The following is a 42504-nucleotide window of genomic DNA, read 5'->3' on the forward strand; positions in this document are numbered from 1 at the left end:
AGTTTCTACTCAATGAACTATAAGCAAAAGGCAGCTGATCTCAACAATGTGAAGTCAGCTGCCTAAGCAAGGTTCAAAATATTAAATTTTACCGGTCATCAGTACCCTTTGACTTTGAACCGGTTTTATAACCTCATTAATTATCACGCCACTGTTTAACAAGCATGACGGTTCCCGTCATTGCTCCGAAAAGCAACATTGCTTGTGCAAACAAAGACTTGTCTGCTAATAATGTCATACTGATAATAATCACTACTGCCAGTACCACGAAATAGATACAGGCGTCCTCAATCTGTTCGGTCATACATCCTCCTATTACTTGAACCAAGCATCAACCTGTTTAGGGTGTGCTTTAATCCAATCTTTGGCAGCTTCCTTGGCTGATTTACCATTTGCAGTTGCGAGCATTACTTCACCCATATCTTCTTTGGTCCAATGGAAGTTCTTCAAAACCTTGTACACGTCTGGCTTATCAGTTTTTAATCCCTTGCGCGTAAACGTATTGATCGATTCTGCCTTACCAAACGATTGCTTTGGGTCCTTTAGGTACTTCAAATCATACTTTTGGAACATCCAGTGGGGCTGCCACCCCGTAATCACAATGTCCTTATGTTCTTTAATCGCCTTGCCTAACGCAACCGCCATGGCACCTGATGATGATGGCGTGACTGTCCATCCCTGTTCCTTAAGACCATAGTCTGCCATGGCTTTGTCGGCAGACTTCATCACACCAGCCCCCGGCTCAATTCCAGTTACAGTCTTACCTGCTTGTGTGGTTAAGTCTGAGATTGACTGAACGTTCATATAGCTTGGCACAACGAAACCAGTTGTTGCGCCAGTCAAATTTGGTCCTAATAAATCAATTTGGTCTTTGTACTTCTTGTATTGTGCAGCGTGTGTATTAGGTAACCAGGCAGACACCGACGCATCTGCTTGTCCATTTGCCACAGATTGCCACATAATCGAATTATCAAGCGGCGTTAACTTAACATTATAGCCGTGTTCACGCATCGCCTCAGCTAAAACGTTGCTTGAGGCAACTTCCGAATCCCATTGTACATAAACCAAATTAACAGATTCTTTAGCTGACTTAGTTGACGTGATTGCATTGATAACTCCGGTTCCGACCATAGCCACAGCAACCGCCAATGCTGTCCACATCTTCCAACGACCCTTTGATGCTTGTTGTTTAGCCGCTGGATCAACGTTCAACTTCTGCGTAAAGCGATCAATAATAATAGCCAAAATAACTAAGGCTAACCCATTAACGAATCCCTTACCAATATCCGCATTTTGAACCGCTGATAACACACCACGACCAAGTCCTGGTGCACCAATCATTGATGCAATCACAACCATTGACAATGCCAGCATAATCGTTTGATTAATACCAGCTAAAATCGTACCAGATGCCAAAGGTAACTCTAACTTGAATAGTTTTTGCTTAGGCGTTGAACCGAAAGAATCGGCTGCTTCAACTAAGTCTTTCGGTACTTGTCGGATACCCAAATTCGACATGCGTACTGTTGGTGGTAATGCGAAAATAACCGACGCAAATACACCAGGTACTACCCCAATTCCAAAGAAAGCTACCGCTGGAATTAAGTACACAAATCCAGGCATGGTTTGCATAAAGTCCAAGACCGGCTGCACAATCTTAGCAACTGTTTCCTTTTTAGCCATCCATATTCCCAATGGCACACCAATAATAATTGATACTAAACTTGATACAACAACCAAAGTCAATGTGTTCATCAAATCAGACCACAAATTTTGATTGGCAATAAACAGTAGGCCTATAAATGTAAAGGCTGCAAAGCCCCACTTTTTTCCAGAAGATAAAATTGCAAATATGGTAACGCCAATAATAACTGCCCAAGCCGGCATGGCAATCAAGCCGTTTGTCATGCCGTTCATCAAATGGTTACCACCAGTCTGAATGGCATCAAAGAACCCACTCAAGTTTGAAGTTAACCAATTAACGGCTGATTCGACCCAGCCTGCAACGGGAATTTTTCCAATTAATAATGTCATAAATTAGTTGTCCTCCGTTTCCGATGTCTCTGCCAGCGCTTCAAGCACTCGGCCACGGATGATAACGCCTTGCAGACGCCCTTCATCAACCACTGCCAAAGGGGTTGGTGAATCGTAGATGAGTGGCATAATATCTGCCACAACCATGTCCTTCGCAACTGTTGGCATTTCGGTCGCCACTTCAGATAATGGCAATCCTTCCGCACGAGCACGCAAGGCATCTTCACTGGTAACAAAACCACGGAAATGACGGCCACGGTCAATGGCAACTAAGCCACTGACTTCTTCAACACGCATTTTCTTAAGTGCCACATTTGGACCATCAACTTCAATGTTCGTATAAATTGGTGGAATCATAATGTTTTCGGCCGTCAAAACCTTCGAACGGTCAACGTCCTCAATAAACTCACGCACATAGTCATTCGCTGGGTTCGTCAGAATTTCTTCTCCCGTACCAACTTGTTGGACTTGTCCATCCTTCATAATCGCGATGCGATCACCGATACGAAGCGCTTCATTCAAATCGTGGGAAATGAAAATAATTGTCTTTTGAAACTTTGCTTGTAAATCAAGCAATTCATCTTGCATATCACGACGAATCAACGGATCCAAGGCCGAAAACGCTTCGTCCATCAACAAAATTTCAGGATCGTTTGCCAAAGCACGGGCCAATCCAACACGTTGTTGCATACCGCCTGATAATTGCTTAGGATATTGATCCTTAAAAGCCAACAAATTTGCGTTATCTAGCGCTTTCTCAGCGCGTTCACGACGCTCGGACTTTGGTACGCCCTGTACTTCTAGACCATACTCCGTATTTTCTAGAATCGTTCGATGCGGGAATAACCCAAAACTTTGGAAGACCATACTCATCTTCTTACGGCGAACATCCAATAATTGTTCCTCGTTTAGCTTAGAAACATCTTGTCCATCAAGAAAAATTGATCCTGACGTCGGTTCAATCAACCGGTTTAATAAACGGATTAACGTTGACTTACCAGATCCTGAAAGTCCCATAATCACGAAAATTTCACCTTCCTCAATTGACAAGTTAGCATCATAAACACCAACTGTCGCACCAGTACGCTTTAATATTTCTGTTTTTGGTACTTGTTTTTCAACCAACTGCAACGCTGGTTTGATTCGCTTACCAAAAATCTTGGTTAAGTGCTCTATCTCTACCTTAGCCATAACTCTCCTCCTACTTGATCGAATACTCTCACTTTCGCTAAGTGACAACTCTATTGTAAACATAAAGTTGTCACTTAGGTCAAATTTAAATGTCTGTACCGCCGGGTTGCATATACGTTACAAATACCATTGTTAAGCTAATGAATTGATGGTATACCAATTTTATTTACTCAACGGGAAAAGTTGTCCAATAGAAAACAAGTGTGCTATTCTGAAAGAGCGAAGGCAACGTATAAATGGTAAAGATTCCATATCTTACCCAAAACTGTTGCGGTGATAAACAGCTAAATTCGAGGTAAACCCATGGCAGCAATTAAACAACCGCGGTATCGCGTTATTGCATTGCGAATTGCAGAAAAAATCAGTACCAATCAATTGAAAGTAGGCGATAAAATTCATGCTCGCTCAACTTTGGCCACAACTTTTGGCGTGTCGGCCGAAACGGCCAGACGAGCAATTAGCGTATTAGTGGATTTGGACATTGTTGAAACACGTCATGGTAGCGGCGTAGTTGTGACATCGCGTCAAAAAGCGCAAGACTACGTTAATACTGAACAAGAAGTGAACGGCTTGCAATCGCTGCAACAAGACCTCAAAAATCAAATTAAAGCCCAGCAAGCGGCTCTGGCTACTTTGGGCACTTCATTACAATCATTTATCGATCAGTCACAACACTATCAACAGCACAATCCTTTAACACCTTTTGAATTGGCTTTAACTGCACCATCGGCCATGTTCGAAAAAGAGCTACGTACACTAAATTTTTGGCACAAAACCGGCACAACGTTAGTGGGAATTATGCATGAAGATAAATTAACAATTTCCCCCGGTCCTTATGCGAAAGTATTCCAGGGAGATACGCTCTACTTTGTTGGTGATCAAAACAGTGTACAGAGTGTCTCAAACTTCTTTTATCAAAATTAAACTAGCTGGCTCGAATTTGGGAATCCTTAAACGAGCCAGCTATTTCTTATCTAGGAGAACAATGCTATGCGAAATTTAGTTCGGTTAGCTATTGTTGGACTATTACTATTTGGCACTGTTGCAATCGGTTACGAGACACACAAGCCATTCACAACCCGAAAGCCAACAACCAACACGCCTAGATCAAAAAATCCTAACCGTGACCCGCGTACAGCCGAGCAAAAAAATGGTCATGCCAAATTGGTTTAGTGTGTCTGACGACATCGTGACACTCCACTCGTTCATTATTTACTCCGGGGGCCAAGATGTGGTGCACGAAATTTCCATCTAAGACATTGTCCGCTGGCACAACCAAAGTCAGGCACGTCTCCAACGTCTGGAGACAATCCAAGCAAATAGTCGCTTATTAACTGAAATAACACTAAAAAAGACCTCATCGACAAACCGATGAGGTCTTTTTAGGCAAACTACCGACTTAAGAGTCCACCATACCATCATTCATATTAAACGTTAAAAGCATCAGTCAATAGTGGTACCACTTGCTTCTTACGTGATACAACGCCAGGCAATGAGGCACGACCGTCCACCAGCTTAACGTCAAAGGCAGCTTCAACCTTGTCCAAGTTATCACCCAAAACCAAAATATCTGAATCTGAGTCCAAAATGTTCGTCACAACAAAGACGAAAGTGTTGTAACCAGCTTCAGCCAACTCAGCCTCCATCGCTGCAACCACTTCATCACGACGTGAGAAGACGTCCTCAACATCAACTGTATTTACTTGGCCAATGCGAACGGTTGAACCATTCAATTCAAATGACTTTGCATCACCATCAATCAATTCTTCGGCTGAACGTGATGACAAGTCAGTACCCGCCTTCAACATCTCCAAACCGTAAGCCTCATAATCCGCCAAACCAGCAATCTTAGCCAAAGCTTCCAATGCAGGCTTATCCATTGGTGTTGTCGTTGGGCTCTTCAACAACAACGTGTCAGAAATGATAGCTGATGCCATCAATCCAGCAATTTCAGCAGGAATCTCAATGTTGGCTGTTTGGAACTCATAGTACAAAACAGTTGCAACAGAACCCCATGGCTTGTTGATAAAGTACAAAGGAGCAGCTGATGAGAAATTAATCTTGTGGTGATCGTATACGCCGTAAACAGTTACATCTGCAATGTTCGCAACTGATTGGGCAGCTTCATTATGGTCAACCAAGAAAACTTCTTCTGTATCAGCACTCTCAATTACACGAGGTGCGTCAACTTTAAAGTAATTCAATGCAAATTGTGTTTCTGCATTTGGTGTTCCCAAAGCCACAGCCTCAGTATCTTGGTTGTATGCCTTGCTCAAAAAGTATGATGCAGCGAATGCTGAGGCAATCGTATCTGTATCAGGGTTTTGGTGTCCGAAAACCAACATTTTAGCCATCAGATAAATCTCCAATTTCTTTGTTTTTTCAATGACTTAATCATACACCATTTACACCAGTTAGGCACGTGAATTAGTCAAAATTCCGACCGATTAGTATCGTCGTAATGACGAATAACTATTAACATACCAAGAATCTACGCGGATTTAGTTAAAAATTATTAAAGGTCGGCTAACTAAAATCATGCTAAAATTGAAGCTAATCTGTTTTTCAGAACATGCACTTATTCACTTTTTAAAATTACATATCAAAGGAGTGTTAATCGTGACGATTACGCATTTTATTATTAGTTTCATTTTAGCCTATGTTTTCGGTTCAATGCCGTTTGGCTATTGGATCGGACGTCTCTTTTTTAAAAAGAACATCGTGCAACTCGGCTCAGGGAATATTGGGACCACCAACACTTTTCGTGTCCTAGGTACAAAAGCCGGTGTGTCGGTCCTTATCCTGGATATCTTGAAGGGATCTGTCGGTGCGTCAATGGCAATGATTTGGGGGCCAGCTCCTGCTTGGACTCACATGGTAGTTGGCCTTGGTGCCATTCTTGGTCATACTTTCTCAATGTGGATTGGGTTCAAGGGTGGCAAAGCAGTGGCGACTTCAATGGGGGTCCTATTGACCTATAACCCATTGCTCTTCCTTGTTGCCTTTGCTATCTTTTTGACAGTTATTCTACTAACATCGATGGTTTCAATAGCATCAATGATCGGCTTCACGCTCGTTAGCTTGATTTCAATCTTTTGGTTACATGATTGGCTGTTATCTGTTATTGCGGTAGCCCTGACCATTTTCGTGTTCTATAGGCATCGTGAAAATATTGTCCGTATCAAAAATGGTACAGAATCATTAGTTCATTTTGGTTTTGGCTATTGGCGTCAGCAAAAAAATAAATAAATAAAAAGGAGAGCGTTTGGCTCTCCTTTTTCTGTCTTTAGAAAAATGTCAGTGAATATGAACCGGTAAATGTTTGAGCTGGTGCTAGTGTGTTAATCCCATACTTGTGGCGCAGCTCACCATCAGCGTCAACCGTGTCGGCAATCCCCCACCAAGGTTCAATTGCCACAAATGGCGCCTCTTTCGCATATGGCGTCCAAATACCAACGTACTTCGCATCTTGTATATGCATCGTTACCCCGTGTGACTCACTCAACTTGGCCAGAACAATCGATACTGGATTCTGGTCCAATCGTAGAATGATTGCATCATCCTTATAATCATCACGACGAAGACGTAATGGAATCCGCGTGTCGAACGTTGATTCTAAATTGTTGTCCAAGTATGGACCAACTAGCTTGGCACGGTTGTACTTACGTTGTGGCTCAACGTTGATGTAGTAGTCCGTAAACTTTTCGCCCGCTTCAAGTGGCGCGTGGAACCCTGGATGACCACCAACGGAGAAGTACATGTCATGAGTGTCAGTGTTCGTCACCACGTAGGCGATGCCCAACGTATCCTGATTCGTCAGACGGTACAACACGTCAAATTGGAAATGAAAGGGGTAAATCGAAAACGATTCATCATTATCAACCAAACGGAAGCGTGCTATATTAGCAGTCTTTTCAACTAAATCAAATTCATTATCTCGTGCAAAACCGTGTTGCGCCATAAAGTATGTCTTATCACGATACTTATAACGATCACCCTTCAAACGCCCAACAATGGGGAAAAGGTTCGGCGCGTGGCGGCCCCAAAAATTAGGATCAGCCTGCCACATATATTCTAAGCCACTCTCTTTGTTAGTAACGCTGACTAATTCAGCACCCATTTCTGAAATGACGACGGTGATATTGTCATTTTCTAGCTTAACTGACATGCTCGTCTTCCCCCAGTCCGTTCTGTAAACGTTTTCTTCAATATTTTTATCATAGCAAATTTTTTACATAAAATCTATGCACGAATTGTAAATGATTTTCACAAATAATCGACAGATTTATGAAAAAAGAGGTTCATGCCAATTAACATGAACCTCAAAGTAATTATTCTGATGCTCGTGGGAAAAAATTACGATAACTTTTTTGTAAAGCATCCGTTGTCACGTGCGTATAAATCTGAGTTGTGCTTAAACTGCTGTGGCCCAGTAGTTGTTGCACCGTTCGCAAATCAGCACCGTTATTCAGCATATCCGTTGCATACGTGTGACGGAACATGTGAGCAGAAATCATCTGCGTTAAACCGGCCTTCTTGGCCAATTGCTTCAGAATGTATTCAATTCCGCTAGCTGTCAATGCCTGACCACGTTGATTTACGAATAGGTTATCATGCATAATTTGACTTTTGGCGAACAACTGTGGTCGAGCATCACGTAAATAACTTGCTAACGCATCAGCCGCATATTGGCCATATGGGACAATCCGGGTCTTATTTCCCTTACCTGTTATCGTGATTACTCGGGCCGTTTGATCTATCATACCTAACGTTAAGGTCGCTGCTTCCGATACACGTGCTCCCGTGCCATATAAAATTTCGAGCAACAATCGATTGCGCAATCCGAGCAGACTCGTATCAGTCATAACGACCTCAAAAAGTTTGTTTAATTCTTTCTCATAAAAATATCGTGGCAAATGTTGCCCAGACTTTTTAAGTTGTACACCTGCAAACGGGTTTGTTATGACAACTGCATTGCGCTCTAAAAATCGATAAAACGCCCGTAAAGAGCTCACTTTGCGCGCAATCGTCCGGCTGACGTCACCTTTTTCGTAAAGCATCGACAGAAACACACGCGCATCATACTGATCAATGGTAGTTAAATCAACAGGTGTGCCATCCCCAGAATCTGTCAAGAATACAACAAATTCAGTAATATCCGATTGATATGCTTTTTGGGTGTCCTCGGAATATTGCCGCTCAACTCGCAAATAGTCCAAAAACAAGCCCGTCAACGTTGCCGTATCCATCTTTATTTTGCCTGCTCAGTTTCTTTTTCAGCCTTAGTATCTGCAACTTCGTTGTCATCCTTTGGTGTCGTACCATCAGCGCGCGTCTTCTCAGTTGGCTTGTCCCATGAGACAAAATCACAATCCGGGTAACGTGAGCAACCATAGAATGTGCGACCACGCTTCGTCTTACGCTCAACGATTTGTCCGATACCACACTTTGGGCAACCAAGCCCAATTTCTTCAACAATCGTTTGTGTGTTACGACAATCAGGGAACCGAGAACAAGCGTAGAACTTGCCATAGCGTCCCATCTTTTCAAGCATCGGCGCCCCACAGACATCACAATTGAAGCCAGCCAAACGGTCCTTTAATACAATCTTTTCCATTTCCGTTTCAGCTTTCGTTAACTCTTTAGAGAACGGCTTGAAGAAATCGTCAATCACTTTGACCCAATTTTCTTTACCTGCCTCAACGTTATCTAAACTAGTTTCAACTTCAGCTGTAAATTTAATGTTTGTCACATCCGGGAAAAATTCTTGCACTGTATTTTGGACCAACTCGCCTAGTTCGGTTGGCACAAATTTCTTAGCATCAATTCGGACGTATCCACGCTTCTGAATCGTTTCAATCGTCGCAGCATAAGTTGATGGTCGACCAACCCCATTCTCTTCAAGCGCCTTAACCAAGGCCGCTTCAGTATAACGGGCAGGTGGTTGCGTAAAGTGCTGTTCAGGTGACATTTTAGCCAACTGCACTAAATCGCCAACCATTAACGTTGGTAGCTTGTTATCCTTTTCCTTCGCAGCAGGATAAGCCTTCGTAAATCCAGCAAACTTCGTCTTTGAGCCATTAGCACGGAACATCACCCCGTTTTGCTCAATTGTAACAGCCATAGTATCCAAAATTTCTGGCGTCATTTGACTTGCCACAAAACGTGACCAGATGAGTTGATATAACTTAAATTGATCATTCGTCAACTTATCCTTAATTGATGCCGGCGTACGGAAAACCGACGTTGGTCGAATCGCTTCGTGGGCATCTTGGGCACCTTCTTGTTGCTTACCTTGGACAGGCTTAGTTGCGGCGTACTCGGCACCATATTCTTCGTGAATAAAGGTTGAAGCATCAACCTTGGCGATTTCAGAAATTCGCGTTGAATCGGTACGCATGTAGGTAATCAATCCAACACTGCCTTCCTTCCCCCCTAAGTTGATACCTTCATACAACTGTTGTGCCGCCATCATCGTTTTCCGGGTACGGAAGTTTAACTGTGTGTTAGCAGTTTGCTGCAAAGTTGATGTCGTAAAGGCTGGCTGCGAATTACGCTTGCGTTCCTTAGCTTCAACCTTTGTAATATCAAAGTCACTCTTTTGATTTAAGCGTCGTAAGACATCTTGGACAGCTTCATGATCAGGTAATTCCACTTTTTTACCATCAACCCCATAAAAATTGGCTTTAAAGGTCGTTTTGTCCTTCTTGAACTCTGAGTCCATTGTCCAATACTCATCAGGTTGGAAAGCTTGAATTTCATTTTCACGTGCAATAACCAATCCTAGTGCAACAGACTGTACACGGCCAGCAGACAGGCCCTTTTTGACCTTCTTCCACAAAATTGGTGAAATTGAGTAACCAACCAAACGATCCAAGATACGTCGAGCTTGTTGGGCATCCACAAGATCCATATCAATCTTACGAGGCTGTTTGAAAGCGTCTTTAACTGCATCTTTCGTGATTTCGTTGAACACGACTCGATTTTCACCAGACTCTAAATCCAAATCTAAAATGTGTGACAAATGCCACGCAATAGCCTCACCTTCACGATCCGGGTCGGACGCCAAGTAAACATGTTTAGCAGCCTTTGCATCTTTCTTTAGCCCCTTGATTATATCACCTTTACCACGAATGTTAATGTACTTTGGTGCATAATCATTCTCAATATCAACACCCATGGTTGACTTTGGTAAATCACGAATGTGACCAATACTAGCAACCACCTTATACGCGCTGCCCAAATACTTTTCAATCGTTTTTGCTTTCGATGGAGACTCAACGATTACCAAGTTTTTCTTTGGCTTCGCCTTAGACTTTGTTTTGGCTTTCGTAGTCGTCGCACGCTTTTTAGCTGGCTTTTTTTCTGTTTTAGTTGCCATGGCGTGGACCTCTTTTCTGTTAGTTTTTTGTTTTCTTCTATATATAGCAGCTAAAAATGCTCTATCAATAAAGTACTATACACTACCTGTCTAGAATTTGACAAATGCTAGCTGGGTCATCTGTGAAACATTCACCAAGCGTTAACGTACTCCGCCAAAATCTGGGCTGGCGAAATAAGTGGAATTGCACCTGCTGCGATTAAGGTGTTAGTCCCTCTTGACAAGGGGCTAGTCACCGGGCCCGGTACCGCCATCACAACCCGATTTTCGTCCAGAGCCACATTGGCCGTAATTAACGACCCCGATTGTTGTCGTGCTTCAACAACAACCGTCACTCGGGCTAATCCTGCAATAATGCGGTTTCGTTCCGGAAAATGATGTTTTGCTGGGGGTTCCCATGGTAAATACTCGCTTAAGATTAGTCCTTGTTGGCTGATTTGAGTTTGCAAATTGTCACGACGCTTTGGATAAGCCACATCAACGCCAGTGCCAATCACAGCAATTGTTTGACCAGCCTGTGCCATAGTCTCCCGGTGAACAGCTTCATCTGTACCTCGTGCTAAACCTGATACCGTGACCAATTGTGCGCTCATCAAATGCGGTAACCAGGTCGCTAATACTTGTTGACCATACCTCGTTAATTCACGTGATCCCACAATCGCCACACATGCCCGATTAATTAATGTGTAATCGCCTTGAAAGAAAAGGCAGAGTGGCGGTTGTGCAATCTCTCTGAGTAGTTCCGGGTATGCATCATCAGCCAGAGTGACCACTGGGTATTGTTTGACCAAATTGTAAGCACGGCGTAGTTCTCCCGACCGTACAGCTACTCTAATTTTAGTTTGGGCAGCAACCGACAATTCCGTCAATGTAAATATTTCTTGCAACGTCAGGCGTTGGCGCTGTGTTTCCTGCAAAAATTGCCAAATCTTATGACGTCCCATTAAACCAATTCCTGGTAGCAAGCGAACCCATAATAAAAAATCACGTTGTGTCATCATGTCCCTCCTAACAAGGAAAGACGATACACAACGTGACTTTTCTTTTTTATAACAGTTTCTAAGTTATTTTATGATAAGTACTGCTTCACCGGTGCAAACGTTCGCCGGTGGATTGGCGTGACACCATGGGCAGCTAGCCCTGCCAAGTGCTCGGCCGTGCCATAACCAGCATTGTGGTCAAAGCCGTAACCAGGATAGTCAATTGCATACGCCGCCATTAAGTCGTCACGAAAGTTTTTAGCCAAAATTGACGCAGCACCAATTGAAATACTCCGATCATCACCCTTAATTAACTTCTCTTGTGGCAAAGGTAAATCAACCGTCATCGCGTCAATCAGTAAACCATCAACCTGAACGGTCAAATTTTCGATGGCCTGTTTCATTGCCACCCGTGATGCTTCATAGATATTCAACGTGTCGATCGTTGCAGCATCAACGACACCAAACGCAAAGGCAACCACCTCTTCTTTGATTTCCGCATCCAAGGCTAGGCGCGCTTTCTTGGACAATTGCTTCGAATCATGAACTGCCAACAAATCAAATTGCTCATCAATTACGACCGCTGCTGTCACTACTGGACCAGCTAATGGCCCCCGCCCAACTTCATCGACCCCAGCTAACACAAGTCCTTGTGACCATGCATCTCGTTCAAATGCGAGTCGAGCCTGAAAGGCTGTCAACTTTTCCGCTTGTTTCTGTTGCCGCTTTTCGTAACGATCCAGCAATTTTTGTACACCGATTCGATTGTCTTGCCGCCAGCGTACTAAATCATCCGCCGTTGGCTGTGTAGCCAAGGCTAGCTTAATGGCCGCAACCGTCTCAGCTTTAGTCATCAACCACTTCTCCGATGTGATCTTCTGGCATTTCAACCGTGTATGTGCCTAACTTACCACGACGCAAGTCAAGCAACATACGTTCAGCAGCTCGATCATAATCATCCTTAAAGCCTAACTTTTGGGTAATCAGCAATAACATTTCGACGTCGGTATTCGCTTCCCAGGCGTCGTCTGCCAAATGATAGCGTGCCACGATAGCGGCTGGATTATATGTTCGCATAAACTTCAAAGTCGCCAGCGCAATATCATCTTGGTTAATCAATTGGTCCTTAATCGCCCCTGTCATCGCCAGATGTTCACCAACACGCTGGTCTTCAAACTTTGGCCATAACACTCCTGGCGTATCCAAAAGTTCCAAATTAGTTGGTGTCTTCAGCCATTGCAACTTCTTTGTCACACCAGGACGATCACCAGTAATCGCAACATTCTTTGTGACCAAGTGATTTAATAACGTCGACTTACCCACGTTCGGAATTCCTGCCACAAGGGCCCGTATTGGCTTATCTTTGACGCCCTTCTCCTCAAGGACAGCCCATTTATCGGCCAAGACTTTGCGCGCGACCTTTGTCATAATTTGTGGCGTTTTGTGCCCACGTGTGTCCAATGCAACAACTTCAAGTCCTTGGTCCACGAAATACTTAGTCCAAGCCTTAGTTCGCTCAGGATCAGCCAAATCTGTCTTCGTCATCACTAACAAACGTGGCTTGTTCCCCAACACCTCATCCAGTTCAGGGTTACGTGATGAAACTGGGATCCGGGCATCCACCAATTCAAACACAATATCAACATACTTTAAATTCTCACGCATTAGGCGGAAGGCTTTAGCCATGTGGCCAGGGAACCATTGAATAATTTGGGCCATAATAGACTCCTTTCTATGTATGGTGGTACTCCACCAATTCGTCCTATTCCTCTGAAGCCAAGTAACGGGACCAGGCTTCATCAAAAATCGACATGCTATGCAAGTAACTTGCATTTTCTTCTAAATAACGGGACAAGCTTTCAAAATCTTCCGCTTGTTTTGGAAATTGATGGTCGTAAAACGCGGCATTGGCAAACGTTTGCACCTCGTCAAACGTTACCGGATTGCGTTGCGTCATCAACCATGAAAAAAATGGGCGTCGCATTATCGTATAAATCCTCCGCGGAAAACAAATTTGTTCTGGGCCGGTTCAATCGTTACAGCTTTAAACCGCATATCATTAACCTTCGGCGTCTTACCAAGGTCAATGAGGATGGTTTGCTTTGATGTATTAATTTTTAACCAGTCTGGCAAGTTCATCATGTTACCGATATAGCCCATGGCGTACTTAACTGGCAATGGTAGTTGTCCGACGGCAACCGAATCAGCATGCAATAGGATGCCACCATGTTTCGTTACCTCTGGCGTCATCTTCATACCAAAATCGACATTTTGACCCAAGAGCTTGTATGTACCATACACCATCATGCCAGTTTTTGTCATTTCAAAATGGAATTTATTTTTTAATGAAGGATCATCATTTAAGTATTTTTCAACAATCGCATTAAGCTCAGTGCGATCGACGCTGACTTCAAAAGCCGCCTGACTGAGTTGCGATTGCGAATCTACTGCTTGTTGTCTGTCCTGTGGTAATAAAAGCAAGCCAATCACAATCAATACCATCACAACAATCGTGGCCCCTACACCTGTAATGATACCTTGTACACGATCACGATTAGGCATAACAAAGCCAAATCGTGTTACCTTACGTCGTTGCATCTACTTCACCAGCCATTCTGATTCTTTTTCGGCCATTCGCTTCACAAGCAATTTACTCATTTTGTCATACCCTTTATCATTCGGGTGATAGTGATCAAGTGTCGTAATATAATCATTTAATTCCTTATCACTCTTTCCATTCAACGTATCCTGCACCATTTTGTTATTAAGCGATCCGCGGTTTGCTTGTTCTGATTCCTTAACTAATTCCTGCCGCGCGGCACGCGTTTGGTACTGCCCATACGTCAATGTCTTAAACGTTGACACGTAATAAATCTGCGAATCAGTGGCTGCAATATTGGCATTTATGCCGTTGTAAATTTTAACATCCGCATTTAAGTCTTGCCGGTTTGCTAAATAAACGTATAGCGGATTATAATTACCAAACAAAAAAATGGGTGCATCTGGATTCTTTTTTTGGATGAATTTCATGAGTTTAAGGAGTTTTTCGGTGTAGGTTGGCATACTCTTAACAACTTCTTTCGTCACAGCAGTATCTGACTTCGAAAAAATTGCTTTAAACAACGTTTGTTGTAAATCGTTGCCCCCTACCGTCATGACAATCACATCGGCCTTTTTTATATCGCGGACCGCTTTTTTATCAGACTTCACCCGTCGCAAAATCTGATCAGAACGATCACCAGCCTTACCATAATTAGCCGTCTTTACTCGAACACCGTAAACTTTGGTCAATAACTTTGCCGTGCGTTTTGTATAGCCTTGCTGTTTTGTCGTATCGCCAATCCCCTCAGTTAGGGAATCACCGACTGCAACCAGCCGAATATTTGATTTCTCAGCCGCGTTTACCTGGCCAACGTTTAGGAGACTTGTCGCAACCGATACCACCAAAAGTCCCAAAATAAACCGTCGATGCTTGGATTGTTTCAACTTGGTTCGCCTCCTCAATATCATTATTCTGACTTACTATTCTATCATATTTCGTGACACAAAAAATGAGTGAACCCACAAAAACGTGAAATCACTCATTTTAAGCACTATGTTACTTTAATAAATAGCTGAATCCAATTGCACCTGCACCAGTGTGCGTTGAAACAGTTGGTGAAGTTTGTTGTACCACAATCTTAACGCCTGGGAAAATCTCATTAACCTTGTCGGCTAGTTCTTGTGCTTCAACTGGGATACCAGCGTGTGAGATGCCAATTGCTGCAACCCCATTTGAAGCTGTTTGCATTTGCTCAACAATCTTCTTCAAGTACGCTTTGGTTGACTTCGTCCCACGCCCCTTAACCTCAACGTTGATATTACCTTGCTCAATGTGGGCACCAACCTTGATATTTAAGACACCAGCAATAAACCCAGCTGCCTTCGATAGACGACCACCGGCTACTAAATTATCTAAATTAGAAACGGTCAAATACAGTTGCGTGTTGTCACGAATGCGTTGAATTTCAGCTAAAACCGCTTCTTTTGAAGCGCCGGCAGCTGCCAGCTTAGCAGCTGCCAAAACTTGGAAGCCTTCCGCACGGTCAATAAATTCAGAGTCTAACGTCGTAATATCGCCTTCAACCATTAAAGCAGCTTGACGTGCCGCGTCGGCTGTACCAGACAACCCCTTAGTTAAATGAATTGAAATAATCTGCGTCTCTGGATCGGCCGCCATAATTGACTCATACACTTCAGTAAAATAACCAAGCGCTGGTTGTGATGTTTGTGGCAAATTCTTTGCTTCAGCCATCTTATCCATAAATTCAACACGAGATAGCGTCACACCATCTTGGTAAGACGTACCATCAATCGTAATACTCAATGGTACGATTTTAACATCAAGTTCTGCAGCTTCTTCAGGTGTCAACATTGCTGTTGAGTCAGTAACAATTTTTACTTGGGCCATGTGATATAATCCCCGTTTGTTTTTTATTAAGTACCTTAATTATGCCATTTTTACAGCTTTAGTTCAAGTTAATAAGGTTTAATAACCTGACAACTAGTGTTTACAACCGCCTAATTTAGTATATAAAACAAAGGAGCATCAATCGATGCCCCTTCTTAATAAATACAAAATGTGATTAGAGTGAGTCGGGCTCACGAATCCAAGCCAAAGCCAAAGCCCCGGCTCCTAGGTGAGTGCCAATTACCGGTCCAAAATAACTTAATTCGAACGGCATATCAGGATGCCGCTGTTGCAACTCATCACGCCACTTTGCGCCTGCTTCAGGTGCATTCGCATGAATCACCATAGCACGTAATGGATAATTTACCTCCGCGCGAGCCTGATCAAACAACTCTTCTGCACGGGCCATCGCCTTCTTCATTGAGCGCACCTTCTCAAAAGGCACAATATAATTTGAATCATTATCAAACGTCAAAATTGGCTTGACCTTCAACATTGTTCCGATAATAGCAGAAGCGTTGGACAAGCGACCGCCTCGCACCAAATTTTGTAAGTCATCCACAATAAAGTACTCATCCATCGTGGTGGCCATTTGGTCCATTGTTGCAATGATGTCAGCTGGTTCAGCCCCATTTTGGGCCATCTGAGCTGCTTTCATCACCAAGTGCCCCATTAAGCGCACTGTAATCTTTGAGTCATAACCAAACACTTGGAAGCCAGGCACGGCATCCGTTAGTCCAGCGACTGTATTCACCGTTCCTGAAATTGTTGCAGCTAGGTTGACAACGATTGCACCGTCATAACCATCCGCTTTCAATGACTCAAATAACGTAATCCATTCACCAACCGCTGGTTGTGATGTTGATGGGAAACTTGCGGATGTGGCTAGTTTCTCATAAAATTCGTCAGTCGTTAAATCGATACCTTCACGATAAACCGTTCCGTCAATAATAACTGGAATGGGCATTACCTTGATATCAAGTGCAGCGACCTCGTCATGGCTCAAATAAGCCGTCGAGTCCGTTACAATCGCAATTTTCATCTCAATAATCCTCTCAATTGTGTTTTAATCTGTTGTCTTCTTAGGCAATCGTAGGAAAATAACCAATCCAATCAAGAAAAGAATTGATAATGATCCAGCCGCATATTGCACGCGACCCGTCGTTTGTGACACGATTCCAAAAATAGCAGGTCCGATAATCGCCGAGAACTTACCAAAAATATTGAAAAAGACGAAACATTCGCTGCTTCGTTCCTTAGGTACGAGCTGACCACGATATGGCCGCGATAATGCCTGCATACCGCCTTGTGATGAACCAACATCAAAGGCCAATAACCAGAATTGATTAGGGTGATTAATAAAAATAGCAAATAATGTAATTCCGATGTAAATCAGCATCCCCATAATCAAAACGTTCCGGTTACCAAACCGATTTGCCAACCATCCATATACAATTGAGAATGGAAAGGCAATTAGTTGTACTACTAGCAATACCACAATTAACTGGCCACCTGGAATTCCGATAGCTAAAGCAAACGATTATGCCACCGTAAAGATTGTATTAACTCCGTCGATATAAAAGAAGTAAGCAATCAAGAAGCCTGCTAACGCTGGATATTTTGGCAAAACGCGTAACGTATGCCAGAGTTGCTTAAGTGACGCTTTCACCTGATAATCGACTCGTGGCAACGCATAGGTTTGTCGCAAATTTTTCATAAATGGTATTGTAAACACCGCCCACCAAATTGCTGATAGCACAAATGCGAACTCAAACTGAGCCATAGCTCGAGAAAAAGCTGCGTCCAACCATAAAAATGATGAACGGTACTAGGCCTCCTAAATAGCCAAAGCCATACCCAGCTGAACTCACCATATCCATGAGTTTATCGGTCGTTACGTCGGTAATGTAGCTATCGTAGAAAACATTTGCAGATGAGTACCCGATAAATGATACCACAAAGACAGCTAGTAGGAGAAACAGATTGTCACTCGGAACTGCCGTCAAAGCGAACGTGCCAAGCATACCCAAAGACGTGAAGAAGTAGAACAGTCGCCCCTTCATACCTTGAAAATCAGCCAACGCGCCTAGTATCGGTGCCAACACAGCGCCAACTAAGGTTGCGATGGAATTGGCATAGCCCCCAATAGGCCGTCACGTGTGTCGCTGAAAAGCCGTTATTGGCCGCCACCGATGTTAACCAAATCGGCAAAACCGCCGTTATCACGATAATTGTGTGACCAGCAATTGAGGTTTGGAACCGTAGATTTAGCAAGTGCGCCATTGTTGGCCCTTCGTCTGTCAAATCAACATCTAAGTCCAAAACTTGACCAGCCTTGATATCTGGCCCGTTTAAAATCAACGTCGTCGTATAGTCGTCATTGTCTGGGTGATAGCCATGCGTTCCCTTATAACGATCAACTTCGCCACGTTCCAACATCTCGTTTGTCACTTCTTCGACAACAGCCGGGCGACGCGTTTCATCGGTAAAGTAGTAACCCTTCTCACCTTCAATCATCAGTGCTGCCGCTGGATCTGCACCAAATGTCACAATATCATGATGGTCATAAATTGCTTTAACACCCGGCACATCTTTCATAACATCCTTCACTTAATCAAGCAAAGCGCTATCCTTCAAATAAATGTAAGCTGCACCATCAGTGTGCTTCGCAATAACCTGCCAATTGCGGGCAACACGACCATTCCATGTGGCCTTCAACCAACCGCAATTAGCAAATAACATGTTTAAGTGAATCATCTTTGAGACGTTCTGCTAATAGTGATCACCAAGAATCATGAAGTCTGTCTCTTCAAAAATGCCCGCATCTTTAGTTGTTTGAATCAAGTCACCAACATGCTTATCCAAGCGATTTAAGGCATCCCCCGCCTGTTGCGTCCGAATCCCATAACGGTGCCGATGTGAATCCATGTCAACCAAGTGAACCAACGTCAGATTTGGTTTCTTGGTCCGAATAGTATCAGCAGCCGCAGCCGTAATAAAGTTATCCAACTCTGGCTGTTGAATACCATTACGTAAATAACCAAACTTACGGTCCATTTGTAACAAGCACAATGGCGAACTTGCTCGCAATGACGTTGTGTACTGATTGTTCCAAATACGGTTTGGGAAAATCTCAGCAATATTCCAGTTGATATGTGCACCAGCAGTGACAGGCCACAAGAAAGCAGCTGTCGTCATACCAGCCTCGCGTGCCAAGTCATAAACCGTCGGTACCTTAACGTGCTTTGCATACCAATACCAATTTGGTGAGGCTCGTTCAGGTTACATAAGGGTCGCATTCACAACGCCGTACGTTTTTGGATAGGTTCCCGTGATAATTGACGTGTGTGATGGATAAGTAATTGATGGATAAACGCCCTTTACGTCACGCACCCATGTTCCTCCAGCGACCAATGCTGATAGGTTTGGCAAAAATTGTAAGCGCGCCTTCAAATCGGCGCTACCCATTGCATCTAACGAGATAACAACTGCATGCTTTGCCATTAAACTAATCCTCCTATATTTGCTTACTTAATGACTTTTCAAGACGGTTAAGTAAGATTTGAACCATGCTTTTTTCTTCAGCGGACCATAACTTAAATGCAGTTTCTTCATACATCATATGCTGTTCGTTAACAGCCGTCAGTACGTCATTACCCTTGCCTGTGAGCTCGTATATTAATTGGCGCCGATCGCGACCAACGGCAATATTTGAAACCATTTCTTTCTTGAGTAATGAACTTAGCTGCCGTGATAATGTCGAATTATCAAGGCCCGTTTCATCGGATAACTTATCTTGAGTATCAAACCCAGTGGCTACATGACTCAACAACTGCCACTCGGCAATCGTCAGTCCGTTACTTTTTGTCATCTTCGTCAGCACGATCTTGTACTGTTTTTCAGTATCGCGTAACGCTTCTAAGACGGTTTTCATCCCAACCTCCTGACATAACTAATAGATTATACGCTTTTTGTATTACACAATTAGGACAAAAAGGCTTCCCTTACCATTACAAAGCATCCTCAACAGGTAATGGTACAATTTTTGACCCGTGCAGCTCACTGACATGGAGTTGCTGTGATAACCATTCTGCATTCTCAAACGTCACACCACCACCAGGTAGAATCGTGAGACCTGGTGGTGCCATTTTGACAATCTCTTGTAAACGCGACACTGTTTCCGTGAGCGGCACAGTTAACTTCCCACCGTGCGTTAACACACGTATTACCCCGTAATTCGCCAACCAGCGTAAGGTTTGTTGTTGACAACGTTCTGCAATATCATCAAAAGCCATGTGATACACCACTTGCATGGGCTTTGCAGCTTCCAGCAACTTGATCATTCGATCCCGAGCTAGATGCTTTTTGACGTCGACCACCCCAAACGTCACCGTCTTGACCCCCAAAGCTCGCATGCGACGTAACGAACGGCGCATATCTTCAATTTCAACCTCAGAATAGTCGAAGTCACCACCCCGTGGGCGAATCATCACGACCAAATCAATTTGTGCTTCAGCTGCCAACGTCACAGCTTCGGCAACTGTCTGGTCATCTGGGGTTAGTCCTCCCAAATCCAGACGCCTATTTAATTCCACGCGATCAACACCATTTCGAATCGCGGCACGCATTGTGTCGATGTCAGCCAGTGCAATTTCCTTGATCATGATGAACCCCCCTAAAATTTGTAATTTAAGCTTATTTTACTAAATTTCAGAGATTGGCTGTTAATTGAACCATTTTGGTTAATGAGACTTTAATATTTTAACCACAGCTTAGCAAAAAACGACCAGCAACACCACGTTGGTACCGCTAGTCGTTTTAACAATTTGTCATTGCTGCAGTACTGGCTTATTTTGACGTAACCGTTGCACCAGTGCAAAATCAGGCGTCACTGCCATAGTCGTTTGTCCCTCGAAAATTACGAAACCAGGTTTAGAACCATTTGGCTTTCGTAACCTACGGACTGGCAAGTAGTCTACTGGCACATTCGCTGAATCTCGAGCCTTCGAAAAATACGCTGCTAACATCGCCCCTTCAAGTAACGTGTTATCAGATGGATTTGCATCGTGAATGATAACGTGAGAGCCTGGAATATCCTTGGTGTGTAGCCAGATATCTGATTTAGCAGCCGTCTTCATGGACAACCGTTCATTTTGTAGATTGTTCTTACCCACTTCAATCAGCGTACCATCAGTTGCATAGAATTTTTCTGGTTGGCTAACCTGAGGCTTTTGCTTCTTCTTGCTCTGCACCCGCATGTAGCCTTCTTGAATCAACTCTTGACGAATTTCTTCGATATCTTTTGGCGAGGCGATATTAATTTGTGCAAGCAAGTTTTCAAAATAATCGACTTCCTCTTGCGCTATGGCAATTTGCTCATTCAAGTACTTCACAGACGTCTTTAATTTGTTGTACTTCGTGAAATACTTCTGGGCGTTTTGTGATGGGCCGATTTGGTTAGACAAAGCAATTTTGAGAGACTTATTATCGTCATAATAATTTGGCAACTCAATTTCAGTCATGCCACGCTCCAACTGGTGCATGTATGTCGTCAACAACTCACCTTTAACCTTAAATTCATCTGCATCATCAGCTGCATCTAGTTCAGCTTGTTGCTTCTTAATCTTAGTTTTATTCTTCTTTAATTCATTTCGAACAACTCGCAAAACAATGGCCGCTTGTTGTTGCACGCGATCTCGTTCTGATTTTTCAGCAAAGTACGCATCCAACATTTCACTGAGTGTTGGATAGGTTAATACATTCCCCTGTACAGTTAACCACTCAAACGGGGTGAAATTAACACCCTTTCCCGTAGAAATTAGCCGTGGTGCTGGCTGATCGAAGCGGCCAAACCAATCTTGCGCTAACTTCATCGCATCGCCGGATTGTTGCAACACCGTTGCTAATTCTTGTGCCGAATCACGGGCAAATCCTTGGAACGTGGTTTGAATTCCCTTCGCCAAATCGTTCACATCTGGTTTATCCAAAATCAAATTAGCTAGTCCATCAAGTGATTCATACGGATTAAGCACATCTTGCTTCGGTGGCATCACATAAGTGCCACCGGGCATTAGTGTTCGTACACGATTTTGGTCAGCTGGAACGTGCTTAATCAAATCCAAAATACGTTGTGTCGGTTCGTCAATCAAGAACAAATTTGAGTGACGTCCCATCATCTCCAAGATAAGCGACGTCTTCTCTTCATCACCGAGCTCATTGCGTCCAGAAGTGGTGAACTTAATCATACGATCATTTGCCACCTGCTCAACGCGCAGCAATTGGGCGCCTTCTAGATGCTTACGAAGCATCATGGCAAAATTAGGTGCCGTTTGCGGGTTCGCATACTTAATACGAGAAATCTGAGCCCGAGCAAACGAAGGATGCGCACTCAATAACACTGGATAATTTGTACGATTATTACGAATTACCAGAAAAATTTCGTTAGGGTATGGTTGGTGGATCTTCATGATTCGACCACCAGCCAAAGTTTCATTCAATTCACGCACCATTGCGTGCGTAAAGAGACCATCAAAAGACATGATTTGTCTCCTTTCTTTTTTCTTAGACTACATTTCCGCTAAAAAGCGTCGTGACACAGATTCATCTTCTTGAAGCTTTCCAATCAAAGCATCCATACCAGTGAATTTTTCTTCACCACGAATGTAATGATGCCAACGAACGTTCACACGCTCGCCATATATTTCTTGGGCAAAATCAAACAGGTTAATTTCAACTGTCTTGGGCCGGTTTTCACCAAAGGTCACATTGTAACCAATCGATGCCATCCCGCCGTACCATTTACCAGCGATTTCCAATTCGACCACGTACACCCCAACCCCTGGTAACCGCTCACCTGACGTAGTCTCAATGTTGGCTGTTGGGTAACCCATTTCACGTCCACGGGCCTCACCGTGAACAACCACACCACTGGTTTGGTAGGGTTGCGTTAACAATTCATTCAACGCATCCACCTGACCGGCATCAACCAGTTTACGTGCGCGTGTTGAAGCACTTTCTTCTCCGTCAACATCAACACGTGAAACTTCAATGACATCAAAGCGTCCAGATGCGTAGCCGGGCAAGTGGGGCATATCTGCTTGCGCATCGCTAGCCCCGTATGTGTGATCAAATCCAGCTACAACGGCTGTTGCACGTAAACCAATCATATACTGTTCAACGAAGTCAGCTGGTGCAAGTTTCGCCAAAGCAGATGTAAAGTTAACGACGTAAGCCACGTCAACCCCCATCTCTGCAAGCAACGCTAGCTTACGTGGCAACGTCGTGAGATACGTCAAAGGGTGTTGGTGTGTGGCAAATACGACTGACGCATGTTGATCATACGTAAGCACTGCCAATTTCACACCTCGTGCTGTCGCTTCAGCTTTTGCACGATTAATTACAGCACGATGTCCCGCGTGAACTCCGTCAAAAAAGCCCATGGCTAACACAACTGGCTCGTCGGCAATTGTGGCAGCGTCAAAAGGATGATGTAATGTGATGACTTCCATTGTCAGCGCCTCTCGTTTCAAAAATTCAATGTTTTCATAATAACATAAAACCCCCGCACAAGGCGGGGCTTAGTCAGAATATTCGTGATACACCAGCTTTTAAAAAAGAATGAACATTCATTTATTAAACGCGTTGGCACCCATCACTCTCAGGGTTACCTCTCAGTCATACTATGACGCTTCCCCTGTTGAATGGCCTGGCTCTCCGGCATTTGCACCAAATTAGCCTTATCTGTATTAGCCGGCATGCTATCAGTGCCGTACCAATACACAGCACTTGGCCCCCCGCCTGTTACGTACACGGTTGGGTCATTCGTTGTCGCTGGTGCTTGTGGTTGTGAAGTAGGTGCCGTGCTGGGTTCAGATGATGCGCCAGGTGCACTGCCACTTGTGGCCGGGGCTGATACCGCTGGAGCTACTGGTGTAGCACTCACTGTATTTGCAGCTGTGCCATCAGCGTAGTTAATCGTCGCATTGGGGCTTGTATTATCAAGGTACACGATCGTTGCATCATCAGTGCCAGACTCTTCGCGTCCACCACCAACTTTAATCTGGATTCGTTTTCCGGCGTCGTCATAACCAACATAGGCTAATCGAACTTTGCGCGGAATTAATTCATCTTGTGCATATAGCGGTGTCACTTGATAATCCAACCGGAAATTTGGATGTGTCGCTAACCAACTATCCAAATGATTCTCATAGTAAAGCATGCTAGCGGTATTATCTTCATCCATACCACTATAGTTTCCCGAGTTCATCCAAGCTGTCTCAGGGACCAAGTTTCGCGCTTCATCATTTAACCCTGAGAACTGATATCCCACTAAGTGTCCATGCGCCATTAGCCAAGCCTGTTTCGACCCTGTTTGTTCACCAAACTCTGAGTACCAAAACTTAAAATTGTGCCAACCAACTGGATCATATGTTAGTCGTTCGGAACGTTTAGCAGTTGGCTCTTCTGCGTTTGATAATTGAATATGACTATCACGTGCCCGACCCAAATGATCGAGGCTCGCCATAACCATTTTTCGCTCACTAGCATAAGGCAGCGGCCTTTGCACCGTCCCATTTAACCTTTGAACTTGCATCTCTGGATTTCCTGACACAGTGGCAGAGCTCGAGGCTGCAGCCGCTTTAGATGATGCACTGGATGAAGTTACAGATGTGGCCGCTTTCTTTTCACTCGAAGCCTGACTCGTTGCATGTGATGATGCCTTTTTTTCAACATGTGAACTAACCTGTGATGATTGGTTCTTTGCATCATCGTGTGACCCACCAGATGCGCCAACACTGACAAACAACAATAAGACCAGGCCAACCAAACCGGTCGCTTTTAATTTATTGCTCATAACGTTGCCCACTAAGAATTTTTTTAGTTTAGTGTACAGAAAAACACCATTTTTAGCTGGTGTTTTTACAAGTTCTTAATGATACAAATCAAAGCGTCCCTTAGCCGTGACTTGCTTAATCCCGCCAGTTTATAATAACGATTTATTCATAATGACCTTTTTGAGCATCGATGCCGGATAGCCACGGACTTCATATTCATCGCCGACCACCCCCAATCACACTCGTATTACCAATTGAACAAACTGTACCGAGTGATTTATATGTAAATGGTGTTAATTCATACCCTGTTACCGCAGCTAAGACATTTTTGCCTGTAATTTTCCCCATAACCAACGCTAATTGTGCAGTTGTTAGTAAGATTTGGCCGGTTTTTGAATCCGTGACCGCTGCAACATCTCCTACAATATAAATTCGATCATCCGCTGGATCTTGCAGATAAGGCGTAACACTCATACGGTTTTGTTTTGCTTGGTAACCTGATGCAGCCATAACACTCGACCCCCGAACACCGGTGGCCCAAATAATCGTGCCAGCAACCACTTCACCATTTTCATCTGTCTCGCGGTCGGCATAGTGCATCACATCAGGCTCAATGGCATTAATAACCTTTCCCTTATTCAACAACCGCCCCACGCCCTGTAAAACTGCCAAACCATAGTCAACTAGGCGCTGAGAAAAAACACTTAATGCCGCTTAGCGCCATTAGGCTCGCATAGCCAGTCCCTAAAATTACCACGTTTGTTTTCTCTGCCATATCTATTGTCTCCTTTTACGCGATTTCTCAGCATATTCCTAACCATGCCGGACTGCTTTAGTCTGTATTTTAGGCGGTGACTTTGAAGATTTTTAGGTGCGACACTTACACAGGTACCAAATCTAATGAAAAAAGCGTCACATCACCACTCAAAACTGGTACTGCGACGCCTTAAACAAGACCTATTCAATTGAAAATGTTCGATACGGGCGGTACTGATTACGATCTGCCCGCCATTCAAAGACTGATTTCACATCACCTTGGTAGGTAACAACAATCTTATCTGCCACGGGAATTAAGGCTGTTTTAGGCAAGCCAATTCCATTCTTAACTTTTGCCCATTGATCGTCTGTTAACGCAACATGTGGATATTGTGCCACAGCGCTATCTAACGGTTGTAACCAAGTATCCACATTCCCGTTTGTTGTCATCATTTCAGCAATATCCGTTAACGAATGAGCTTGGCTTAAGTCATAACCGCCAGCCTTTTGGCGTGTAAGCTGACTCATGACTGCCGGTACACCAAGCTGTTTACCCAAGTCAACAGCTAGTGTGCGAATATAAGTCCCCTTAGAGACCTCTGCAATAAACATAAACTTTTGCGTTTTCGTCGTTTCGTCAAATATCGGTTCAGACGTACGATCAAATCGATAAATAGTCGCTTGGCGCTCAGGGCGCTCGACAGTCTCGCCGGCACGCGCGTATTCATATAAACGTCGGCCGTTAACTTTAACTGCAGAAAACATCGGTGGAATTTGAGTGATGTCACCCGTCAAAGCCTTCATGGCATCTGCAATTTCGTCAGTCGTAAACGGCCGTGACAAAGCTTGAGATTCGACTACTTCGCCATCCAAATCCTCAGTGGTTGTCGCAAATCCAAATGTTACTTCACCCGTGTAAATCTTACCGGACTCTTGCAAAAATTCAATTGCCTTAGTAGCTTTACCCAGTGCCACTGGCAGAACCCCGTCAACTGATGGGTCTAACGTCCCAGCGTGACCAATCTTTTTCATGTGTAAAATTTTACGTAACTTGAACACAACGTCGTGTGACGTCATGCCTGCTTCTTTGTACACCGGTAAAATACCATCCATAATGTAATCCTCTTATCACTTTTTAGCTATGTATGAAAATAGCGACCCAAAGTAGGTCGCCATTCTCTAAATTATTAGTCGTTTTGGTGTAGCTGACGAATCAAATCATCAATCTTGTTACCATATTGGACAGATTCATCCTTAACGAACTTCAATTCTGGCGTCTTGTAAATTGCCAAACGTGATCCCAATTCCTTACGAATCAAACCAGTGGCGGCTTCCAAACCAGCAGCGGCCTTTTGGTTAACAGATGCCAATTCTGACAAGACACTATAATAAATCTTAGCTTGTTGCAAATCGCCAGTGACTTCAACACCGGTAACAGTGACACCTTCAACTCGAGGATCGCGGATGCGTTTTAGCAATAAATCATTGACTTCACGTTGGATTTCTTGTTCAAGACGTCCAACACGGAAATTTTGTTGTGCCATTTTAGCTCTCCATTTCCTTTGTTAATTAGCGAGGAATCTCAACCATTTCGTAGGCTTCGATTACATCACCAATCTTTTCATCATTGTAGTTTTCAATCGTCAAACCGAAGTCGTAACCGTTCTTAACTTCCTTAACGTCATCCTTAAAGCGACGCAGAGAAGCAAGCTTACCGTCAAAGATAACGATACCATCACGGATCAAGCGAACTGAAGAGTTACGCGTAATCTTACCTGATGTCACCATACCACCGACAATCGTTCCAATCTTAGAAACCTTGAACAACTCACGTACGTCAGCTGTACCAACAATTTCTTCCTTGAACTCAGGATCCAATTGACCCTTCATAGCAGCTTCAATTTCATCGATTGCGTTATAGATAACATTATGCAAACGAATATCAACCTTGTCTGAGTCCGCTTGTTGACGAGCTTGTGGCGTAGGACGCACGTTAAATCCAACGATAATCGCACCAGAAGCTTCAGCCAACGTGACATCAGATTCGTTAATCGCACCAACAGCCGTGTGCAAGATATCAACCTTAACACCGTCAACGTCAATCTTACGGAATGAACCGGCCAATGCTTCAACAGAACCTTGCACGTCAGCCTTGATAATAACTGGAACAGACTTCATTTGCTTTTCTGCCATCTTGTTAAACAAGTCTGAAACAGAAACGACGTTGTTACGGTTACGATCAGCAATCAAAGCACGCTTAGCACGCTCTTCACCAGCTGCACGGGCAGTCTTTTCATCTTCAAAGACGACGAAACGGTCACCAGCAGATGGTACATCATTCAACCCAGTAATCTCAACTGGTGTTGAAGGAACAGCTTCCTTAACACGACGGCCACGGTCGTTCGTCATTGTACGAACACGTCCGTATGTGTTACCCACAACAATTGGGTCTCCAACGTGCATCGTTCCTTGTTGCACCAAGACCGTTGCAATTGTTCCGCGACCCTTGTCCAAACGAGCTTCAATAACAGAACCAGCCGCACGTTGATCAGGGTTTGCCTTCAACTCCAACACGTCAGCCGTCAACAAAATCATCTCCAACAATTCTTCGATGTTTTGACCAAACTTGGCTGAAATGTTGACGAAGATTGTGTCTCCACCATACTCTTCTGGGATCAATTCGTATTGCATCAATTGGTTGATAACGTTTTCTGGGTTTGCACCAGGCTTATCAATCTTGTTAACTGCAACGATAATTGGTGTACCAGCTGCCTTGGCGTGATTAATCGCTTCAATGGTTTGTGGCATAACACCGTCATCGGCAGCCACAACCAAGATTGTGATATCCGTGATATCAGCTCCACGAGCACGCATCGCCGTAAAGGCCGCGTGTCCAGGCGTGTCCAAGAACGTAATCACGCGACCTTCATCAGTCTTAACTTGATAAGCACCGATGTGTTGCGTGATTCCACCAGCTTCACCTTCTGTAACGTGTGAGTTACGCAAGTAGTCAAGCAAAGTCGTCTTACCATGGTCAACGTGTCCCATGATCGTAACGACTGGGGCGCGAGGAGTCAAGTTTTCTGTGTTTTCTTGCTCTGCTTCAAAGAACTTGTCGATGTCGGCAATGTCGACTTCAACCTTTTGCTCGGCTTCAATACCGTAATCGGCAGCCAAGATTTCGATTGTGTCAGCATCCAATGATTGGTTTTGGTTAACCATCACACCCAACATGAACAACTTCTTGATGATTTCCGTGGCATCACGGTGAATCAACTTCGCAATATCTTGCACGTTCATGCCAACTGAGTAAACCAAAGTTTCTGGTAATGGTTGGTCCTTACGTACTGTTGGTGCTGGTCGGTTTTCGTTATTACGGTTACGACCAGGTCCCTTCTTACCCTTCTTTTTGTTACGGTTATTACCGTTCCAATTGTTGTTTGGGCGACCGTTGCTTCCACCGCGGTTGTTGTTGCGGTTGTTATTGTTGTTACGGTTACCACCTTGGTTACCGTTACCATTGTTTGAACGGTTTTGGTTACCTTGGTTGTTGTTACGGTTTTGGTTATTACCACCGTTATTTTGGGCTGCCTTAGGAGCGTTGTTTTGGGCAGGCTTCTTCGGTGCCTCGGCCTTCTTTTCGGCCTTTGGTGCTGCCTTAGCAACTGGTTTTACGGCATTCGTCAACGTTTTCACCGCCTTATCGTCAATTGTTGACATGTGGTTCTTAACGTCCAAACCAGCCTTTTCAGCTGCTGACACTAAGTCCTTTGATGAAACATCTAATTCCTTCGCCAATTCGTAAATGCGCTTGGTCATGTGTCATCCTCCCTAGATTTCTAAGTATTCCCGCATCTTTTTCGCAAATCCTCGGTCAGCTACTGCAATGACAGTACGCGCTAATCCGGTTGCGTCAGCTAATTCTTGTCGTGTCAAAGCGGTTGTAAATGGCACGTTATAGCTGGTTGTCTTATCTGTAAATTTTTTCATACTACTTGCACCGCCATCTTTAGCAAAGAAAACTAAACTTGCTTTACTGTTTCGAATTGAGCCAAGTACCATATCCTCACCGGTCACTAGTTTGCCAGCGCGGCGCGCTAAACCCAATAAGTTTAAAAGTTTTTGCTTATTTTGCATCGCCAAACAATTCCTTACGTGCAGCTTGGTGCTCGACGTAGGCAATCAACTCATCATAGAAGTTATCATCAAGCTTCGTTGCAAAAACACGATCAAACGTGCGCTTCTTCTTCGCCATCTCGGCAACTTCAACTGACAATGAAATATAGGCCCCTCGACCGTTTGCACGGTTGGTTGGATCAAGTTCAACGTTACCTTCGGGGGTACGTACGATGCGCACGAGTTCCTTCTTCGGTACCATTTCACCGGTTACGATGTCTTTTCGCATTGGAATCTTACGTGGCTTCATGAGCACACCTCCTTAGGCTTCTTCTGATGCCTCGAAGTCGTCGGCCACATCAGCTTCGATAACTGGTGCGTTAGCGGCTTCGTTTTCCTTGTTTGCCATGTCAGCAACAACAGCGTCACGTTCGCTTTCAGGCTTGATATCAATCTTGAAGCCTGTCAAACGGGCAGCCAAACGGGCGTTTTGTCCACGCTTACCAATAGCCAAAGACAATTGGTAATCAGGAACCAACACCGTTACAGCGCGGTCGTTTGTTGGATCAAAAATAACATCGACGACTTCAGCAGGGTTCAAAGCATTCTTGATAAATTGGGCTGGATCTTCTGTCCATTCCACAATATCCATGTTTTCGCCTGACAATTCAGTCACAACGGCTTGCACACGGGCACCACGTTGACCAACCATTGTTCCAACGGCATCCAAGTTGCTGTTATGTGAATAAACCGCAATCTTTGAACGATCACCAGCTTCACGAGCGATTGACTTAATTTCCACCGTACCATCAAAGACTTCAGGTACTTCGGCCTCGAACAAACGCTTAACCAACTCAGGGTGTGTACGTGAAACGAACACTTGAGGTCCCTTTTGTTCGTTTTGAACTTGTGACACCAATACCTTAATTTTGTCACCCATCCGGTATGACTCATTTGGCATTTGATCACCTTGCTTCATGGCAGCTTCTTGGTTACCAGGCAAGATAATGTACAAGAAACGTGAATCTTGACGTTCAACTTCTCCCGTAATAACCTCGTTCTCATAACCGATAAACTTGTCATAAACAACGCCACGCTCAGCTTCACGTACCTTTTGCATAATGATTTGCTTAGCTGTTTGGGCAGCCAAACGGCCAAAGTCAGCCGGTGTTACTTCAAAACGGATTTCATCCCCAATTTCGTAAGCCTTGTTCAATTCCAAAGCTTCTTCCAAAGTGATTTGTTCATAAGGTTCGTCGATTTCTTCAACAACCGTCTTAACTGAGTAAACCTTGATGTTACCCTTCTTTTGATCGAATTGAACCTCAACGTTTTCTGATTCGTCGTAGTTCTTTTCGTAAGCCTTCTTCAACGCTTCTTCGATCGCTTCTACCAAGACTTCTGCCTTGATACCCTTTTCTTGCTCCAAAGCGTCAAGGGCGTTTACTAATTCCTTACTCATTTGGATTCTCCATATAAAATTAGAAGTTATTTGCTTGACGAGCTTGTGCAATTGCGTCGCGCGGGACGTCAACCGCAGTGTCATCGTCCAAAGTGATTGTCAACGCTTCATCTGAAACCGTCGTTAACTCACCCGCAAAGTCTTTCTTACCATCGATTTTTTGATAGGTTGATACACGAACCATCTTGTTTATTGCCCACTCGAAATCTTCCGGTGTCGTCAAGATGCGATCCTGGCTAATCGTCAAGTTTGCTTGCTTAATTGCTGTACGTGGTACATCAATGCGTTTACGCTTACCCTTGACTGTAATCGCCAATGTCAACATATCGTCAGTGGCGGCAAGCAATTCACCGTCAAATTCATTTTCTCCGTCCACCTCTTGGTTTAAGGCAACGTGAATATATTTTTCGAGCGCCCATTCGTAATCTTGTGGCCGCTTTAATTCACGTTCTGCCCCAGGAGATGAGACATCCATCAAGTATGCCTCAGGGAATGGATCTGGTTCAATTTGGTCCATACGCTCACCAATCGTTTCGGTTAACATAACTAAATCGTCCATGTTAATTGCACCGTCAAGACGATCAACTAACACACGGAGCACCATATCTGATCCTTGTTTCTCGTAAATCACATCCCAGAGATCAAACCCTTGGTCTGCCAACTCAGGCGCTAGGACAGCTTGCACTGTTTCTACAACGTTTGTCATATTATTCCCTCCCTTCGTTCCGTAAAATCATCTATGTCAGAGGTAAAACCCTAAAAAAATGAGCGGCCAAGGAATTTCGTTCCTGGCCACTCAATTAAGAGCTTATTCATTAACAGTTATTATAATAACACCATTCTGGTGGAATAGCAACTTATATCACACTGTATATGTGTTGGCACCCTATTTTAAATCATTCTAACAATTCGTCTGTATAATGCTGGTATCTATCCGAGAAACACACAACAGGAGGCTACCCATGCAAACAGAACAACTTATTTTAACGGCCCTCAACACCGTTCGCCAGGCGTTTGTTCACGGTCGCTCCATCGATCCCACCGATTGGTCTACAATGGCGGCCACCACAGCCGTTCAAAAACACCTTGCAGCCGCACCAAGCATTAACGACGATACAGTTACTATTGATTTTTATCGAGGCGTCAAACAGCCATTGGTTGTCTTTTCATATAATCATGACGGTAAAGTCATTGCTGGTGAGACTTGAACCTGGATTAGGTTAGAGGAAACCTTGGTTGCAAACGGTACCGCATTTCGTCTGACGAGTACCGATACTGTCGATCGCCTAAATATCCTACTCGGCCAATCAATAGCTCACTATACAAAATAACGTAAAACCATTCGCTTCATAGAAGGCTTGAGTCCCTTCGTTGTGAGCATATGCCGTTGCAACCTTTGCACCGCGTGGACCACTACGCATAAAGACTTCACGTAATAGTGCCGCATCAACCCCAGCTGCCTGCAGGACTTCAGATAAAACGAGCCGCTTAATGTGCACCTCGGCACCCATAAATTCAGCAATTATCCCACCAACTGGCATTTTTTGGTCGTTTAACACGGCAATCGCAATGTCAGCGTCTGGCGTCGCTATTTCGCGACCCAGAATTCGATTTAGGTGGGTGTGTAGTTCAGTTACGGTCGTCTCTTTTAGTTCCATTGATATCCTCAAAATTTTGCATCGATAATTTTGGCATGTTGCAACTCGGCTACCGTGTGTGCACCCGTCAATTGCATCACAATCTTTAATTCTGTTGCCAAATGCTCATACACCGATTGTACACCAGCCGCCCCACCTTGGTTCAACCCCCAAAGCATCGGGCGACCAAGTGCGACAACATCTGCTCCTAGCGCAAGTGCCTTCGCAACATCCTCACCACGCCGGATACCAGAATCGAAAATAACCGGTACACGGCGGTTAACAGCCTTTGTAATCGCCGCCAACGTATCAATAGATGCTGGTGCACCATTTAGCTCACGGCCACCATGATTAGACACCCAAATACCGTCAGCTCCGGCCCCATTTGCAGCCAGTGCATCGTCAGGATCTTGAATGCCTTTGACAATGACCGGCAAGCCGTGGGCCATGTCCTTGACCTTATTAATATCGCGCAACGACAAATTTTGCTTTGCCCGTGCATAAATATCAGCAATCCCTAACCCTTCACCAGAACCGGCGGCATTCGAAAACGCTGCCAAATTCTCCATTGGCAATGGGAACGTAAAGTTATTAATAATATCGGCCTCACGATAACCACCTAACGTGGCGTCAGCGGTCAAAATAATGGCCTTATAACCGTTGTTAACTGCTTCGTCTAACAAATACTGATTAAAATCATCATCACGGGACATATACAATTGGAAAAACTTGGGCGTATCGGGCGCCGCACTAGCTACATCCGCAATACGTGAATTACCATACGTTGATAGACTAAAAATCGACCCTGCAGCACCAACTCCCTTGACCGTAACTTGTTCACCATCTTGGTGCATCAGCCCGTGCGCTGCAATCGGTGCCGCAATCACGGGCATCGCAAGCGGAATATCGAACAATGCCGTACTCAAATTAGGCGCCGAAATGTCTTGCAACATACGTGGAATTAATTGATAGTGGCGAAACGCTTGTTCGTTATCTCGCAACACTTGTTCGTCCGAAGAACCACCATCCACGTAGCCAAACGCTCCCGCTTCGGTGTCGCGCTTTACGGCCTCACGCAACCGTGGCAAGTCAATAATGGTTAGCTTTTCTTCTTTTGTACTGCCTTGATAAGTCATCAGAATTACCTTCTTTTCTTGTTAATTAAGTTGCAGAACACTTTTACAACTTTTAGTTTAGTCCGCTAACAAAATTATGGCAGAAAAAAGGTGTAACCGTTTGCATAAAAAAGCACCTAACAGGATTGTTAGGTGCCAAAATCGCATTAGTGCGCATCAACTTGTGGTGCCACATCGTGTTCGTGATTATAAAACTTGTAGTATAAGAGACCAGCAATCACCGGAATAATAGCCGCAAGTAGGTACAATTCGCGGAAACTTATCAACTTTGCAATGTCACCTAAGACGAATGGGCCAACACCAATTCCTAAGTCTAAACCAATGAAGTACGTTGACAACGACACGCCTACTCGTAAGGCATTAGGTGCCATCTTCAAAGCCACGGCCTGTCCATTCGACATAAATGTTCCATAACCCAATCCGATAAATGCACCAGCAACCAACAACGTCACCCCAGAATGTGTCAAACCTAAGATAACTAACCCAATCGCAAGTGAGATATACGATGGGTACATCACATAATCCTCACCCTTCACGTCGAAGATTCGACCAGCCATAGGACGTGTAATGGTAATGACCAAGGCGTACACCACAAAGAAGAACGAACTAATCCCCACAAGGTGAATCGTCTTTGCATAAGATGAAAGAAATGACAACACTGATGAGTAAGAGAAGCCCATCAAGAAGCCAATGCTAGCAATAAAAATCGTATTGCGTTCAATCAAATTATCAAATGTCATATGACGCAAATCGGCTTTCCGTTCGGGGGTCAAAACCAAATTACGGACTGGCAAAATCAGTGTCGCAATCGTGGTCAACAAAATCAATGCAGATGACACTTCCACAATAAAACGGAAATTCGTCAAGTTAAGCAAGATCATTCCCACAAACGGTCCAATGGCTGCAGCCAGTGACGTGCTCAATCCATAGAAGTTGATTCCCAACCCCTTTTTATCCTCTGGAATGTAGTCTGTCACAATGGCATTTGTGGCAGTCGAAGCCATACCATAAGCAAAACCATTGACCAAACGAACAACAAACATCACCCCAATATTAGGAATCACTAGATAGGCAAGTGTCGAAACCAAATATAGAATCGCACCGTAGCGCAGTGACTGCTTACGACCAATGATGTCAAGTTGCTGTCCAATGAATAAACGAGCAAGCAACGTTCCAATAACGTAAATTCCTGATGCTAGCCCCGCTTGAGCTAAACTGGCGTGCAAATTTGTGTGTACCACAACGGCAATAATCACCATTAATAGATAGTACACTAAGTAAATGACGAAATTAATCGCCGTAATGCTGACAAATCCGGCATTCATAATACTGGTGAGCGGCTTTGAATCATTCATAATCAACAACTCTCGCTTTCATAACGTAATGTCCTTAATCATAGCGAAGCTGGCTTCGTTTCCAAAAAACCATTTTTTCAAAATTTAAAAACTCATTTTTGTTCCGACCTCGTGTTCTTCCTATAATAAAATCATTCAGTAACAGGAAGGATGTCAATAATGACTCAATCTAATGAACAAATCGCACACGATCTAGCGGTTGCAATTGCTAGCCAACATTATTTAAAGAGTTCTGTGCGCAGCTTTCACAACGCCATTACGGATTACGATGAAATTTACGACGAACTACTTGCCGAACTTGCCAAGATAACACACATTGCGGTATAACAAAAACATAACAGCGCTTATGAAAAGGCAGTGCGTGCACTGCCTTTTTATGTGTTAATTGGGAGACTTTCAATGGAATGGCTATTACACAAAAAAGAGTTAGATAAACTAACCCTAAAAAAACACTTACTGGAACAACCGTATACCTTAGTACCGATTAAGCAAGTTATTAATCAACTCGGTTGGTCAAAATATTTGGTCATGCATTATGGGCAGGAATTAATTGACGACATCGAGAGACTTTCACCAAACGAGCAATCGTACATCACATTTGACGCCAGTAATCAACACTTCATCGTCCAATCAGGTCATACAATTAGTCTCCATGACCTCACCTTAGATTATTTAAACCGATCGCCAAAATATCATATGCTGCTTGCCTTATTTTTGGAAAATTTCCAGTCTGTCGAAGATTTTGCCGCGCAACATGACTTTTCAACGCCCTATGTCCGCGACGAATTGCGTGAGCTTGCTGAACATCTGGCACAACAGCATATCTTTGTGACAGATAGTTTCACCTTAAATGGCAATGAAAAGGATATTCGTTATTTTTTCTTTCGCATTTTATTTGACTACTATTATCAACAAGCTAACCCCCTCACCCCAGATGCCCAAAATTGGGCAGCCCAACTTTTCAACACACTCTCACGTGTCACTACAGCAACTATCACACCTGCGATGCGCGTCGTCATGCAGTTTCAACTCGGCTTGTGGTATACCCGAATGAAGCATGGTCACATCATTTCATTGACCGACTCGACGCCAGTTCTCCGTGATTTGGTAGATTTGCCTAGCGAGAACGCCGCCTTTCCCATTACCTTGATGAACACACTTCAAACGGTGCTTGGTCTAGATATCCCGGCGGCCCATGATGAAACGCGTTTCGCCCTCAGTGCCTTATATGCCTTTGGGTTTGCCCGCAAGCATGATTTCATGCAATTAATGCCTACGCAAGCGATTACCCTATTTTCGGTCATCAACAACTGTATTCGTGTTTGCCTGCCTCGCTTCTTAGGAAACCCTGGTTTGCTAACGCCTGAACTAATGACTGATTTAGTAGATGATTTGTACACGTCTAACCTACGCCTAGTCTACTTCCATAGTGAGTTGCGTCCAGAGCCCAATATTATAGACGCCTTCCATCAATTCCCAATTTATGCGGAATTGACGATGACAATCATTAAAGAAATTGTGAAACAAATTAAATTACCGTTCGAAACTGTTCGTAATACTTTATTTGAGGATTATTTCAATACCTTCATAACCCGAATTCCACGTGAAGATGCGCTGCCACTCGTCACAATTGCATTAGATTTTGTAGACAACGAAGCCCTAAAGCGTCGCCTAATCCAACGATTGCAGGGTTTTCTTAGCATCAATATCTTTATTACAGACACACAAATCACAACTGCTGACCTCGTCATTTCAAACATTCATTTGAATTACGAAGAGCAACAAACCATCGTCTTACGGCATAGTCCAACATTGGCTGAGCTTAATGAGATTCGGCGAACGGTCAAAGAAATTACAATCGCAAAGTTTGAACGATTTACTGGACAAACCCTTTCCAATTTTTAAAACAGCTTTTTAAAAATTGGAAATATCGTTTTTGGCGCCCTCGTCACTTTCAGTTATGCTATATTCTGTGGTTGCCAAGGCGTGATGCCATAATTTTTCTTAATATAAGTGACAACGAACAAACACGCCTTGCAGCCATGATTATTCAAAAAACGTGCCGACTAACCACCGGCACGTTTTTTAACAACTAAATCAACGTAAGTTTTTCGATTATTAATTCGGGATGCACGATAATCATTGTAGTTGTTTCTTCAACTGCGTAACCCGCATCTTCAAAAGCAACTTGCACCTGGCGTTTATACGCAACCCACAACCGCATATCAGCTTGTATTAAAACATCAATTTGATTTAGTAGCTCACGGGCATTCTCGACTGTTGCATCGGCCCGGATTGTTTCGCGAAATTGATCAACATATTCTTGTGAAAAATAGTGTGGCATCTTAAGCTCACTAACCACTTCAGATAATAAGTGATCAACTTGCACATTTTCTGCCAGTACCATCATTTTCTTAACGGCCAGTTCAATGGCTAATTCCGTTAAGTATGTATTGGTTAAGTGCAGTGCCACATTACACAGCGGTGATGTTTCATGCTGACGTCGGCGCTGTTCTAATGCATCTCGTACAGTATTATGTGTTGGATTTTGATAGGTTATTGGCAATATCCTCCTCAAATTTCTTAATCGTACTGAATAGGTTTAAATATGTCGCGTCAAACGTATTGTTGAAATTCGATACCTTCATGACTAGACATTCTAATACCAGCTTGCTATAGTTAAGTTAATGCATGGAATAAGCCATGTAATACACGATTCTAAAAGACACCGCTGATTAGCGGTGTCTTTTGTCTACCAACAAAAAAGAAAAGACAACACCCAACCGGATGCTGTCTTAGCAGTCATTATTCAGTTTTTTGCACGACTTTTAATCATGAATCGCCCGTTAGCTCAAACCATGACGATTGATTTCACGATATAGCGCCGTCATTGAGGCATTTGCCAAGCGTGTGCTACGCTTTGCCACCATCACATGCTTGATGCCAGCAGTTTTTAGAACAGACTTTGCCCATGCCTTAGTACCAGTTAAAACCATTGTTGTTTCCTCCTTTGATTTTCTCTATATTTACGTACGAGCACAGCTTAACATATTCAAAAACCAACATGCAAAGAGACCTAAAAGTCACTTTAAAATCCTGAATGTTCTCTTGCATCCAAACATAACGGGAACATTTGTTGGGGCACTTAGAATAGCCGAACCTCTTCGCGGTACACGGTAACCTGCTCTTTTAATCGATCGAAATTATCAGCATCAAATTTATCTAGAACCGCTTTAGCCAATTCAATAGTGACCATCGCTTCCGCAATGACGACCGGTGCCGTTACCGCCGTTGTATCAGATCGTTCAATCGACGCACGGTGATTCTCGTGCGTATCAATATCCACACTTTGCATCGGTCGATAAAGCATTGGGATTGGCTTAACTACCCCACGTACAACAATCACACCCCCAGTTGTCATGCCGCCTTCAAAACCGCCCAGGTTGTAAACTACCCCGCGTAAACCCCTTGTCTGCATCCCAAAAAATTTCATCCATCACCTGATCGCCAAATTTTTCAGCATTTTCAAAGCCACCGCCAAAATCAACGCCCTTGAACGCATTAATACTAATAATGGCCCGCGCAATTTTTGCATCTAACTTTTCAGTCGCTGCAACGTAAGACCCCAACCTAACTGGCATCCCCGTCGCCATTACTTGCACCGTACCGCCGACTGTATTTGCATCTCGTTTCGTCCAGTCGATAACAGCTTGCATCGCTTGATTGCCCTTTTCATCCAGGGCCCGCGTTGGGAAAGTTTCCGTTACAGCCCTTAATTCCGCAAGATTTTGGAACGTCGTTAAACGTTCTAGATTACTAAACGTCGACCCAATATTTCGCACAAAACCATGTACATCAACACCAACTTCTCGCAATAGCGCTTTAGCAACGGCACCTACCGCAACACGCATTACCGTCTCACGCGCAGATGAACGTTCCAACACATTTCGTAAATCAGACTGATGGCGAAATTCAATGCCCCCGACTAAATCAGCATGCCCTGGCCGTTGTCGCATGACCTTTCGCATCGAATTTTCTGCATCCGCTGGCGTATTTGGATCCATAATCTTACGCCAATGATTGTGATCATCATTATGAACGTTAAGAGTGATTGGCGAACCAAGAGTGACCTGATGGCGAACACCCGACAGAATGGCTACGGTATCTGTTTCAATCACTTGGCGTTGCCCTCGGCCGTACGCATGTTGACGCCGTGCTAATTCATGATTAATCATATCAGTTGTCACGTTTAACCCCGAAGGAATCCCCTCAATAATTGCCATTTCTTCTGGTACATGGCTTTCACCTGCTGTCATGTATCGCATGCTATTTTTTTCGATTTCTGTTCAATTTCTATCCACTACGCGCATAGTGTGTGTCCCAACTAATATGACATTAATGACGCACACGCCTAACAAACTCTGCATAACCTGTGCCAAGTGCTGTGTCGCAAATTGTCCGGTGATGGTTGGCATCAATAACACCGCAAAGCTACCTGCAAAAAAGTACCAACCAGTCGTGCGACCGTTAAGCCCTGGATTGTGTGCAATTCAATTGCGCAACTCCAGGTTGTAACGCGCCACTAGTGGCCGACATACCAAACTCATCTCCCAGAGCCTTCGCAACCCGCTTTGCTACCTCTTCATGGTTCATATTGTTCCCCTTAAAATATAGTTATGGAACCGGTTTCGTTTCTGTATGGGTTAATTGTAACCGTTTTCAAAAAGGGAACAAGTTCAAATTTTGCTTATTCTGGACAATAAGACCGCAAAAAATGCCCGATGACTACGACACATCATCAGGCATATACGTCTTACAAGTGAATTTTGAGTCATTACCTGCAACAGTTCCTCGCACGATTACTGGACAAATTTACGTATCAAACAACTTCTAAGACTGTTACATCGTCAACATAACTAGCTCCCCCAAACATTAACACCTATGATTTCATCTTGCTTATCAACAGAAAGCTTTACGACGATTTCTGAAGGACTTACCAAATTAGCTCCTTGATAAAAAATGTACTCTTTTTGACGCCGAATATTCTTCCTGAATAGATAGCACGCCAGGACACGGTTTGACGTGCCAGTTCTCGTTGATACCATACAACGGTACAAAATTACGGCAGACAATATCCGTCTCTGATGAACCAAATACATGCATACCAATAACCCCATATTGCTCACTAAGTGCCGCTATTGCCTGCCAATTAGGCTTTAGGGCGTTGAAATCATTGACATTAACCGGCACCAAATTATCTTTCCCACCTTTAGATACCACTTAAATATCATAGTTATCATTAACCGCTGAAATATCGACGGCCTCGCTTAACTTAGACTTTTCAATCTTTTCAAAAAATTACGATGGCTGCTGTTTCATAAATGTTCTTTTTGCCTGGACTTCGATCGGAATAATCCCCGCCTTGGTTTCAATTGTGTATCGGTTCGGTACAACCTTTCCAAGTTCCCGCATGAGGGTAAAATAGGCAATCGTTGCATGAGCACATAAATCCACTTCGCTCGTTGGCGTATAATACTCAAATTTGAAATCAGCTTGATCGGAACCGGAAATAAAGGCCGATTCAGAAAAAACCAAAATAGTCTATCAACTCAATACAAAATCTAATCAAAATTTTAGTATCATTTTGCAAATGTTTCTTATGTTTGGTTTCGTTTTTAAGTGTTCAAAAGAACACAAAATATATAATGGGAGAACTCTTATTTTGATAAATAAAAAGTCAATTACTACTTCACTGATGCCGGCAACATTTCTACAAGAGGCGCTCTTGTTTCATGGTATCAACAATGAAATTGTCAGCTAAGTCAAAAACAGCCGCTATTTTTGGCAGTTTAACAACACTTGTAGCGTTAATTCTTAGTGCCTTATTTCCAAAAGTAAGTATCACTATTTTAGTTGTTTGGTTAATAGCGTTCATTATTGGTGTATCAAAAATTTCTCATTCAACGCCTAAAACTAAACAATTTTTGCCTCTATGAGGAATACTCAAACGGTTGGTTATGAACATAAAAAGAGTCAGCAAATGTGACGTCCCCCAAAAATTTGAAATAACTTTCGAGGAGGGAGTTCTTATTTATTGGCGGCCTAATTACTTCCGTTAGAAACGGCTATCCCACATACGGCGATGAGCCAACCGTTGTATCGCCCGAACGGACCATGTTCAAAATACAAACGCCAATGTCGCTTACCAACCCGCTTTGGACCATTACAGCAAGTAATTGATTGTTGTTTATTGTGTAATTACACGGATAAATACAAAAATACCATCACCCCGACACCGCTCTACTAGCTAGTTGTTAGAGCAGCGTCGGGGTGATGGTAATACTAGAAAAAATAAATCGGCATACGCTCTGCGCGCTTGCGGATAAGTAATTGAACCACCACCAATTACGCCCATCTTGATTGCATCTTTTATTTCACCCAAAGATATACCTAATTTAATACAATTTCCAAGGTGAAAATCAACACGCTCATCACAACGGGTTGCGATTGAAATTGATAATCCCATCAACTCCTTATAGCGCATTGGAATTGCACCATCAGCATATACCTCGTCATCCAATGCGGAGAATTGTTCAAAGAACGAGTCATTAGTCATTTAGTTTGTCTTGTACTCGTTATGATTATTGACCGCCAATTCGCGGAATAGCTCAATTTGAATCTTAACGGCTATCAACAAACTCCGGCATCTTGTTTTTTGCTCGCTAGGTGTAGCTTCATATTCGAGCCATTTGGCTAATCAATCATCGCGTACTCGCCCAGTAAATGAGCAGAATTACACTCCGCAATGCGTTGATGTTATTGGAGTTGTCGCCATTTTAAATTTTTCGTCTCGGGTTGCCCTTTTCAAACGTGTGGGTACCATGTAAGGTACGAATGTAGCTGACGTAAAATGACGTAAATTTCGAATAACCAAAAAAGAAGTAAGCAGTATCATAATCGTTGATACCGCTTACTTCAAGCAATCCACTACTGTAAAGTAGCTTCGATGGGCCTAGCAGGACTCGAACCTGCAATACCCGGTTCGTAGCCGGGGTGTTTATCCAATTAGCATATAAGCCCAATAAATATTTAATTTGATTCTAAATCTAGAATCAGAAGCGAACAACGGGATTCGAACCCGCGACCTCTACCATGGCAAGGTAGCGTTCTAC

44 protein-coding genes, 1 tRNA gene and 3 pseudogenes are annotated in these 42504 nt (G+C 43.6%); 7 read left to right on the forward strand and 41 right to left on the reverse strand.

Annotation, left to right across the window (positions count from 1 at the left end; translation table 11 throughout):
* Window positions 1–136 precede the first annotated feature (136 nt).
* From EST42_RS10425 to EST42_RS02280, 3 genes are read right to left on the reverse strand one after another with little or no spacing between them, the layout of a single operon-like run.
* Window positions 137–304, reverse strand: a complete 168-nt coding sequence (locus tag EST42_RS10425; protein WP_167711042.1) for a hypothetical protein — start codon at window positions 302–304, stop codon at window positions 137–139.
* A gap of 11 nt (window positions 305–315) precedes the next feature.
* Window positions 316–2034, reverse strand: a complete 1719-nt coding sequence (locus EST42_RS02275; RefSeq protein WP_134644034.1) for an ABC transporter permease/substrate binding protein — start codon at window positions 2032–2034, stop codon at window positions 316–318.
* Window positions 2035–2037: 3 nt separating this feature from the next.
* A complete protein-coding gene (locus tag EST42_RS02280; protein WP_134644035.1) occupies window positions 2038–3225 on the reverse strand; it encodes a quaternary amine ABC transporter ATP-binding protein in 1188 nt (395 codons plus the stop codon).
* Between the two features lie 303 nt (window positions 3226–3528).
* Between EST42_RS02280 and EST42_RS02285 the strand changes: the two genes are divergently transcribed.
* Together EST42_RS02285 and EST42_RS02290 are read left to right on the forward strand one after the other, a co-directional pair.
* Window positions 3529–4149, forward strand: a complete 621-nt coding sequence (locus EST42_RS02285) for a GntR family transcriptional regulator (RefSeq protein WP_134644036.1) — start codon at window positions 3529–3531, stop codon at window positions 4147–4149.
* A gap of 66 nt (window positions 4150–4215) precedes the next feature.
* On the forward strand, window positions 4216–4398 hold the full coding sequence (locus tag EST42_RS02290; RefSeq protein ID WP_134644037.1) for a hypothetical protein: 183 nt from the start codon (window positions 4216–4218) through the stop codon (window positions 4396–4398).
* A 254-nt stretch (window positions 4399–4652) separates the two neighbouring features.
* On the opposite strand, the gene EST42_RS02295 is transcribed toward EST42_RS02290, so the two are convergent.
* Window positions 4653–5579, reverse strand: a complete 927-nt coding sequence (locus EST42_RS02295; RefSeq protein WP_134644038.1) for a manganese-dependent inorganic pyrophosphatase — start codon at window positions 5577–5579, stop codon at window positions 4653–4655.
* Between the two features lie 265 nt (window positions 5580–5844).
* On the opposite strand from EST42_RS02295, the gene plsY reads away from it, so the two are divergent.
* Entirely contained in the window at window positions 5845–6474 is a 630-nt protein-coding gene (gene plsY / locus EST42_RS02300; RefSeq protein WP_134644039.1) for a glycerol-3-phosphate 1-O-acyltransferase PlsY, read from the forward strand.
* Window positions 6475–6511: 37 nt separating this feature from the next.
* Here the strand turns inward: plsY and EST42_RS02305 are convergent, their stop codons facing one another.
* The 27 genes and pseudogenes from EST42_RS02305 to rimP all read right to left on the reverse strand — a co-directional run bounded on the left by EST42_RS02305 (window position 6512) and on the right by rimP (window position 31910).
* A complete protein-coding gene (locus EST42_RS02305) occupies window positions 6512–7393 on the reverse strand; it encodes an aldose 1-epimerase family protein (protein WP_134644040.1) in 882 nt (293 codons plus the stop codon).
* A gap of 163 nt (window positions 7394–7556) precedes the next feature.
* Window positions 7557–8474, reverse strand: coding sequence for a tyrosine recombinase XerC (gene xerC, locus EST42_RS02310; RefSeq protein ID WP_134644041.1), 918 nt, complete (start codon window positions 8472–8474; stop codon window positions 7557–7559).
* Window positions 8475–8476: 2 nt separating this feature from the next.
* Entirely contained in the window at window positions 8477–10606 is a 2130-nt protein-coding gene (topA, locus tag EST42_RS02315) for a type I DNA topoisomerase (RefSeq protein ID WP_134644042.1), read from the reverse strand.
* 131 nt (window positions 10607–10737) lie between these two features.
* Window positions 10738–11607: a DNA-processing protein DprA gene (gene dprA, locus EST42_RS02320; RefSeq protein ID WP_245150339.1), complete on the reverse strand. Its 870-nt coding sequence runs from the start codon at window positions 11605–11607 to the stop codon at window positions 10738–10740.
* 68 nt (window positions 11608–11675) lie between these two features.
* A complete protein-coding gene (locus tag EST42_RS02325) occupies window positions 11676–12440 on the reverse strand; it encodes a ribonuclease HII (RefSeq protein WP_134644043.1) in 765 nt (254 codons plus the stop codon).
* Window positions 12433–13305, reverse strand: coding sequence for a ribosome biogenesis GTPase YlqF (gene ylqF / locus EST42_RS02330; protein ID WP_134644044.1), 873 nt, complete (start codon window positions 13303–13305; stop codon window positions 12433–12435). Before ylqF ends, EST42_RS02325 begins: the two co-directional genes overlap by 8 nt.
* 43 nt (window positions 13306–13348) lie before the next feature.
* Window positions 13349–13570, reverse strand: coding sequence for a YozE family protein (locus EST42_RS02335; RefSeq protein WP_010373722.1), 222 nt, complete (start codon window positions 13568–13570; stop codon window positions 13349–13351).
* Window positions 13570–14184, reverse strand: coding sequence for a YpmS family protein (locus EST42_RS02340; protein ID WP_134644045.1), 615 nt, complete (start codon window positions 14182–14184; stop codon window positions 13570–13572). Before EST42_RS02340 ends, EST42_RS02335 begins: the two co-directional genes overlap by 1 nt.
* Window positions 14185–15072: a GDSL-type esterase/lipase family protein gene (locus EST42_RS02345; protein WP_134644046.1), complete on the reverse strand. Its 888-nt coding sequence runs from the start codon at window positions 15070–15072 to the stop codon at window positions 14185–14187. It lies immediately after the preceding gene.
* 112 nt (window positions 15073–15184) lie between these two features.
* Entirely contained in the window at window positions 15185–16036 is an 852-nt protein-coding gene (locus EST42_RS02350; protein WP_134644047.1) for a DegV family protein, read from the reverse strand.
* A 175-nt stretch (window positions 16037–16211) separates the two neighbouring features.
* The gene (locus EST42_RS02355) at window positions 16212–17078 is read right to left on the reverse strand and encodes a DegV family protein (protein WP_134644048.1); all 867 of its coding nucleotides are present in this window, start codon (window positions 17076–17078) and stop codon (window positions 16212–16214) included.
* 24 nt (window positions 17079–17102) lie between these two features.
* A pseudogene (locus tag EST42_RS11500) lies at window positions 17103–17819 on the reverse strand (MFS transporter).
* Window positions 17806–18138, reverse strand: a complete 333-nt coding sequence (locus tag EST42_RS11505; protein ID WP_167711039.1) for an MFS transporter — start codon at window positions 18136–18138, stop codon at window positions 17806–17808. The pseudogene EST42_RS11500 and the gene EST42_RS11505 overlap by 14 nt, the downstream one beginning before the upstream one ends.
* A 127-nt stretch (window positions 18139–18265) precedes the next feature.
* A pseudogene (locus EST42_RS02360) lies at window positions 18266–19540 on the reverse strand (alkaline phosphatase family protein); the annotation flags it as partial.
* Window positions 19541–19553: 13 nt separating this feature from the next.
* Window positions 19554–19970 (reverse strand): MarR family winged helix-turn-helix transcriptional regulator, encoded by a 417-nt coding sequence (locus EST42_RS02365; RefSeq protein ID WP_134644049.1) that lies wholly within the window; start codon window positions 19968–19970, stop codon window positions 19554–19556.
* Window positions 19971–20046: 76 nt separating this feature from the next.
* Window positions 20047–20700 (reverse strand): copper homeostasis protein CutC, encoded by a 654-nt coding sequence (locus EST42_RS02370; RefSeq protein ID WP_134644050.1) that lies wholly within the window; start codon window positions 20698–20700, stop codon window positions 20047–20049.
* 165 nt (window positions 20701–20865) lie between these two features.
* The gene (locus tag EST42_RS02375; RefSeq protein WP_134644051.1) at window positions 20866–22575 is read right to left on the reverse strand and encodes an NFACT RNA binding domain-containing protein; all 1710 of its coding nucleotides are present in this window, start codon (window positions 22573–22575) and stop codon (window positions 20866–20868) included.
* 27 nt (window positions 22576–22602) lie between these two features.
* Window positions 22603–23544 (reverse strand): riboflavin biosynthesis protein RibF, encoded by a 942-nt coding sequence (gene ribF, locus EST42_RS02380; RefSeq protein WP_134644052.1) that lies wholly within the window; start codon window positions 23542–23544, stop codon window positions 22603–22605.
* Window positions 23545–23699: 155 nt separating this feature from the next.
* A complete protein-coding gene (locus EST42_RS02385) occupies window positions 23700–24890 on the reverse strand; it encodes a DNA/RNA non-specific endonuclease (RefSeq protein ID WP_134644053.1) in 1191 nt (396 codons plus the stop codon).
* A 196-nt stretch (window positions 24891–25086) separates the two neighbouring features.
* The gene (locus EST42_RS02390; RefSeq protein ID WP_245150340.1) at window positions 25087–25512 is read right to left on the reverse strand and encodes an FAD-dependent oxidoreductase; all 426 of its coding nucleotides are present in this window, start codon (window positions 25510–25512) and stop codon (window positions 25087–25089) included.
* 315 nt (window positions 25513–25827) lie between these two features.
* Window positions 25828–26739 carry a tRNA pseudouridine(55) synthase TruB gene (gene truB / locus EST42_RS02395; protein ID WP_134644054.1) on the reverse strand — a complete coding sequence of 304 codons (912 nt, stop codon included), beginning with the start codon at window positions 26737–26739 and terminating at the stop codon, window positions 25828–25830.
* 74 nt (window positions 26740–26813) lie between these two features.
* On the reverse strand, window positions 26814–27170 hold the full coding sequence (gene rbfA / locus EST42_RS02400; RefSeq protein ID WP_010373741.1) for a 30S ribosome-binding factor RbfA: 357 nt from the start codon (window positions 27168–27170) through the stop codon (window positions 26814–26816).
* Window positions 27171–27195: 25 nt separating this feature from the next.
* Window positions 27196–29445 (reverse strand): translation initiation factor IF-2, encoded by a 2250-nt coding sequence (gene infB, locus EST42_RS02405; protein WP_134644055.1) that lies wholly within the window; start codon window positions 29443–29445, stop codon window positions 27196–27198.
* 12 nt (window positions 29446–29457) lie between these two features.
* Window positions 29458–29763, reverse strand: coding sequence for a YlxQ-related RNA-binding protein (locus tag EST42_RS02410; protein ID WP_134644056.1), 306 nt, complete (start codon window positions 29761–29763; stop codon window positions 29458–29460).
* The gene (rnpM, locus tag EST42_RS02415) at window positions 29753–30052 is read right to left on the reverse strand and encodes an RNase P modulator RnpM (protein WP_134644057.1); all 300 of its coding nucleotides are present in this window, start codon (window positions 30050–30052) and stop codon (window positions 29753–29755) included. Before rnpM ends, EST42_RS02410 begins: the two co-directional genes overlap by 11 nt.
* A 12-nt stretch (window positions 30053–30064) precedes the next feature.
* Window positions 30065–31204, reverse strand: a complete 1140-nt coding sequence (nusA, locus tag EST42_RS02420) for a transcription termination factor NusA (protein WP_043708405.1) — start codon at window positions 31202–31204, stop codon at window positions 30065–30067.
* Between the two features lie 19 nt (window positions 31205–31223).
* A complete protein-coding gene (gene rimP, locus EST42_RS02425) occupies window positions 31224–31910 on the reverse strand; it encodes a ribosome maturation factor RimP (protein WP_134644058.1) in 687 nt (228 codons plus the stop codon).
* A 256-nt stretch (window positions 31911–32166) separates the two neighbouring features.
* On the opposite strand from rimP, the gene EST42_RS02430 reads away from it, so the two are divergent.
* A complete protein-coding gene (locus tag EST42_RS02430) occupies window positions 32167–32412 on the forward strand; it encodes a hypothetical protein (RefSeq protein ID WP_245150341.1) in 246 nt (81 codons plus the stop codon).
* 99 nt (window positions 32413–32511) lie between these two features.
* Here EST42_RS02430 and EST42_RS02435 read toward each other — a convergent pair whose 3' ends face one another.
* From EST42_RS02435 to EST42_RS02445, 3 genes are all read right to left on the reverse strand, one after another.
* A complete protein-coding gene (locus tag EST42_RS02435; RefSeq protein WP_134644059.1) occupies window positions 32512–32862 on the reverse strand; it encodes a hypothetical protein in 351 nt (116 codons plus the stop codon).
* Between the two features lie 8 nt (window positions 32863–32870).
* Complete coding sequence (locus EST42_RS02440) at window positions 32871–33977, reverse strand: alpha-hydroxy-acid oxidizing protein (protein WP_134644060.1); 1107 nt, start codon at window positions 33975–33977, stop codon at window positions 32871–32873.
* Between the two features lie 146 nt (window positions 33978–34123).
* A complete protein-coding gene (locus tag EST42_RS02445; protein ID WP_134644061.1) occupies window positions 34124–35332 on the reverse strand; it encodes an MFS transporter in 1209 nt (402 codons plus the stop codon).
* Window positions 35333–35491: 159 nt separating this feature from the next.
* Here EST42_RS02445 and EST42_RS10445 point away from each other — a divergent pair, with 159 nt between their 5' ends.
* Together EST42_RS10445 and EST42_RS02450 are read left to right on the forward strand one after the other, a co-directional pair.
* Window positions 35492–35659, forward strand: coding sequence for a hypothetical protein (locus EST42_RS10445; RefSeq protein WP_167711040.1), 168 nt, complete (start codon window positions 35492–35494; stop codon window positions 35657–35659).
* Window positions 35660–35731: 72 nt separating this feature from the next.
* Window positions 35732–37237 (forward strand): helix-turn-helix domain-containing protein, encoded by a 1506-nt coding sequence (locus EST42_RS02450; RefSeq protein WP_134644062.1) that lies wholly within the window; start codon window positions 35732–35734, stop codon window positions 37235–37237.
* Window positions 37238–37424: 187 nt separating this feature from the next.
* On the opposite strand, the gene EST42_RS02455 is transcribed toward EST42_RS02450, so the two are convergent.
* The 5 genes and pseudogenes from EST42_RS02455 to EST42_RS02470 all read right to left on the reverse strand — a co-directional run bounded on the left by EST42_RS02455 (window position 37425) and on the right by EST42_RS02470 (window position 40927).
* The gene (locus EST42_RS02455) at window positions 37425–37898 is read right to left on the reverse strand and encodes a hypothetical protein (RefSeq protein ID WP_134644063.1); all 474 of its coding nucleotides are present in this window, start codon (window positions 37896–37898) and stop codon (window positions 37425–37427) included.
* 280 nt (window positions 37899–38178) lie between these two features.
* Window positions 38179–38328: a hypothetical protein gene (locus tag EST42_RS10450; RefSeq protein ID WP_167711044.1), complete on the reverse strand. Its 150-nt coding sequence runs from the start codon at window positions 38326–38328 to the stop codon at window positions 38179–38181.
* Window positions 38329–38477: 149 nt separating this feature from the next.
* Window positions 38478–39657: pseudogene (gene aroC, locus EST42_RS02460) on the reverse strand (chorismate synthase).
* Between the two features lie 202 nt (window positions 39658–39859).
* Window positions 39860–39985 (reverse strand): hypothetical protein, encoded by a 126-nt coding sequence (locus EST42_RS11325; RefSeq protein WP_280633860.1) that lies wholly within the window; start codon window positions 39983–39985, stop codon window positions 39860–39862.
* A 705-nt stretch (window positions 39986–40690) separates the two neighbouring features.
* Entirely contained in the window at window positions 40691–40927 is a 237-nt protein-coding gene (locus tag EST42_RS02470) for a PhzF family phenazine biosynthesis protein (RefSeq protein WP_167711046.1), read from the reverse strand.
* Between the two features lie 197 nt (window positions 40928–41124).
* Between EST42_RS02470 and EST42_RS02475 the strand changes: the two genes are divergently transcribed.
* Window positions 41125–41328, forward strand: coding sequence for a hypothetical protein (locus tag EST42_RS02475; protein ID WP_134644065.1), 204 nt, complete (start codon window positions 41125–41127; stop codon window positions 41326–41328).
* A gap of 311 nt (window positions 41329–41639) precedes the next feature.
* Here the strand turns inward: EST42_RS02475 and EST42_RS02480 are convergent, their stop codons facing one another.
* Together EST42_RS02480 and EST42_RS02485 are read right to left on the reverse strand one after the other, a co-directional pair.
* Window positions 41640–41948 carry a carboxymuconolactone decarboxylase family protein gene (locus EST42_RS02480; RefSeq protein ID WP_134644066.1) on the reverse strand — a complete coding sequence of 103 codons (309 nt, stop codon included), beginning with the start codon at window positions 41946–41948 and terminating at the stop codon, window positions 41640–41642.
* A gap of 391 nt (window positions 41949–42339) precedes the next feature.
* Window positions 42340–42412: transfer RNA gene (locus tag EST42_RS02485), tRNA-Arg, on the reverse strand.
* Window positions 42413–42504: the final 92 nt, after the last annotated feature.

The sequence above is a fragment of the Weissella cibaria genome (assembly GCF_004521965.1).
GTDB lineage: Bacteria > Bacillota > Bacilli > Lactobacillales > Lactobacillaceae > Weissella > Weissella cibaria_A.

Coding starts and splice junctions, on each gene's coding strand:
- EST42_RS10425 (WP_167711042.1), bottom strand. CDS start 304: ATGACCGAACAGATTGAGGACGCCTGTATCTATTTCGTGGTACTGGCA.
- EST42_RS02275 (WP_134644034.1), bottom strand. CDS start 2,034: ATGACATTATTAATTGGAAAAATTCCCGTTGCAGGCTGGGTCGAATCA.
- EST42_RS02280 (WP_134644035.1), bottom strand. CDS start 3,225: ATGGCTAAGGTAGAGATAGAGCACTTAACCAAGATTTTTGGTAAGCGA.
- EST42_RS02285 (WP_134644036.1), top strand. CDS start 3,529: ATGGCAGCAATTAAACAACCGCGGTATCGCGTTATTGCATTGCGAATT.
- EST42_RS02290 (WP_134644037.1), top strand. CDS start 4,216: ATGCGAAATTTAGTTCGGTTAGCTATTGTTGGACTATTACTATTTGGC.
- EST42_RS02295 (WP_134644038.1), bottom strand. CDS start 5,579: ATGGCTAAAATGTTGGTTTTCGGACACCAAAACCCTGATACAGATACG.
- EST42_RS02305 (WP_134644040.1), bottom strand. CDS start 7,393: ATGTCAGTTAAGCTAGAAAATGACAATATCACCGTCGTCATTTCAGAA.
- xerC (WP_134644041.1), bottom strand. CDS start 8,474: ATGGATACGGCAACGTTGACGGGCTTGTTTTTGGACTATTTGCGAGTT.
- topA (WP_134644042.1), bottom strand. CDS start 10,606: ATGGCAACTAAAACAGAAAAAAAGCCAGCTAAAAAGCGTGCGACGACT.
- dprA (WP_245150339.1), bottom strand. CDS start 11,607: ATGATGACACAACGTGATTTTTTATTATGGGTTCGCTTGCTACCAGGA.
- EST42_RS02325 (WP_134644043.1), bottom strand. CDS start 12,440: ATGACTAAAGCTGAGACGGTTGCGGCCATTAAGCTAGCCTTGGCTACA.
- ylqF (WP_134644044.1), bottom strand. CDS start 13,305: ATGGCCCAAATTATTCAATGGTTCCCTGGCCACATGGCTAAAGCCTTC.
- EST42_RS02335 (WP_010373722.1), bottom strand. CDS start 13,570: ATGCGACGCCCATTTTTTTCATGGTTGATGACGCAACGCAATCCGGTA.
- EST42_RS02340 (WP_134644045.1), bottom strand. CDS start 14,184: ATGCAACGACGTAAGGTAACACGATTTGGCTTTGTTATGCCTAATCGT.
- EST42_RS02350 (WP_134644047.1), bottom strand. CDS start 16,036: ATGGCCCAAGTAAAAATTGTTACTGACTCAACAGCAATGTTGACACCT.
- EST42_RS02355 (WP_134644048.1), bottom strand. CDS start 17,078: ATGAAAATTGCGATTGTAACGGACTCGACGGCTTATTTGAGCCATGAC.
- EST42_RS02365 (WP_134644049.1), bottom strand. CDS start 19,970: ATGAAAACCGTCTTAGAAGCGTTACGCGATACTGAAAAACAGTACAAG.
- EST42_RS02370 (WP_134644050.1), bottom strand. CDS start 20,700: ATGATCAAGGAAATTGCACTGGCTGACATCGACACAATGCGTGCCGCG.
- EST42_RS02375 (WP_134644051.1), bottom strand. CDS start 22,575: ATGTCTTTTGATGGTCTCTTTACGCACGCAATGGTGCGTGAATTGAAT.
- ribF (WP_134644052.1), bottom strand. CDS start 23,544: ATGGAAGTCATCACATTACATCATCCTTTTGACGCTGCCACAATTGCC.
- EST42_RS02385 (WP_134644053.1), bottom strand. CDS start 24,890: ATGAGCAATAAATTAAAAGCGACCGGTTTGGTTGGCCTGGTCTTATTG.
- truB (WP_134644054.1), bottom strand. CDS start 26,739: ATGGATGGTATTTTACCGGTGTACAAAGAAGCAGGCATGACGTCACAC.
- rbfA (WP_010373741.1), bottom strand. CDS start 27,170: ATGGCACAACAAAATTTCCGTGTTGGACGTCTTGAACAAGAAATCCAA.
- infB (WP_134644055.1), bottom strand. CDS start 29,445: ATGACCAAGCGCATTTACGAATTGGCGAAGGAATTAGATGTTTCATCA.
- EST42_RS02410 (WP_134644056.1), bottom strand. CDS start 29,763: ATGCAAAATAAGCAAAAACTTTTAAACTTATTGGGTTTAGCGCGCCGC.
- rnpM (WP_134644057.1), bottom strand. CDS start 30,052: ATGAAGCCACGTAAGATTCCAATGCGAAAAGACATCGTAACCGGTGAA.
- nusA (WP_043708405.1), bottom strand. CDS start 31,204: ATGAGTAAGGAATTAGTAAACGCCCTTGACGCTTTGGAGCAAGAAAAG.
- rimP (WP_134644058.1), bottom strand. CDS start 31,910: ATGACAAACGTTGTAGAAACAGTGCAAGCTGTCCTAGCGCCTGAGTTG.
- EST42_RS02430 (WP_245150341.1), top strand. CDS start 32,167: ATGCAAACAGAACAACTTATTTTAACGGCCCTCAACACCGTTCGCCAG.
- EST42_RS02435 (WP_134644059.1), bottom strand. CDS start 32,862: ATGGAACTAAAAGAGACGACCGTAACTGAACTACACACCCACCTAAAT.
- EST42_RS02440 (WP_134644060.1), bottom strand. CDS start 33,977: ATGACTTATCAAGGCAGTACAAAAGAAGAAAAGCTAACCATTATTGAC.
- EST42_RS02445 (WP_134644061.1), bottom strand. CDS start 35,332: ATGAATGATTCAAAGCCGCTCACCAGTATTATGAATGCCGGATTTGTC.
- EST42_RS10445 (WP_167711040.1), top strand. CDS start 35,492: ATGACTCAATCTAATGAACAAATCGCACACGATCTAGCGGTTGCAATT.
- EST42_RS02450 (WP_134644062.1), top strand. CDS start 35,732: ATGGAATGGCTATTACACAAAAAAGAGTTAGATAAACTAACCCTAAAA.
- EST42_RS10450 (WP_167711044.1), bottom strand. CDS start 38,328: ATGGTTTTAACTGGTACTAAGGCATGGGCAAAGTCTGTTCTAAAAACT.
- EST42_RS11325 (WP_280633860.1), bottom strand. CDS start 39,985: ATGAACCATGAAGAGGTAGCAAAGCGGGTTGCGAAGGCTCTGGGAGAT.
- EST42_RS02475 (WP_134644065.1), top strand. CDS start 41,125: ATGGTATCAACAATGAAATTGTCAGCTAAGTCAAAAACAGCCGCTATT.
- EST42_RS02480 (WP_134644066.1), bottom strand. CDS start 41,948: ATGACTAATGACTCGTTCTTTGAACAATTCTCCGCATTGGATGACGAG.